The 57,671-nt window shown below is 47.3% G+C and carries 51 protein-coding genes and 1 pseudogene; 32 read left to right on the plus strand and 20 right to left on the minus strand.

The window, feature by feature from the left end:
* From NDI34_RS13575 to NDI34_RS13585, 3 genes are all read left to right on the plus strand, one after another.
* A partial coding sequence (locus NDI34_RS13575; RefSeq protein ID WP_348232938.1) for a photosystem II protein D1 occupies positions 1-112 on the plus strand: 112 nt, incomplete at its 5' end.
* A gap of 333 nt (positions 113-445) precedes the next feature.
* The gene (aroC, locus tag NDI34_RS13580) at positions 446-1,540 is read left to right on the plus strand and encodes a chorismate synthase (protein WP_190414330.1); all 1,095 of its coding nucleotides are present in this window, start codon (positions 446-448) and stop codon (positions 1,538-1,540) included.
* 7 nt (positions 1,541-1,547) lie between these two features.
* Positions 1,548-2,402, plus strand: coding sequence for an MBL fold metallo-hydrolase (locus NDI34_RS13585; protein WP_348232910.1), 855 nt, complete (start codon positions 1,548-1,550; stop codon positions 2,400-2,402).
* Positions 2,403-2,443: 41 nt separating this feature from the next.
* On the opposite strand, the gene NDI34_RS13590 is transcribed toward NDI34_RS13585, so the two are convergent.
* Positions 2,444-3,409: a phosphodiester glycosidase family protein gene (locus tag NDI34_RS13590; protein ID WP_348232911.1), complete on the minus strand. Its 966-nt coding sequence runs from the start codon at positions 3,407-3,409 to the stop codon at positions 2,444-2,446.
* A 129-nt stretch (positions 3,410-3,538) separates the two neighbouring features.
* Here NDI34_RS13590 and NDI34_RS13595 point away from each other — a divergent pair, with 129 nt between their 5' ends.
* Positions 3,539-4,600, plus strand: coding sequence for a hypothetical protein (locus NDI34_RS13595; protein ID WP_348232912.1), 1,062 nt, complete (start codon positions 3,539-3,541; stop codon positions 4,598-4,600).
* A 158-nt stretch (positions 4,601-4,758) separates the two neighbouring features.
* Positions 4,759-5,907, plus strand: a complete 1,149-nt coding sequence (locus NDI34_RS13600) for an isomerizing glutamine--fructose-6-phosphate transaminase (protein WP_348232913.1) — start codon at positions 4,759-4,761, stop codon at positions 5,905-5,907.
* A gap of 27 nt (positions 5,908-5,934) precedes the next feature.
* On the opposite strand, the gene NDI34_RS13605 is transcribed toward NDI34_RS13600, so the two are convergent.
* Positions 5,935-6,795: an SH3 domain-containing protein gene (locus NDI34_RS13605; RefSeq protein WP_348232914.1), complete on the minus strand. Its 861-nt coding sequence runs from the start codon at positions 6,793-6,795 to the stop codon at positions 5,935-5,937.
* Positions 6,796-7,718: 923 nt separating this feature from the next.
* On the minus strand, positions 7,719-8,834 hold the full coding sequence (locus NDI34_RS13610) for a serine/threonine-protein kinase (RefSeq protein WP_190529213.1): 1,116 nt from the start codon (positions 8,832-8,834) through the stop codon (positions 7,719-7,721).
* A gap of 235 nt (positions 8,835-9,069) precedes the next feature.
* Here NDI34_RS13610 and NDI34_RS13615 point away from each other — a divergent pair, with 235 nt between their 5' ends.
* Positions 9,070-9,819: a DUF561 domain-containing protein gene (locus tag NDI34_RS13615; RefSeq protein WP_190414319.1), complete on the plus strand. Its 750-nt coding sequence runs from the start codon at positions 9,070-9,072 to the stop codon at positions 9,817-9,819.
* A gap of 183 nt (positions 9,820-10,002) precedes the next feature.
* On the opposite strand, the gene NDI34_RS13620 is transcribed toward NDI34_RS13615, so the two are convergent.
* Positions 10,003-11,127: a DegT/DnrJ/EryC1/StrS family aminotransferase gene (locus NDI34_RS13620; RefSeq protein WP_348232915.1), complete on the minus strand. Its 1,125-nt coding sequence runs from the start codon at positions 11,125-11,127 to the stop codon at positions 10,003-10,005.
* A 395-nt stretch (positions 11,128-11,522) separates the two neighbouring features.
* Here NDI34_RS13620 and fetB point away from each other — a divergent pair, with 395 nt between their 5' ends.
* On the plus strand, positions 11,523-12,302 hold the full coding sequence (fetB, locus tag NDI34_RS13625; protein WP_348232916.1) for an iron export ABC transporter permease subunit FetB: 780 nt from the start codon (positions 11,523-11,525) through the stop codon (positions 12,300-12,302).
* Between the two features lie 302 nt (positions 12,303-12,604).
* Here the strand turns inward: fetB and NDI34_RS13630 are convergent, their stop codons facing one another.
* Entirely contained in the window at positions 12,605-14,557 is a 1,953-nt protein-coding gene (locus NDI34_RS13630; protein ID WP_348232917.1) for a hypothetical protein, read from the minus strand.
* 243 nt (positions 14,558-14,800) lie between these two features.
* Here NDI34_RS13630 and NDI34_RS13635 point away from each other — a divergent pair, with 243 nt between their 5' ends.
* The 3 genes from NDI34_RS13635 to NDI34_RS13645 all read left to right on the plus strand — a co-directional run bounded on the left by NDI34_RS13635 (position 14,801) and on the right by NDI34_RS13645 (position 18,295).
* Positions 14,801-15,718 carry an SDR family oxidoreductase gene (locus tag NDI34_RS13635; RefSeq protein WP_190427258.1) on the plus strand — a complete coding sequence of 306 codons (918 nt, stop codon included), beginning with the start codon at positions 14,801-14,803 and terminating at the stop codon, positions 15,716-15,718.
* A 135-nt stretch (positions 15,719-15,853) separates the two neighbouring features.
* Positions 15,854-17,155 carry an ATP-grasp domain-containing protein gene (locus NDI34_RS13640; RefSeq protein WP_190427262.1) on the plus strand — a complete coding sequence of 434 codons (1,302 nt, stop codon included), beginning with the start codon at positions 15,854-15,856 and terminating at the stop codon, positions 17,153-17,155.
* 210 nt (positions 17,156-17,365) lie between these two features.
* Positions 17,366-18,295: a CoA-binding protein gene (locus NDI34_RS13645; RefSeq protein ID WP_348232918.1), complete on the plus strand. Its 930-nt coding sequence runs from the start codon at positions 17,366-17,368 to the stop codon at positions 18,293-18,295.
* 64 nt (positions 18,296-18,359) lie between these two features.
* Here NDI34_RS13645 and NDI34_RS13650 read toward each other — a convergent pair whose 3' ends face one another.
* The 3 genes from NDI34_RS13650 to NDI34_RS13660 form a co-directional block, all read right to left on the minus strand.
* Positions 18,360-19,979, minus strand: a complete 1,620-nt coding sequence (locus NDI34_RS13650; protein WP_348232919.1) for an ABC transporter permease — start codon at positions 19,977-19,979, stop codon at positions 18,360-18,362.
* A gap of 111 nt (positions 19,980-20,090) precedes the next feature.
* A complete protein-coding gene (locus NDI34_RS13655; protein ID WP_348232920.1) occupies positions 20,091-21,821 on the minus strand; it encodes an ABC transporter permease in 1,731 nt (576 codons plus the stop codon).
* 106 nt (positions 21,822-21,927) lie between these two features.
* A complete protein-coding gene (locus tag NDI34_RS13660; protein ID WP_348232921.1) occupies positions 21,928-22,878 on the minus strand; it encodes an ABC transporter ATP-binding protein in 951 nt (316 codons plus the stop codon).
* 909 nt (positions 22,879-23,787) lie between these two features.
* Between NDI34_RS13660 and leuB the strand changes: the two genes are divergently transcribed.
* The 11 genes from leuB (at position 23,788) to NDI34_RS13715 (ending at position 30,873) form a co-directional block, all read left to right on the plus strand.
* Positions 23,788-24,879 carry a 3-isopropylmalate dehydrogenase gene (gene leuB, locus NDI34_RS13665; protein WP_190427273.1) on the plus strand — a complete coding sequence of 364 codons (1,092 nt, stop codon included), beginning with the start codon at positions 23,788-23,790 and terminating at the stop codon, positions 24,877-24,879.
* Between the two features lie 103 nt (positions 24,880-24,982).
* On the plus strand, positions 24,983-25,246 hold the full coding sequence (locus tag NDI34_RS13670) for a hypothetical protein (RefSeq protein ID WP_190414298.1): 264 nt from the start codon (positions 24,983-24,985) through the stop codon (positions 25,244-25,246).
* An 87-nt stretch (positions 25,247-25,333) separates the two neighbouring features.
* Positions 25,334-26,155 carry a prepilin peptidase gene (locus NDI34_RS13675; RefSeq protein ID WP_348232922.1) on the plus strand — a complete coding sequence of 274 codons (822 nt, stop codon included), beginning with the start codon at positions 25,334-25,336 and terminating at the stop codon, positions 26,153-26,155.
* A 54-nt stretch (positions 26,156-26,209) separates the two neighbouring features.
* A complete protein-coding gene (locus NDI34_RS13680; RefSeq protein WP_190414294.1) occupies positions 26,210-26,422 on the plus strand; it encodes a hypothetical protein in 213 nt (70 codons plus the stop codon).
* 42 nt (positions 26,423-26,464) lie between these two features.
* Positions 26,465-27,403, plus strand: coding sequence for an acetyl-CoA carboxylase, carboxyltransferase subunit beta (gene accD, locus NDI34_RS13685; RefSeq protein ID WP_190414293.1), 939 nt, complete (start codon positions 26,465-26,467; stop codon positions 27,401-27,403).
* Positions 27,404-27,475: 72 nt separating this feature from the next.
* Positions 27,476-27,670, plus strand: a complete 195-nt coding sequence (locus NDI34_RS13690; protein WP_190414291.1) for a translation initiation factor IF-2 N-terminal domain-containing protein — start codon at positions 27,476-27,478, stop codon at positions 27,668-27,670.
* A 179-nt stretch (positions 27,671-27,849) separates the two neighbouring features.
* Positions 27,850-28,341: a photosystem II cytochrome c-550 gene (psbV, locus tag NDI34_RS13695; RefSeq protein WP_190414289.1), complete on the plus strand. Its 492-nt coding sequence runs from the start codon at positions 27,850-27,852 to the stop codon at positions 28,339-28,341.
* Positions 28,342-28,418: 77 nt separating this feature from the next.
* Positions 28,419-28,910 (plus strand): photosystem II cytochrome PsbV2, encoded by a 492-nt coding sequence (gene psbV2 / locus NDI34_RS13700; RefSeq protein ID WP_190676646.1) that lies wholly within the window; start codon positions 28,419-28,421, stop codon positions 28,908-28,910.
* 138 nt (positions 28,911-29,048) lie between these two features.
* A complete protein-coding gene (gene petE / locus NDI34_RS13705) occupies positions 29,049-29,468 on the plus strand; it encodes a plastocyanin (protein ID WP_190414285.1) in 420 nt (139 codons plus the stop codon).
* A 157-nt stretch (positions 29,469-29,625) separates the two neighbouring features.
* Positions 29,626-29,958, plus strand: coding sequence for a cytochrome c6 PetJ (gene petJ / locus NDI34_RS13710; protein ID WP_190414283.1), 333 nt, complete (start codon positions 29,626-29,628; stop codon positions 29,956-29,958).
* 189 nt (positions 29,959-30,147) lie between these two features.
* Positions 30,148-30,873, plus strand: coding sequence for a rhomboid family intramembrane serine protease (locus tag NDI34_RS13715; protein WP_190414281.1), 726 nt, complete (start codon positions 30,148-30,150; stop codon positions 30,871-30,873).
* Between the two features lie 228 nt (positions 30,874-31,101).
* On the opposite strand, the gene NDI34_RS13720 is transcribed toward NDI34_RS13715, so the two are convergent.
* From NDI34_RS13720 to uvrB, 8 genes and pseudogenes are all read right to left on the minus strand, one after another.
* Positions 31,102-33,282: a lipopolysaccharide biosynthesis gene (locus NDI34_RS13720; RefSeq protein WP_348232923.1), complete on the minus strand. Its 2,181-nt coding sequence runs from the start codon at positions 33,280-33,282 to the stop codon at positions 31,102-31,104.
* 167 nt (positions 33,283-33,449) lie between these two features.
* Entirely contained in the window at positions 33,450-34,742 is a 1,293-nt protein-coding gene (locus NDI34_RS13725) for a polysaccharide biosynthesis/export family protein (protein WP_348232924.1), read from the minus strand.
* A gap of 394 nt (positions 34,743-35,136) precedes the next feature.
* Positions 35,137-35,871, minus strand: coding sequence for a cyanoexosortase B system-associated protein (locus NDI34_RS13730; protein ID WP_190414277.1), 735 nt, complete (start codon positions 35,869-35,871; stop codon positions 35,137-35,139).
* Complete coding sequence (gene crtB / locus NDI34_RS13735; protein WP_190414275.1) at positions 35,868-36,752, minus strand: cyanoexosortase B; 885 nt, start codon at positions 36,750-36,752, stop codon at positions 35,868-35,870. Before crtB ends, NDI34_RS13730 begins: the two co-directional genes overlap by 4 nt.
* 86 nt (positions 36,753-36,838) lie before the next feature.
* Positions 36,839-37,984, minus strand: a complete 1,146-nt coding sequence (locus NDI34_RS13740; protein ID WP_348232925.1) for a DegT/DnrJ/EryC1/StrS family aminotransferase — start codon at positions 37,982-37,984, stop codon at positions 36,839-36,841.
* A gap of 252 nt (positions 37,985-38,236) precedes the next feature.
* Positions 38,237-39,205, minus strand: a complete 969-nt coding sequence (hpsE, locus tag NDI34_RS13745; protein WP_348232939.1) for a hormogonium polysaccharide biosynthesis glycosyltransferase HpsE — start codon at positions 39,203-39,205, stop codon at positions 38,237-38,239.
* Positions 39,206-39,979: 774 nt separating this feature from the next.
* Positions 39,980-40,141 (minus strand): annotated as a pseudogene (locus NDI34_RS13750) (Uma2 family endonuclease); the annotation flags it as partial.
* 229 nt (positions 40,142-40,370) lie between these two features.
* The gene (uvrB, locus tag NDI34_RS13755; protein WP_190435877.1) at positions 40,371-42,368 is read right to left on the minus strand and encodes an excinuclease ABC subunit UvrB; all 1,998 of its coding nucleotides are present in this window, start codon (positions 42,366-42,368) and stop codon (positions 40,371-40,373) included.
* 733 nt (positions 42,369-43,101) lie between these two features.
* Between uvrB and NDI34_RS13760 the strand changes: the two genes are divergently transcribed.
* The 3 genes from NDI34_RS13760 to NDI34_RS13770 all read left to right on the plus strand — a co-directional run bounded on the left by NDI34_RS13760 (position 43,102) and on the right by NDI34_RS13770 (position 44,545).
* Complete coding sequence (locus tag NDI34_RS13760; RefSeq protein WP_190414269.1) at positions 43,102-43,290, plus strand: CsbD family protein; 189 nt, start codon at positions 43,102-43,104, stop codon at positions 43,288-43,290.
* Positions 43,291-43,420: 130 nt separating this feature from the next.
* On the plus strand, positions 43,421-43,873 hold the full coding sequence (locus tag NDI34_RS13765; RefSeq protein ID WP_348232926.1) for a hypothetical protein: 453 nt from the start codon (positions 43,421-43,423) through the stop codon (positions 43,871-43,873).
* Between the two features lie 147 nt (positions 43,874-44,020).
* Positions 44,021-44,545: a hypothetical protein gene (locus tag NDI34_RS13770; protein ID WP_190414265.1), complete on the plus strand. Its 525-nt coding sequence runs from the start codon at positions 44,021-44,023 to the stop codon at positions 44,543-44,545.
* Between the two features lie 272 nt (positions 44,546-44,817).
* Here the strand turns inward: NDI34_RS13770 and NDI34_RS13775 are convergent, their stop codons facing one another.
* Both NDI34_RS13775 and rpe read right to left on the minus strand, forming a co-directional pair.
* Positions 44,818-46,221, minus strand: coding sequence for a WD40 repeat domain-containing protein (locus NDI34_RS13775; protein WP_348232927.1), 1,404 nt, complete (start codon positions 46,219-46,221; stop codon positions 44,818-44,820).
* Positions 46,222-46,420: 199 nt separating this feature from the next.
* Complete coding sequence (gene rpe / locus NDI34_RS13780; protein ID WP_190414261.1) at positions 46,421-47,128, minus strand: ribulose-phosphate 3-epimerase; 708 nt, start codon at positions 47,126-47,128, stop codon at positions 46,421-46,423.
* 187 nt (positions 47,129-47,315) lie between these two features.
* Here rpe and NDI34_RS13785 point away from each other — a divergent pair, with 187 nt between their 5' ends.
* The 4 genes from NDI34_RS13785 (at position 47,316) to NDI34_RS13800 (ending at position 52,625) form a co-directional block, all read left to right on the plus strand.
* A complete protein-coding gene (locus tag NDI34_RS13785; RefSeq protein WP_347276217.1) occupies positions 47,316-48,944 on the plus strand; it encodes a S8 family serine peptidase in 1,629 nt (542 codons plus the stop codon).
* A gap of 186 nt (positions 48,945-49,130) precedes the next feature.
* The gene (locus NDI34_RS13790; protein WP_348232928.1) at positions 49,131-50,411 is read left to right on the plus strand and encodes a serpin family protein; all 1,281 of its coding nucleotides are present in this window, start codon (positions 49,131-49,133) and stop codon (positions 50,409-50,411) included.
* Complete coding sequence (locus NDI34_RS13795) at positions 50,408-50,806, plus strand: hypothetical protein (RefSeq protein ID WP_190676629.1); 399 nt, start codon at positions 50,408-50,410, stop codon at positions 50,804-50,806. Before NDI34_RS13790 ends, NDI34_RS13795 begins: the two co-directional genes overlap by 4 nt.
* A gap of 412 nt (positions 50,807-51,218) precedes the next feature.
* Complete coding sequence (locus NDI34_RS13800; protein ID WP_190529180.1) at positions 51,219-52,625, plus strand: LCP family protein; 1,407 nt, start codon at positions 51,219-51,221, stop codon at positions 52,623-52,625.
* Positions 52,626-52,809: 184 nt separating this feature from the next.
* Here NDI34_RS13800 and NDI34_RS13805 read toward each other — a convergent pair whose 3' ends face one another.
* A complete protein-coding gene (locus NDI34_RS13805) occupies positions 52,810-53,754 on the minus strand; it encodes an alpha/beta fold hydrolase (protein WP_348232940.1) in 945 nt (314 codons plus the stop codon).
* Positions 53,755-54,106: 352 nt separating this feature from the next.
* Here NDI34_RS13805 and speB point away from each other — a divergent pair, with 352 nt between their 5' ends.
* The 4 genes from speB (at position 54,107) to frr (ending at position 57,033) form a co-directional block, all read left to right on the plus strand.
* Positions 54,107-55,021: an agmatinase gene (gene speB, locus NDI34_RS13810; protein WP_348232929.1), complete on the plus strand. Its 915-nt coding sequence runs from the start codon at positions 54,107-54,109 to the stop codon at positions 55,019-55,021.
* A 72-nt stretch (positions 55,022-55,093) separates the two neighbouring features.
* Positions 55,094-55,651 carry a thioredoxin family protein gene (locus NDI34_RS13815; protein WP_190411995.1) on the plus strand — a complete coding sequence of 186 codons (558 nt, stop codon included), beginning with the start codon at positions 55,094-55,096 and terminating at the stop codon, positions 55,649-55,651.
* A gap of 118 nt (positions 55,652-55,769) precedes the next feature.
* Entirely contained in the window at positions 55,770-56,498 is a 729-nt protein-coding gene (gene pyrH, locus NDI34_RS13820; protein ID WP_190411994.1) for a UMP kinase, read from the plus strand.
* The gene (gene frr, locus NDI34_RS13825) at positions 56,485-57,033 is read left to right on the plus strand and encodes a ribosome recycling factor (RefSeq protein ID WP_190411993.1); all 549 of its coding nucleotides are present in this window, start codon (positions 56,485-56,487) and stop codon (positions 57,031-57,033) included. The genes pyrH and frr overlap by 14 nt, the downstream gene beginning before the upstream one ends.
* 85 nt (positions 57,034-57,118) lie before the next feature.
* On the opposite strand, the gene NDI34_RS13830 is transcribed toward frr, so the two are convergent.
* Positions 57,119-57,295, minus strand: coding sequence for a family 2 glycosyl transferase (locus NDI34_RS13830; RefSeq protein WP_190411992.1), 177 nt, complete (start codon positions 57,293-57,295; stop codon positions 57,119-57,121).
* Positions 57,296-57,671 lie beyond the last annotated feature (376 nt).

Below are 57,671 nucleotides of genomic sequence, written 5' to 3' on the forward strand. Positions count from 1 at the left end.
CAACCTGGGTATGGAAGTAATGCACGAGCGCAACGCTCACAACTTCCCCCTCGACTTGGCAGCTGGTGAGTCCACCCCAGTGGCTCTGATGGCTCCCAGCATCAATGGCTAATTGCTAAAACTTAGCTAAATAAAAACGCTCTCCGCAAGGGGGGCGTTTTTTGTTTGGGGAAATAGAGAAAGCAAAGGACGTACAAGAAGCGATCGCACCCGATACAGAACTTTGCTTGATAAGGTGAGCAAGCGTGCTGGAGTACGTGTGGCTGCTGATAAGTAGATAGGAAAATTAAAAAAATATAAGCTCTCTCTCCTCTTACCTCTGCGCCCTTTGCGTCCTTGGCGGTTCGTTTAAATAAAAACAGTTGCAGCGAGAAGCGCGATCGCTTCCCATCTCAATCGCGATCGCTGTTAAGATACAAATCGCTATGCATCCTCCTTAAGTATTATGGGCAATACCTTCGGGCATCTATTTCGCATCACTACATTTGGCGAGTCCCACGGCGGTGGCGTCGGGGTGATTATCGATGGGTGTCCACCGCAATTGGAAATTTCTGCCGAAGAAATTCAGGTAGAACTCGATCGGCGGCGTCCGGGACAAAGTAAAATCGTCACACCCCGCAAAGAAGCTGACACCTGCGAAATTCTTTCCGGCGTATTTGAAGGCAAAACCTTGGGAACGCCAATCGCAATTTTGGTGCGAAACAAGGACACTCGCCCCCAAGATTATGATGAGATGGCGCAGAAATATCGCCCTTCTCATGCTGATGCGACTTACGATGCGAAATATGGCATTCGCAACTGGCAAGGTGGCGGCAGATCCTCAGCGCGGGAGACAATTGGACGAGTAGCTGCTGGGGCGATCGCTAAAAAAGTCCTTCATCAAGTTGCTGGAGTTGAAATCATCGCCTATGTCAAGCGCATCAAAGACTTAGAAGGCGTTGTCGATCCCAATACTGTCACTTTAGAACAAGTAGAAAGTAATATTGTCCGCTGTCCCGATGCCGAATGTGCAGAGCGGATGATTGAAAAAATTGAGCAGGTAGGGCGAGAAGGCGACTCTATCGGCGGAGTTGTAGAATGTGTTGCCCGTCATCTACCCAAAGGGCTAGGTTCGCCAGTATTTGATAAGCTGGAAGCAGACCTGGCTAAAGGTGTCATGTCTCTACCAGCAAGTAAGGGATTTGAAATTGGCTCTGGTTTTGCCGGTACTTTGTTATCGGGCAGCGAGCATAATGACGAATTCTCGATTGACGAAAGTGGCGAAATTCGCACCAAAACGAACCGTTCCGGCGGGATTCAGGGGGGCATCTCCAACGGAGAAAATATTATTCTTCGGGTGGCATTTAAACCAACAGCCACCATTCGCAAAGAACAGCGCACCGTGACCCGCGAGGGTGAAGAGACTATACTAGCAGCTAAGGGGCGTCACGACCCTTGCGTTTTGCCCAGAGCGGTGCCTATGGTAGAGGCAATGGTGGCTTTGGTGCTTTGCGATCATTTGCTACGCCATCAGGGTCAGTGCGGTACTTTAAAGCCTTGAGAGTGAAATGGAAACCAGCCCTTCTTCCGAGTTTTTGCTTCAGTTTTGGGGTGTGCGAGGCAGTATCCCCTCCCCTGGAAAAGATACCGTTCGCTACGGTGGCAATACTTCTTGTATAGAAATGCAAATCGGTGGAAAACGCCTGATCTTTGATGGCGGCACCGGCTTGCGTCTTCTATCTAAGGATTTGATAAACCAGCAGCAGTCAGTAGAAGCTTATATGTTTTTTACTCACTACCACTGGGATCATATTCAAGGAGTGCCATTTTTTAAGCCAGCTTTTATGGAAGGCAATTGCTTCCACATTTATGGGGCAGTGCCACCAGATGCAGACTCCATGAAACAGCATTTCTGCGATCGCGTGATGCACTCAAATTCTCCAGTGCCCCTGCAAGGCATGGAAGCTGACTTGAAATTTTACGAGTTAATTTGTGGCGATACCTTTCAGGTGGATGATATCACCATTGAAACCGGCCCGCTGAACCATCCCAACGGCGCGATGGGATATCGCGTGACGTGGCAAGGACACACCGTGTTCTACTGTACGGATACGGAACATTTGCCGGATCGCCCAGATGAAAATGTGCTGCACTTAGCCCGCGAAGCTGATGTCTTGATTTACGATGCCATGTACACCGATGAGGAGTATAACAACCCCAAATCTCCCAAAGTCGGCTGGGGACACTCTACTTGGCAGGAAGGGGTGAAAGTAGCGCAGGCAGCAGGCGTCAAGCGGTTGGCAATTTTTCACCACGAACCGAACCACAGCGATGACTTTCTCGATCAAATTGAGACACAAGTTCAAGAAGTCTCGCCGGGTTCGTTCCTTGCGCGTGAAGGGTTGATTGTGCAGGTCAATTAAAAAATGCAAAATTAAAAATTAAAAAATAAGATTGTTTATTTTTAATTTTTAATTTTTATCGGTCGCGCATAAAAGCCCAGATGGTTCGCCACTGGGCGCTGCCGCATGGGGATGCGAGTATGAATCGGTGAATTGAGCGATGCTGCTAACACTTCGCTAGGCTTCCCTCCACGACGCGCTACCACCAGCGTTGTCGAACCGCCGCCATCCAAGTTCAGCGCCCGATAAACACCCAACTCGGCAAGAATATTTTGCAGCTCAATTATACTGACGCCCTCACTATAGAAACGCTGGCGACCATCAACCAGAATTAACCACAATTTCTCGCCGCTTTCATCAGTCGCAACCACTGTGCGCGGAAATAACTTTTTTTGATCGCGGTTATCTTTCATCACCACTAAGTTGCCGCGTTCGATGATGATTTCGCCGCCTGCCAAAGCTTGAGCCGTATCCGCAGGACAACTCGCCTTGCTGATTTGGGCACGATTATCCTGAGAAATACACAAAACGGGCCAGCCTCGCTCAAACGCAGAGTAGGTGACGCCGTTAGAAATCGCCTGCCCCAATACGTTCACGGGTTCGCCACTGTGGGGATAATATAACAGCCATTGCTCTTGGAATGGGTAAAAAAAGCTACCATTGATTGCCAATTGCAAGTTAAATTCCCGCAAAAAGTCACTGGTCGTTTGTGCTACGGTTTCTTTTCCTTGGGTGGGTTTTCCTGGCGTTACTAACACCCCAATTCCTGGCGCTTTTAGGTCGATAGTGACAACGTGGATCGTTAGGGGGCGCGGTGTTGAGCGGGGAATGCGCCGATAAACGATACCTTGAAATAGCGGTTGCTGAACGTCGGTGCGGGGTGGACGTCTTAGACACGAAACGCCATAGAAGACACTATAGAGTCCCAGAGACAACAGCACCAGACTAAGGGCAATGGCACTGAGCGATCGCTTCCAGGGAAATTTGCGTCGTTTGCTCATACTGGTTGAGGATTTTTCGACAGCCACGGATTATCCCAAGATATCCGCTAATTTTGAAGCAAGAGTCGCGATCGCATTCTCATTGCTAAGAGCGATCGCGCATCATTGAATAGCACTTAGGATAAAAAAGAGTTTTAAGTTCGTAGGACGCAAGCCATGCGATTACAGTGGTTACTGTGGGGAGCAATCCTCAGCGTTGGGCTGTCAGCACTGCCCGCTCAAGCACAGATAACAGATGCTAAAGTAGCGGCATTCGCAGAAGCGCTCAGGAAGGCAGCACCCCAAACCGGAAAACAGGACGATGGACTCTACAGCGACTGGCAAATCAAACTAAACAACATTCCCCCCTGGTCAAAACAATGCACCGGACGTGCCCTAAGCACAGCGGAATTTGAAGCAAATCCCGCCACCGCACGGAAAGTTGTAGAGTGCATCATGGGCAATATTCTTCGCCAACAGTATCAAGCGGCGGGTAACAATGAATCCGTAGCGGTACAACGGGCGGCTGCTTGGTGGATGACAGGCGATCCCACCCGCTATAACAGTAAAGACATCGCTTCCTACATCCAAAAAGTTTCTGGTTTTTACCAGCAGTCGCGCTCAACTTCATCCGCAGTACCGCCTGCCTCAACCCCACCCAAACCTGCTACCCAACCAGCGGCTAAACCAACTCCAACTCCCACGCCATCACCATCACCCACCTCAAACCAGCCACCCGCAAAACCCTCTGTCACAACGGCGGCGGCTACCAATTCAGCAAAGATTTCTGATACCCATGTAGGGGCACTGGTGGAAGCGTTACGACGGGCAGCACCGCAAACTGGCACCGCTGATGATGGACTGTACAGCGAGTGGCAAGTTAAACCAGACAATATACCCGGCTGGTCACAACAATGTATCAATCGGGAACTAACACCAGCGCAATTTGAAAGCAGTCCCGTAACCGCACGAAGCATTCTGGTGTGTGTCATGCGCGACGTGTTGCGGGACGAGTTTCAGGCGAGTGGCAACAATGAGGTGGTAGCGGTACAACGGGCGGCTTCCTGGTGGATGACGGGCGATCCGACCCGCTATAACAGCAACGAAACCGGCCCTTATACAGAAAAAGTTCTTGGTTTCTATCAAGAGTTGCGCTCAACTTCATCGGCTTCACCACCTACCTCTAACCAGGCAGCTACAAATTCAGCGCCAGAGCCGAAGTTATTTCCCCATCGCTAAACTGCTCGTAGTAGGGCATAGGAACCTAGAAGAGGGAGCAATTTCCTTTTAAGGGTAGGTTATTTTTCCTTCTTCCCCAACCAAGTCCGGGAATACTGCTGATAGGAGGCTCTACCCCTATCGGCAGCAGCCAATCCAATTAACATTTCTAGTGCAGCGTGAATTCTCCTGAAGAAAAGATATTTTCCCACTTCATGCTCAAGGAAATCCATGAGCAATCAGAAGTTGTCCGAACTTGTTTAGAGGCTTTCTCAGAAATTCGTTTTAACGATAAACAGCTACGGCATGAATTGACTCAACAACCTCTAAACTTAGGTTTATCATCCAACTTTTACGATGGTATAGACCAGATTAAAATTCTTGCTTGTGGTAGTAGTCTTCATGCCAGCTTAGTAGGTAAATATCTATTAGAGCAAGTAGCTAAAGTGCCAACAAGCGTACACTATGCCTCAGAATTTCGGGATGCGCCATCGCCTGCAACTCCGAATACTCTCATTGTTGGCGTTACCCAATCTGGAGAAACCGCAGATACTCTCGCTGCCTTAGCAATAGAAAAACAGCATTGTTCTGGTGAAACTCGATTTTTAGGAATTACCAATCAGGCGGGAAGTTCTTTAGAAAAGCTGGTAGATCGTACAATTCATACTTTGGCAGGAAGTGAAGTAGCGATCGCTGCCACCAAAACCTTTGTCGCTCAGTTGATAGCGTTCTACTGTTGGGCGCTTGATGTAGCATACTGCCGTCAAACTCTATCGAGCGATCGACTGCATCAAATCCTCACGCAATTGCGCCAAATCCCCGATCAAATTGATTTAATTTTACAAAGCCAAAAGCACGCCGTCGAGCAGCTAGCCAAAGACCTTACCCATACCCAAAACTGCATTATTTTAGGGCGCGGGATTAATTTTCCCATCACTCTAGAAGCAGCACTGAAACTGAAAGAAACCAGCTATATGCACGCAACAGGTTATCATGCTGGAGAATTTTTGCATGGTCCAATTGCGATGCTAGATTCTTCTGTAACTGTAGTAGCGATCGCAATGCCCGGAGTTGTTTATGAAAAAATCCTTGCTAATGCCCAAAAAGCAAAAGCAAGGGGGGTTCAGCTCATTGGGGTGATATCCACAAACAATCCAGAAATTACAGGCATTTTTGATCGGGTATTGACTGTCCCGGAGGCGGACGAATTACTTTCTCCGATCCTGGCAGTTATTCCGCTGCAACTCTTAGCCTATTACACGGCTGTTTATCGGGGATTGGATGTCGATCGCCCCAGAAATTTGACGAAGACTTTGACTGTGGATTAACCTTTTTATTTCAAAAATTGCGATCGCTTAATTCCCATTTCCTGGCAAGAAGTAACGCAGCCGCCACTGTCCGCGAGTCCGCACAAAACTGACGCGGTAATCGGTTTCTGAATCGTACACATAGCGGTTGAGAACCCAACCTTTTTTACCATTCCGGAGTTTCACTGGCGTCCAACCATCGATAACCTTTTCCTTCACCGCTTTCTGCATCTGCTCTGGTAGGCTGTTAAAGGTGTTGCCATCAAACGCTACAAAATCGTAAGACACAACCCCCACAACTTTGCTACCTGCCCCAGGGTTTGCACGGACATTCACATTTTGTCCTAAAATTGCCAGTTGTCCAACATTCGGTTTATCTGGGCGAATTGACTCCAGTGCTTTTGCGATATCTGGACACACCCAAACATCAGATCCCGGTTCTTTGTTCGCCACTTTTGCCTGATTGTCGGTAGCACAACCTAAACTAAGTGCTTTATCCATGTATGCCCAAAATTTAGAATTTTTGTCATCAATGTTGTAGCTGTCCAAATTGAGCGTACCGCCATAGTTCCATTCAGTTTCTGAGGTGACAAGCGTGCGAATAAAATTAGCATCCCGCCGACTAATGGCATCTAAAAGACGCACGCGAAACTGAGAAAACGAACTTTTGTCTGGCGGAGTTGTTTGAGTCCCAGTTGGTTTTGAAGTTGGCGGCGTATACGGTGGGGGCGATACCGCCACAGACGGGGGTATTGTCGGTTCTAGTGTCTCCGTTGTCGCCGGAGGAGATGGAACTTCAGTTGTGGGTTGTGGTGCTTGGCTGTTGCGGTAGCTAATCGTTGCTAAAGTGGAACCTGCGATCGCTCCTATAGCGATCGCGCATATTATTAAAATTTGATAAAGTTTCATTCTCCCCTCCTGTTCGGTATTCCAAGTTCCTACGTTTTCAATGCCTTATCTTTGGCGGAGCCAGTGCAAATCCTGCTTGTTTGCTTTTACTGCTTTCAGGATTAACTTGCTAAAGCGGTTGGGTATTTATTCCCATTTTTTTACTCATAGAAATACCCTCACCAATCATTTTTTGACGAGGAAATAACTTATGAAACTGATTTTGAGCTTTCTAAGTAGCAAGCTTCATCAAGGGGATGCCAGTTTGTTAAGCTGCCACATGATTTCTAAGTTATTTTCGTGACTAAAACTTTTTTGATTGAGTGCCATTTTAAATAACTTTCACAACCTCATTGGCTTTTCTATGGTTAATGATTATGCTCTAAAACAAATTATTTTCATAAGATTTTTCTTTGATCTTTGGTGATACACATCAGATACCTCATCCCCTGAGATGGGAGTGCGGCTACGCTAGAAGAAAGAGAGATAATAAGAAACTGAAGTGTAGGGCTTAAACAGGTGAATTGATATCAGCTCGCTCTCAAACTTTTTACTAAATTAGACGCTTGAGCGATCTAAATGTTTCCCTCTGTAAGCTTGAGAAATCTAAAACAACTTTTTATATTTTATCAATTAATAATAGACCGAGATAATGCAGTGAGCCTAAACGATTCATGAAGGTGATATCCTCGAATTCTTAGAGAATTCGAGGATATGAACCGCTGGTCCGCCACTTAAATGGGATTGCTATATAAGCAACCGTTCCCTTTTTTTTTAGGAAAAGAATTTTTTAGAAGATATCTGAAAGGAATATTGGCATCTTGTCTGGGCTTTCACTCTCAGGAAATAAACTGCTGCACCCAATAGGAAACTTCTGCCCAAAAGCGGAAGCCTTTGTTGAGCAATGGTGTAATAACCAACTATAATTTTCCCACTACCAATTCCTAAAGTCCTGAGTTACCAGAACTGCTAATGATGCTATGACGGTGTCTTTTCTTAGGATCTCGTTGCTTTGCCTGCCACCTAGCTTTCCAATCTCGAAGCGCGATCGCTGTTCTGGCGGTAGGAGAAACATAATTTGGTGAATTTGCTTCTGATTTTTTCTTATCTGAATCTTTCCCTGAAGGACGCTGAGTTGTCATAAACTGCGCTAAATTGTCTTGAGGCGATTCCCAGCCAAATGCCTGCATAATCGCTGTTGCAGATTGATAACGTTCGCGTAAAGAGATTTTCAGCATTCTGTTGAGAATTTTGCCAAAGTCTTTACTGACTGATATCGTGTCCTGCCACTGAATCTCACCCGTAGAGCGATCGCTATCAAATTCTAGCGGCGCTTTCCCACTCAACAAGTAAAGACACGTTACGCCTAACGAATAAATATCGCTGGCATAAACAGGACGCAGTGAAAATTGTTCCGGCGGTGCAAATCCAACCGTGCCGATAAACTGGGTGGTTTGCTTCTGACCTCCTGTATCGCTTAAAGGAACCATCTCCTCTTTGACGGCTCCAAAGTCAATCAGCACCAGCCTCCCATCGTCCTGGCAACGGATGATGTTCTGGGGCTTAATATCGCGGTGAATTACATTATTGCCGTGGATGTACTGCAACAATGGCAGGATTTGACGAAGGAAATATTTAACGCCCTCTTCCGATAAGGGACCTCCGCGCCGCACCAAGCGTGCGAGGGTATACCCTCGTACATATTCTTGAACTAAATAGAATTCTCCCTCGTTTACAAAGTAATCTAGCAGCATGGGAATTTGGGAATGGCTGCCCAACTTACTGAGGGTTCTTGCTTCTTGCTCGAAGCGTTTCCGCGCTGTTTGCAGTCCAATCGGATCGCTAAACTTGGGACACAGCTGCTTAATCACGCACAAAGGATCGCCTGGCAAGTTGGCATCTCTGGCTAAAAAGGTGATACCAAAGCCACCTCTTCCCAACATTCGCAGGATCTCATAGCGATCGCGGAACAACTGCTCGGTACCACACAGCTGCCCTAGTTCAGTTTGCTGTAAAACATCTGAGTGAAAAGTTGACAGATTTGTGGGTGGAAAATTCATGACCGTCACTGGCAGGAGGAGGGCAGGAGGGGGGCAGGATCTGCGCTATGCTCCTAGTCTAGATCCCAGTTGTGATAAAAAGCAGAGCGTAATTTTTATTTCCTGATGGTATGGCAATCAGCGGGGATGCACAACCTTCCGCAGTAATATTCCCAGGTAGATCGTTCTGAATGTAGAGACCGGATGATTCGGTCTGTACAATTAAGATGCAAAATTTGCGAGCCAAATCGGGCTTATGACCATGAATACTACACTACAGCGTGTCTTTGACCAAGGTCGTGCTTTAAAAATTATTACCGGATTGAATAACTTCAATCCGGAGCGAGTTGCTGCCACCGTTAAGGCAGCCGACTTAGGCGGTGCTACTTTCGTCGATATTGCCGCAGAACCCAATTTGGTGCGGTTGGCTCGTCAGTTGACAAGCCTGCCAATTTGCGTATCAGCAGTAGAACCAGAACTGTTTGCGATCGCAGTGGAAGCTGGAGCGGATTTGATTGAGATCGGCAACTTTGATAGTTTTTACGCGCAGGGACGGCGGTTTGAAGCAGAAGAAGTGTTGGCGCTGACGCAAGCAACGCGATCGCTGCTGCCAAATATTACCTTGTCTGTCACCGTGCCCCATATTCTGGAGCTAGATCGGCAAGTTCAACTCGCAGAAGCATTGGTAAAAGCCGGTGCCGATATTATCCAAACCGAAGGAGGCACTTCCTCAACCCCGACTCACGCCGGTACGCTGGGACTGATTGAAAAAGCGGCTCCTACCTTAGCAGCAGCTTACGAAATTTCTCGCGCTGTTTCCGTCCCAGTCCTGTGTGCTTCCGGAATTTCTAGCGTTACCGCACCGATGGCGATCGCTGCCGGTGCTGCGGGTGTCGGCGTCGGTTCTGCCATCAACCAACTCAACAGTGAAGTCGCGATGGTAGCGGCTGTTCGTAGCTTGGTGGAAGCACTATCCACTGTCAGCCGCGAACGTATTCATGCGTAATCCCTAAGCGGTCGGAGTGATGAGTGATGAGTTTTGAATTTTGAATAAATCTTGGCTAAGGAACGTGGATTAAAAAACTTACACTGATTCACGTTCTGTAGGGACATGGCAGTGCTATGCCCCTACGCCAGAAATCGAGGTTAATAAATCGACCCTCAAAACTCAAAATTCAAAACTCAAAACTTATCCCAAGCAGTCTTTCAAGCTGTAAACCACTTGCTCCTGTTCCTCCAGAGAAAGTTCTGGGAACATGGGCAAGGCCAAAACCTCGTGACAGACTTGCTCTACCACAGGGAAGTCCCCAGATTTATAGCCTAAATTCTTGTAGACCGGCTGTAGGTGTAAAGGCAAGGGATAGTAAACCATCGAACTAACGCCTTGCTGCTGTAGCTGATTGCGAACCTCGTCCCGATAGCTGCCGTTACTAGATTGGGTGAGGCGAATCGTGTATTGATTCCAGACACAGCGACCTCCTGGCGTTTCTTGCGGCTTCACCACCCCAGGCACCGGCTCTAACAATCGGTGGTACTGCTGTGCAACCGAGCGACGCAGGTCATTCCACGTATCCAGATAACGCAGTTTAATTTGCAGAATGGCGGCTTGTAGAGCATCCAAGCGGCTATTAATGCCAGTTGCTTCATGATGGTAGCGATCGCGCATTCCATGCTCCCGCAGCATCCGTATAGCAGAAGCGATCGCTGGATCGTTCGTCGTCACCGCACCGCCATCTCCACAAGCACCCAGATTCTTGGTAGGAAAGAAACTAAAGCAGCCAATATGCCCGATGCTGCCTACTTTAGATCCTGCCCACTCAGCGCCTGTGGCTTGGGCACAGTCTTCAATCACCGCTAGATTATGAGCCTGTGCTACGTCCATCACTGTCGTCATATCCACCGGCTGCCCAAAAAGGTGAACTGGGATAATGGCGCGAGTTTTAGCGGTAATCGCCTTTTGCAGCTGATCGATATTGAAATTAAACGTATGGGCATCAATATCGACAAAAACCGGCGTCGCCCCCACCACGCTAATTACTTCAGCAGTGGCAATAAAGGTGAACGGCGTCGTAATTACCTCATCCCCCGGCCCAATCTGTAAAGCCCTGAGAGCTAGATAGAGGGCATCTGTACCAGAGTTACACGCTACACACTCTGAAACGCCTGTGTAAGCTGCAAACTGTTGCTCGAAGCCTGCAACCGAAGGACCACCAATATAACGACCAGAAGCCAAGATGCCTAGAACGGCTGCATTCACTTCTTCACTGATAATTTTGTACTGCCGCGACAGGTCTAGGGGGGGAATATTATTCACTCGTTGACACCACAAATTTTTATCTACATAGAACCAAATTTTGCTCAGAAAGGGAATCCACGCCTCACCATCCTTTTTGATTCAGAATGCCGAACTTACAAAATTGTTTCGCAGAATTTGGCAGATAGAGGGACGATAACAGGAAAACGAAGCAGACCCACAGAGGACAAGGGGAGCATTCCTATTTTCACTCAGTCCTAACTCCTAACTCCTCAGCACTCAGTCCTCAGTCCTCAGCACTCCGCCCTCAGCCCTCAGTCCTCAGTCCTCAGTCCTCAGTCCTCAGTCCTCAGTCCTCAGTCCTCAGTCCTCAGTCCTCCGCCCTCCGCCCTCCGCAATCAAAACTTCCTCAATCCTGGCAGAATTAGGGAGAAAGCAAGACCTCATTGTGAACTGTGGATTCTTTAATCGCACTGAACTTTACAGACCTTGTCTTGGCGTTGGGCATGATGGCAGTTGCCATTGGTTTATCCAGGATTCAACAACTCGGATTAGAAGGGCAATTGGCGATCGCGACTGGTCGCACTATTATCCAGCTGTTGGGCGTTGGATATGTATTAGCCTTCGTCTTTGCCTGGAAAAATCCTTGGGCAGTGTTGGCCCTGTTGATGGTAATGCTGAGCATTGCCGCAATTGTTGCTCGCAATCGCATCGGCAAAAAAATTCCCCACGTATTGCCCGTGGTGTGGGGGTCGATTTTGGTGAGTAGCGCCCTGACATTGAGTTACACCACTTTGTTGATCCTTCAACCGCCCATTTGGTATGAACCCCAGTACCTGATTCCCTTAGCGGGAATTGTACTCGGAAATGCGATGAATGGAGCAGCGATCGCGGGTGAACGTTTGAGTAGCACCGTTAACGCTAGCCGCAGCGAAATTGAAACCCATCTGAGCTTAGGTGCAACGCCACAACAGGCTGTTGCACAATACCGCAAAGATTCCATCCGCGCCGGTTTGATTCCCACTCTGAACCAAATGATGGTTGTTGGAGTCGTGACACTACCAGGAATTATCACAGGTCAATTATTGAGTGGTGTTGACCCGCTGAATGCTGCATCCTACCAAATTTTAATTATGTTTATGCTTGCTTTTACCAACTTAGTGACAACTTTATTAGTCACTCAAGGGCTTTGCCGCCAGTTTTTTACTCCCGAAGCCCAACTCAAGAATCATTAAAAATTATAAATAGGTTTTGTTAAAAATAACTGCTGGTTAGTTTAGCTCGAATTTAGTAATTAGTCTGGTTACAACCTTGCATCTGTGGCGTACTGGTGGTGTGACAGATGCAAGATGTAATCCCAAATTCCCTTGATAAGGCTACACATTTGATTTCCCCACCCCCGATTAATTGGGGGCGAAGAGAAGCTTAAATGTAGCGGTAAAATGGTATAAGTAGCAACAGCAAAAGCTAACGCAACCTCAGGATTTGGTGGGTTGAGATAGAAAACATAACCGACCCTAATGTGAGACTTTTATTCCTAGCTAACTTTAGGATACTTGTTAATCAACGAACCATCTGGAGTGTAAAGCTCAAGAGGAATACGGGCATTATCGCTAATCGCTTCCAGTGCATCTCCTAGCGTTCGCAAATGAGCGGCTATCCCAGCTTGAGCATTAGAATCTCCTCTCAATTGTGCGGCGTTTACGGTTTGCGTCACCATCTGCATATAAGCGGGTGTCAACTGAACTCTGATTAGCTGACTGGTGACAGTGTATTCACAGACTTTCGGCGTTCCAGCGCAGGTTTTAATAAGATCGGTACTCGCTTTTTGGAGCAGGCTGGCATACCCTAGTTGGATTTCTGCTTGCCTGAGTTCGGCTTTATAAGAACTCATTAGGGAATCGCCTTGATTGTAGAAAAAAGTGCCTCTGGGAATTTTTTGAATGTTAACAATTGCATTGCGCCAGTTCAGCACCGCTAATGTCCATTGGTTGCGCTGTTCGTAATTTTTGGCATTACGTGCGAGGGTTTGAGCAAAATTGTAGGCGTTAGCGGCAATTTGTTCTTTGTTTTTGCGATCGCGTGCTGCTGACAATTTGGGCAGATTTGTCGCCAGCAGTTGCTGCGCCTCCGGACGGGAAGTCGTGCCGACAGGAATCGCCTTGAGCCGATTGATTGCCATCTCCCAGTTCATTTCAGCCAGTCGCCAAGTGGCGATCGAATTAGCCACTCCTTCACGGGCTTCTGCTACCTGAAGCCCTTCTTTTGCAGCGTCGAGGTTTTTAAGCGCCTGTCGTTCGGCATTCACTCGCCCGTTAATCGCGGCTAAATTTATTCGATAGTCCTTAATTTTCTGCTGAGCCAGTTGGTAGACCGTGCTATTTTTGGGCACGGGTTCCAAAAGCGCGATCGCTTCTCGCCATAGCTTCTGAATTTCTAACCATTCTGTCGCTGAATGGGGAGGATTTTGGCTCTGTCTAGCCGCCGCCGAACCTTTACTCAAAGCCATTACCAGCTGATCGAGCAATTCCGCTTGCTGCGAATTGTCGTTCAATTGCTTCTGAGCTTCGGAATAAGAACCAGACCAGAATGGAATCAGCTTCAAAAGGCGGATTGCCTCTTGTTGTTTCTCTCTTGCTTCTAGTATTTCTTGCCCAGATTTTGGTCGCTGAAGGGTTGCAAATGCCTCCTGGCTCAACTCTTGTGCCGTGAGTAGTGGCGTACAGGTTCCGATGACGCAGGGACGTGTCAAGGCGTAGAGAGTGAGCAGAAACGTCAATAAACTTACCCCCGCGCTTGCCAACAGTACCGGCAATGGCAATCGCTGTAGTTTACCAGCCAGTGAAGTCGGTGGTGCCTCGCTTTTAACCTCCCCCGGCGAATCATCCGGCGGCGACTCATCCGGCTCTAAACTAAGTTCATCGGCGGGAAGGGAGGAAGATTCATCAATTGTTGGTGCTGAGCCGATTTCTGCCGGGTCGGTATCCACTCCAATGCTGCCATCTGCCGCTGCTGGTGTCTCGCTGGGGAGATTTTCCGGAATTGTCTTCTTGCGCCTCAATTTTTTGGGTAGATTTTTGACCTCTGTCGAATTTGGGATTGTCTCCTCGATAACAACTGTCTCATCAGCGAGAGCAGTCGTTGACGTTGACACAGTTGACGTTGACACAGGTGACGGGGACACAACAGACGGATCGACACTGAAGGCATGGAAAGCATAGGGTTGCTTTTGCCCGACTACTCTTAAATACAGCTGGACTTGACGGGCAAATTCCGGTTGCAGACTTTTGAGAGTTTGCTCTAACGTTCTAAAGGTTCGTTGCGGGTCAGGCAGAAAATCCGCTGGGTGTTGCGTCAAAATAATTAACGCTTCCTGCGGTAAGGCACACCGAACTTGAAAGGGAACCTTCTCCGGTAATGCCGAGTAAAGGCGATTTTGTAGAATTCGCCCCAGTACCTCTAATTCGCTTTCGCGGGCTACTGTTTCCATCCAGCAACACCCTCCGTTTCACTTTCTTCCATTTTGAGGCAGGACCGCTAAAAAGCTTGCTCAATTTTCTACTTTCAAGCAGAGGAATCGCATCAGTAGTGCTTGCAATAATTAAAAAATCTAATCAAAAATCTAAAAATTTGTCTTGGCTACAGCGAATTGGCTATTGCTTGCAATGCTAGGGCTTACCATTAACAACTGTACGGGCACGCGGCTAAGGTGTTAGCCTACTGAACTCAAGTTATGAAGATCGATACTCCACCGCTATCTGAACAAGTCATCCTAATTACAGGAGCTTCTACTGGGATTGGCGCTGCTCTGGCGCAAGTTTTAGCGACTCAGTCGTTGGGAATCCGGCTCGTTTTAGCAGCTCGAAACCAGGAAAAATTGGAGGAAGTCGCAACTTTCTGCCGCAAAGCGGGTGCTGATGTGCTGGTTGTTCCCACCGATATCTCTCAAGTTGAGCAGGCTAAAGCTTTGGCAACTAAAACGATCGACCATTTTGGGCGCGTGGATGCCTTGGTCAATAATGCCGGATATGGACAGATGGGACCAGTAGAGTTGATTCCATTTGAGGCGGTGCAGCGGCAGTTTCAGGTCAATTTACTCGGCCCGCTTGCCTTAATTCAAGCTTTAATTCCAGGAATGCGGGACCAAGGGGGTGGACGGATCGTTAATATTAGTTCTCTAGGCGGACGGCTTGCGTTTCCCTTTGGAGGGTTATATAGTTCCTCTAAATTTGCTTTGGAAGGAATTAGCGATGCACTTCGGATGGAACTGGCTCCATTCAATATCAAAGTCAGCGTGATTGAACCAGGGCCAGTCAGTACGGAGTTTTTCGCGGTAGCAGCGCAACGGGTTGAGCAAGCGATATCAACTCCACAAGATACACCTTACCGGGCTGCTTTTGAGCGGCTAGAAGGGCTAGAGGAACGAACCAGTAGTCGAGCTTGGACTTCCGAACGGGTTGCTAAAGTGGTTGTGCGATCGCTCACCGACCGTCACCCTCGTCCCCGCTACGTGGCTGCTACTGGGGGAGATATTCTACTGTTTTTAATGAACAAAGTGTTGCCTACCAGGGCGGTTGATGCCTTTTGGCAGCGTTTCTATGGAATTGATAAAGTCGCCAAAGACTGGCAAAGTCGTCAGAAACAGGGGTAATCGGGATTGGGTAATTGTCACTCGTCATTATCGTTAGCCATTCGTCTTTGGTTTGCTGCGACTGCCGAATAACGAATCCCTTTTTTCTCAATTACCATTCCCCATTCCCCATCCCTCATCCTTAAATTGCCATTCATGGATTTACTAGAATATCAAGCTAAAGAATTATTTCGGGAGATGGGCATTCCCGTTTTGCCTTCTCAACGAATTGATAATTCCAGAGACCTCAAGGGTTTGCAAATTCCTTACCCGGTTGTCCTAAAATCGCAGGTGCGTGCTGGTGGACGGGGTAGAGCGGGTGGAATTCGATTTGCAGAAAACACCATCGATGCGATCGCGGCAGCACGGACGATTTTTAATTTGCCGATTCTGGGTGAATATCCCCAAGTGCTTCTAGCAGAAGCAAAATACGATGCTACTCGTGAATTTTATCTAGCCGTCACCCTAGACTACGACCTTCGTCGCCCGGTGCTGCTAGGTTCCTCACAAGGAGGCATGAACTTGGAAGCGGTGATGGAGCTTCTTCAGCAAGTTGTTGTTGACCAAGAATTTTCCTCCTTTTATGCCCGCCATCTGACCCTGAAAATGGGACTCCAAGGTTCCTTGATCCAGTCAGTTAGCACCGTTATCGAAAAGATGTACCATCTGTTTGTCCAAAACGATTTGGATGGAGTAGAAATCAATCCCCTAGGTGTAAGTCCTACAGGCGAATTGATGGCTTTAGATGGCAAAATTACAGTCAATGATGCTGCTCTTAGACGTCATCCCGCTTTGGCTTCTCTAGCGGCAAAAATGCCTCAGTCCGATATCGCGAAGGAAACGCCTACAGACATCGATCCCGGTAAGTTTCTACCCATTCAGAACTGGCTGAATCGAGATGGTAATATTGGGATTCTCTGTAACGGCACCAGCTTGGCGATGGCAATGGTAGATTTGGTTTACAGCGCTGGCGGCAAGCCGAGACTTTGCCTAATTGTGGGTGAGGAGGCGAGTGGAAATTTGACACCCGCATCTTGGAGAGAACAGCTCGAACAAGCGCTGGAGCGTCTCACTCAAAATAAAAATATTAAAGTATTGCTGGTTAATATTTTGGGCAATACCGCAGCGAGTCAGGAAGTCGTTGCAGTGATTGATTCATATCTGCAACGAAAAGTTAATGAAATGACAGAGCATCCGCAGCGAATGACTCGACGGGTTAGTACACCCAGCCCCAAGGACTCTCGCACCCGGATCGGCGATCGCAGACCAGAATTTCTCACCCTGCTTCCCCAATTTGTTGTCCGCTTAGCAGGTGGCGAACTCGACAAAAGCCAAGAGCCTCTAGCCACGATGCCCGTACACTGGAGCGATAATCTGGATGACGCTGTTGAGCAAGCGATTTCCCTAGCCAAAGCAGCAGCTAAAAGTAGATCCGGGACTCCCAGCACCAAATCGTGAGGCAAGGTTGTTTTAGCGGTCGAGCTTTCATGCTGCTTTGCTTGGCATTAAAGTTACATTCAGGACGTTGGCTTGCTCCTGTCAACCTGACTCGCTCATCTCAACCTGATATAGATGTATGGGAGATGTTAGATACCGACATTTGTTATTAGACCTCATGTGCTGTTCGCGCACGAACGTTGCATGGAAAATAGACTTTGGTAAAGGATCATGAAGTTAACGCCAGACAGTAAAATCCTGATACAAGGCATCGCAGAACCACTTGCGTCAACCTACACTGCCCGAATGACAGCTTACGGCACGAAGGTAGTAGCTGGGGTCAGTGCCGGTCAGGGAGGGCAAACGCTGGATGGCATTCCGGTGTTCGACCTGGTAGAGCAGGCGATACAGTCGGTCGGAGCGGTTGACATTAGCATTATCTTTGTACGACCTTACGCGGCGCTTGATGCTGCGCTAGAAGCGATCGCCGCAGGTATCCGACAAATTATTCTGATTACGGGTGGGATACCTCCCCTGGATATGGTTCGGCTGCTCAGAAAGGCAGAGGCGACTCAAACTCTTATCCTTGGCCCCAGCAGCGCTGGGATTATTGTTCCAGGCAAGGTTTTACTAGGCACTCATGAACCTGAATTTTATAGTCCTGGATCGGTGGGGCTGCTCAGCCGCAGCGGCAATCTCACCTACGAAGTAGCCGGGGAAATGACCCGATCCGGTTATGGTCAATCGATTGCTGTCAGTATTGGCAGCGAGCCGTTTGTCGGATCTTCTGTCGTACAATGGCTGGAAATTTTGGCAGCAGATAAAAACACGAAGGTCATTGTTTTAGTCAGCCATATCAGCCATACCAGTTCTAGTGATGAGCAGGCGGCAGCAGAATACATCGTTGCTACACTTGATAAGCCAGTAATTGTATATTTTGTCGGTCGCTTGCTTCCCCAAGAAAAACTTTTAGGCCCAGGGAATGCACTTGGTTTTTGGCGTCAGGAAGCGATGCTCGCTTTTCCACAGGCTGAAATTGCCGCCGAACAGACACCTGAAAACCGAAAAATTGCCGCCTTCAAGCAAGCGAAAATTCCAATAGCAGAGCGCCCTTCCCAAATTCCAGATTTGGTGAAAAAGGCGCTCAAAAAGTCGGGTTGAGGATTGAGTTAGAGCGGGAAGAGAGGGAGAAGCAGTCGCGATATTTCTCCCTCTCTAAAGTGTTCTAGCGGGCGGGTGCTGATGGACGATTGGCAAAGATTGCTTTGGAGGAAGATGCGCCTGCTAATCGCATCTGCCGCGTCAATTGTAAGCTTAACAATGTCGTAACGCTCCACTGTCCCAAGATTGTCAGAAAAATGGGAATTGTGGAGGCTTCTTTTACCCCTATCCACGGAAAGGCGGTAAGCAGCCACACACCAGAGCTTTGATAAAATGGCATCGACAGCACGCTGAAAAAGATTGGGGGAAATGCAATCAAGGCTATTATAGTTATGCCAGCCCAGAGCGATCGCTTTGCTGTTTTCATAAATAGCAGCATCTGAGCGATACCCGCCAATATCAAGATCCAGTTTAGGCTCAAGATCAAACCTAAAATAGCTGAAATCTTGCCACTGTTTTGAGGCCAAAACAGAATCCAAGCACCCAAAATTACGGTTTTAATGCCCAAATTTACTGCTACTGCCACCAGTGATGGGCTTTTTTCACCCCACAGCAAATCCTGCATTAAGTCGCTTTTCCAAAAACTTTTACGGTTAGAAACCTTTTCGCGGCGGTAACGAGCCCAATCCTGTAATGCCTGACGGTGAGGGGATAAAGCAGCAATTAAACCCAAGAACCATAGCAGATTTACGGTTTCCATAAAGACCAACAATCCCCACAGAAATCCAGATTCAGCAAATTGTGCCGGATTTAAGTGGTTCTTTTGTAGACAAAAACCTAGAAGCAGGAATTCAAAATAAGCGACCATCCAGTAACTTTGTTTTTTGCTGATAAGCGTGGCGTTGGCATTAGCAAAACGCCGATTTAAGGCTTGCCAAATCCAGTAAGTCCACAAACTAAAAGTTAGAATTGCAAAGGTCTCAGCTAACAAAAAGTTACTACCGAGCGGTATATAAAACCATTGCCAATAGTATAGTACTGAATCGCTCCAATCATAATTGGCCTGTGTAACCAGGGACACAGACCAATTAATTACATTTAGCCAAGGCAAAGCAAATACAAAGGTTAAAAAACTGGCTGACGAAGCTTGAAATTCGCTCAAAAATCCATAAAGTAAGGCAGCGCTATAGAAGAAATAGTAACTAGCACCTGAGAGCAAATAAAAACTCACCAGAAAGTAAAAAGGTACACCGGCACTAATCGCAGACCAGCAATGCAATGGTAGTGCTAGGGCCACACCCAGATAAAGTAAAATAGGCACTCCCAGGATTTTCCCCGTCAAAATGCTTTGACTTGATTGGGGACTCAATCGAATGAAATTCAGGGTGCCTCGACGCTCTTCTTTACCAAGGTCGCTGAGAATCATATAGACCCCAGCGAGTAATAAGATAAGAGGCAAAGTCCAATTCAAAATGCTGAATAGGGTTTGCCACCACTGCTGCCAGTCAATGACAATCTCACCGGCAGCATCCAACCGGCAGTTGTAGTTACTGGTTCTTACACAAAAGCTGCTGTAGGTTCCATCAAGATTTAGTTGTTCGTAAAAATATAAGACCAGTAAAAACTGACTAATCAAAGAGACACCGATAGCGATCGCTAACTTGCGAGTTTTCAGTTGTCCTTTGAGTTCGCGCAGAAACTGAGGGTTCCAATCGCCCAATCGCTCCATCCAAAGTAGGTTCATCTCTGTTTTCCTTGATCGCAAGTTTTGAGAAGAAACCCGTTTTCGAGGCAGAAAACGGGTTTTTCTAGATTTAGTTTTTCTGTGTCTGCATCGATTCGAGCGATCGCTTCTCTACAAGCCGTTAGCAGGCAAAGAGGGACGATTGGACATCAGCGATTTCGACGCGGACTCGCCCGCTTGTCGCAACTGTCGTGCTGTCTGAATACTCAACAAGCTGAACATTAGCCACTGACCCAGCACTGCCAGACCTAGGCTAGTCGCAGCAGCATCTTTGACAGCACCCCAGGCGAAGACGGAAAACAGCCATACACCAGGGATTTTAGCGGGAGAGATTGATAGTAAGCCGAACACAATCGGCGGCAATATAATCAATCCAGCCACTGTACTTGCTGCCCAGAGCGATCGCTTCGGCGTCTTCATGAACAGCATTAGCTGAGCAACACCTGCGTAAATCAAGATTAAATTGACACTCAGCAGGATGGTCGCCAGCGCTGATGCTTTATACGCACTTGCAGGCCAAAGGAGTATCCAAGGCACCATGATAGTTGAAGCAATCAGTAAATTCAGTGCCACTGCTCCCACTGAAGGGCTTTTTTCCCCCCAAACCAAATCCTGCACCAAGTTTTTCACGCGAGAAGATGTTTTCTCCCGTCGGTAACGCGCCCAATCCTGCAAAACTTGGCGGTGAGGCGACAACGCCGCCATCAGACACAAGAACAGCGGCAAATTTAACAACAGCAAACCACCAAAATTATCAAACAGTCCGCCTGGTATAGATTCTGGATTATCTGCGCGCCATTTGGGTAGGGTTAGGGCAAATCCCAGAACAGCCACTTCAAAGCAAGCCGTCATTATATAACTCTGCCGTTTGCTGAGGAGAGTCGTACTGGGATTGTGAAAGCAACGCTTCATCCCTTGCCAAAACCATAAAGTTCCCACCGCATAGTTCAGCACGCTAAAGCCGATGACATTCCAGATGCTGGTACCTAGAGGTAAGTAAAACCATTTCCAGGCTTCCAGTTGCGCCATTCCCATTGACGTTGAATAGGCACTTCCTTGAGAACTGGCATTAATGAGGTATGCCAGCACAATTGAAGGAGAAAATAGATGCAGCCAATCTAGGGGGGAATTATGGATGATTGTGCTGCTGTTAAGGCTCAAGCCAGTCATGAGGGTCAGAAACATCAGCACGATGCCACTGCCAATCCAAGACTGAAATCCACCGAGTCCACCAGCGACCAATCCATAAAGTAAGGCGGCGCTGTAGATGCAAGCGGCGCTGGCAACCACGACACCATAAAAGCCCAGAATGAGGACTAAAGGAATTTCAGCCGACAGACCCGCCAACAAATGCAAAGGAATCGCCAGACCGGCTAGGAGATAAAGTAAAATCGGCACTCCCAGCAGCTTACCGCTGAAAATACTGGTTGTTGACTGGGGGCTGAGGCGAATGAAATTCAGCGTGCCGCGATTTTCTTCCCGCGATAGGTCGCTAATTAGCATATAGGTGCCAGCCACCAAGACGGTCAGGAAGCCAATAACACTCAGCCAGACGAACACATCTAGCCACCACAATTGCCAGTTAATAACAATATTGCCAAGGGGGTCTAGAAGGCATTTCTGCCCATAACCAGGGCGATAGTCTAGGCAATATCTACTGTAGATATCGCCCGTACCCGTATCAACCGGCAGTTGAGTCGCGAAACTCATCAGCAGTAGCATTTGACCCATCAGCGCGATCGCTACTGCAATTAATACATTTCGGGGTTTAAGACGCCCTTTAATTTCTCGTAACAGCTGGGGATTCCAATCTCCCAGCCGGTCGCTCCAATTAATTTTCATCACTAAAAAATCTCCAGAATTAAATTCAGTGCTGAGTGAAGAGTAAGCATTGTTAATAACTCAGTCCAAAGCCTTCAGTCCTCAGCCCTCAGTCCTCAATCTTGTCTTATGATGCTTGCTGGTGTCCCAGCTTCAGGAAAATGGTTTCCAAGTCTTCCTGAGTGCAATGAAATTCGGTCAGAGGAATGCCAGATTCAACAAGCGATCGCAACAACTTAGCACAATCTTCCTGACCCCCAGAAAAGTAAAGGCGCACTCGCTCTTGTCCCGCCATCACCTCCAATTCTTCGACTAAAGGATGGTTTCTCAGCTTTGATACAAGTGACTCTAGCTTACCCAACGTAGACAAGAAAATTTGCTGGCGGCTGAGGCGGCGGCGAAGTTCCTTGAGTGGCGAACTTTCTACGAGAAAGCCGAGTTCCATGATGCCTACTGAGGTGCAAAGTTCCTCTAAGTCGCTAAGGACGTGTGACGAAATGACAATCGTCATCCCGGCTTCCTGCAATACTTTGATGATTTCCCGAAACTGCATCCTGGCAAGAGGATCTAATCCGGAAACGGGTTCATCCAACAGCAGCAAAATCGGTTCGTGAATAATTGTCCGCGCCAGACTCAGGCGCTGTTTCATCCCCCGCGAGAGAGTGGCAATCATGCTATTGCGCTTACCCGTTAGCTGCACCAGTTCTAAAACTTCCCGCAGGCGCTGGCTGCGGTGTGGTTCTCGCAAGCGGTAGAGACGCCCAAAATAGTCTAGGTAGTCCCAGACTGTCAAATCGTCGTACAGGGGGAAGTCATCAGGTAGATAGCCGAGTCGCCGCTTCAGGGTAGGGTTGCTGTGATCGCGTTGCAGGCGATCGCCATTAATATAAATTTCACCTGTTGTTGGCTCTTCAGCCGCCGCCAACATCCGCAGCAACGTTGTTTTACCGGCTCCATTCGGTCCAATTAGTCCATAGACTTCACCAGCTTTTACCTGTAAATCAATATCATTAACTGCAATATGTCGATCGAATTGCTTGGTGAGTCCACAAGTTTGAATTGCCAGTTCTTTTGCCATAGCTGCTGAGGGTTGACTGTAAGATGGCTTGCTTGAGTGCTAGCGTAGCCTTTACCTACAGCATTTGCCACGAGCGTTTCTGAAATTTAAACAAGATTGCAGAACCGATTAGCCTTGTAATTCCTTAATTTGTCCCAATTAGGATAATTTCAGGGGGATCAGACATTTTACTATTTGGTTCAGCTAGCACCTTCAAGCATAGAAGGCTCTTACAAGAGCGATCGCACTTTTGGCTCTGTGTCAATGCCGTTCGTTAATATTCGGATGCTCTGTTCTTCCAATCCTCAAATAGCACGCCTGTAATCTTTAATAATTCTCTGCAAGCATTTTAATTAATTTTATTTAATAAAGCTTACTGTTTTTTTGGACATTCACAACTCCAATACATTACATCATTTATTGAAAAAATATTTAATAAATTTGCTTGCGAATCAGCCTTAGATATTTTATTCTTTCATCTTGAACTTTCTTACTTGCAACTATTTAATAAATTCAAAAGAGGTTCAAAAGCCAGTTAGTAAAAGACACGAGTCCTAAATCAACTTCGACAATGGCACATAAATCATCCGATATCGAGCTGATAAAATGCTGAAAAATAGTATTGGCATTTTATAGAGACGAAGCGATTCGAGCGGCAATTTCTCCTTGTTAGCAGCATTGACTGAATGCTTTGCCCATTACATTATGGATGGTGTTATAACCAACTTCTCAGACATCCCGCTCCTAGCTGCCCTCACCGCCTTCTTTTTTGGCAGAAAGTTAGCAATCAGAGGAATTGCTGGTATTCCCGCACCTATTTAGGTCTAGCTGGGCTTTAGCTCTAGCTGGGCAGATTGTAACTGAATCTGAACGTTTTTCAGGTACATTTCCCCTGTATGATTAATAACTCGCAAGAGTTTTGAACAACCTATGACACAGCAGAACTACCGTATTACCCTACTTCCCGGCGATGGCATTGGCCCTGAAATTATGGCAGTAGCGGTAGACGTGTTGAAACTTGTCGGGAAACAATTTGAGATTCAGTTTGAATTTCAAGAAGCCCTTGTGGGGGGTGCGGCGATTGACGCTACGGGAGAACCGCTACCCGCCCAAACGTTGGAAACATGCCGCAATAGCGATGCTGTTTTACTCGCTGCTATTGGCGGTTATAAGTGGGATAACCTCCCTCGCCATCAACGCCCGGAAACGGGTTTACTAGGACTCAGGGCTGGTCTTGGCTTATTCGCCAATTTGCGGCCCGCCAAAATATTACCCCAGTTAGTGGATGCTTCGTCCTTGAAACGGGAAGTGGTCGAGGGCGTTGATATCATGGTGGTGCGCGAATTGACTGGTGGTATCTACTTTGGGGAACCGAGAGGAGTTTTTGCTACGGAAACAGGCGAGAAGCGCGGCGTCAATACAATGGCTTATACGGAATCAGAGATTGACCGGATTGGGCGAGTAGCCTTTGAGACAGCGCAAAAACGTAGTGGAAAGCTATGTTCGGTGGATAAATCAAATGTGCTGGAAGTATCGCAGTTGTGGCGCGATCGCATCACTGCGCTCTCTAAAGAATATCCAGATGTGGAATTGTCTCACCTCTATGTAGACGCCGCTGCTATGCAACTTCTTCGCTGGCCTAAACAATTCGACACAATTGTGACAGGTAATCTATTTGGTGATATCCTGTCTGATGCTGCCGCTATGCTTACTGGCAGTATTGGAATGTTACCTTCTGCCAGTTTAGGTGCATCTGGCCCCGGTGTCTTTGAACCCGTCCACGGTTCTGCCCCCGATATCGCTGGGCAAGATAAAGCAAATCCGCTGGCGCAGGTTCTGAGTGCAGCGATGATGCTGCGCTACGGCTTAGATCAGCCTGCTGCTGCCGACAGAATTGAGCAAGCGGTGATGCAAGTTCTGGAGCGCGGCGATCGCACGGGTGACATTATGTCTGAGGGGATGAATCTTTTAGGGTGCAGTGCAATGGGCAATGCATTAATCCAAGCACTAGAAAAGCCTTAAGAAAATTTCATCCTCAACTGCAACAAAAATTGGTATACCTATTGCAGTTTGCAGGAATTGCACGGGTAGATTATAGACTAGCTCAAATAACAGGGGTAGACGAGTGGTTTACGCTTCACAGCAACGGTTAGAAAATCGGACGGAAAGGATAGATATCCCCGTGTTGCTAGACCCCAGCATCGTCAGAGCAGCTCGACAAATCTATCGGACTTACTCGGAAGTCCATCCAGACCGTATGCAGCGCCCTCTAGGGGTGGCAATCGATCGGTATACCTATCGGGGCAAGCTGATTTTTGCAGGCAAACCGATTCTGTTGCCGCAAGAATGTTTTGTGCCTTTTAGTCAAATTGAGTCGGAAATATATTAGTGATTAGTCTAAATTGTCCTTAGTCATGAGTCATGACCCACTACTAATGACCCATGACTCATGACCCGTGACTGATAACTAATTGCTATGGATGATTTGATGGCGTTGCCTGCTGCTGCGATTGTTTTTGCATTGGGTGCCTCAATTGGCAGTTTTCTCAATGTGGTAGTTTATCGCTTGCCAGCAGGTTTATCGATTCTTTGGCCCCCTTCTCGTTGCCCACAATGCCTGCATCGACTGGGTAAAGGTGAAAATGTCCCAATTGTCGGTTGGCTGCGGTTACGAGGGCGCTGTCGCCACTGTAGAAGCAAGATTTCCGGGCGCTATCCACTGGTAGAAGCGGCAACAGGGATGTTGTTTTTGCTAGTTTTCTTGACGTTTGGCATTTCGGTGCAAACGCTAGGATATTGGGCTTTTTTTAGCTGGTTGTTAACACTATCGCTGATCGATTTAGACACAATGACATTGCCCAATCCACTTACTCAAACCGGCTTAATTTTGGGTTTAGTGTTTCAGGCGATCGCCGGTTTTCTGCCAGCAGCAAGTTGGGCAGAAAGTGCAAATCATTTGATGTCAGGCATTGTGGGTGGTGTAGTCGGAATTTGGTTGTTTGACATCATTGCTTTTGGGGGAGCGATCGCTTTTGGACGAGCGGCAATGGGTGGAGGAGATGCTAAACTGGCGGCAATGATGGGAGCCTGGTTGGGCTGGAAGAATTTGCTACTGGCTGGGTTTTTGGCTTGTGTAGTGGGAGCCTTTGCCGGTGGGGGAGCGATCGCGCTTGGCTGGCTTGACCGGCACCGCCCCATGCCGTTTGGTCCCTTCCTAGCACTGGGAGCGCTTTTGGCAGCTTTTTGGGGTGAGGCGATTTGGTCTGCTTACCTGCAACTCTTTTTCCCCCTCAATTAACGCATTCCCCCTGCCCTGATTTACCGCAATACTGCCGTATTGTAAGATATTCCAGTGTCTTGGATTACCCTAAAAACAAATTGCGCTCGCTGGGAAGCTGAATTAATGCAGCAAATGCTAGCGGCTCATCAAATTCCTAGTCGGATTCTCGACCTCGGTGTGGCACCTTATTTTGGTGCGGGGAGTCCTACTGCCTTACAGGTGCGATCGCAGGATCGGTGGGCCGCTCTGCTATTATTGAGTCCGATTCAGGAAGAGCAAGCTTAAAGCGTAGGAAAATCATTTTAATAAGAGGAATTAACCGTTTTCATGTCTCTATTTGATTGGTTTGCAAATCGACGAAAATCAGAGCCAATTAGTGAACAGCGGCAAGAGCGTGAGATTGCGGATGGGCTGTGGACAAAGTGCGAGGCATGTAGTGTCCTTGCTTATACCAAAGACCTCCGCTCAAACAATATGGTTTGCCTGGAGTGCAACCATCACAACCGGGTGTTCAGCGATGAACGCATCCGCCAGCTGATTGATGCCAATACCTGGATGCCGTTGGATGAACAGGTGTTTCCCACCGATCCGTTGAAGTTCCGCGATCGCAAACAATATTGCGATCGCTTGCGAGAAACTCAAGACAAAACTGGCTTGGTGGACGCCGTGCAGACAGGAATGGGGCAATTGGAAAACTTGCCTGTCGCCCTCGGTGTCATGGACTTCCGCTTCATGGGCGGTAGCATGGGTTCTGTCGTCGGAGAAAAAATTACCCGCCTGATTGAACGAGCTACCTGGGAAAGAAAGCCGGTCGTGGTTGTCTGTGCCTCCGGCGGTGCCAGGATGCAGGAGGGAATGTTAAGTCTGATGCAAATGGCGAAAATCTCCGGAGCCTTGGAGCGTCATCAAGAAGCCAGACTGCTGTATATCCCGGTTCTCACTCACCCTACAACAGGCGGTGTCACGGCTTCTTTTGCCATGTTGGGAGACATCATTCTCGCAGAGCCAAAAGCCACAATTGGCTTTGCAGGGCGTCGCGTAATCGAACAAACCTTGCGAGAAAAGCTCCCCGATGATTTTCAAACTTCTGAGTATTTGCTCCAGCACGGTTTTGTAGATGCCATTGTGCCCCGCACTCAGTTAAAGAAAACCCTAGCCCAACTCATTCGGCTACACCAATTTCTCCCCCCTGCACCGCCCCCCGTTCCCCTGTCAGAAACGATCGACTCCGAGCGTCCAGTTTCTAGATTGATCCCAAGCAACTAGACAGGGAAGGGAAAGCGACCGCAAGAGTGGGATGATATTGATATTAGAGCGGTTCAATCTCTCTCAATCATCATGGGTTTTGCAGACCTGTCCATTGCCGAAATCGCAGCAGACTATAACCTCCCAGTAGAGGAGGTTTTCAAGCTGTGCGAACAATTGGGAATCGCCTATAAAACCCAACAGAGCCGTCTGGCTCTGGAGGATGCCAAGGCCATCATTTCTAAGATTCTGTCTCAAAAGCAGGGATCGGGCACGGACGGAGGGTAAAATTAATCCCGACCAACTATCCTGAGTCCCAACAGTCGATTTTCCTTTTTGGCAATCGGCTTGCTTCTTTTTGTCCAGATGATTGGTTGAGAAGCCTGCAACTTAGGGGTCGGCTTACTAAGATTGAGTCCAGCTGTGTTGTGGATCAAAAACTCGCACCAAATTTCTTAAGGAGAACCATGCTTAAGCGATACATAAGTCTGGCTTTAGCCACTGTAATTTTCACCTTCGGATTGCTTGTCACTCAGGTAATGGCAGTCGAACTAACTGACGAAGTTCGCACTGTAAAATTAAACGATCGAGGACAGCAGGTGACATTAAACCTAAAACAAGTCGCCGAAGGCAAACGCCTATTTAACTATGCCTGCGCTTCGTGCCATGCTGGGGGCGTTACCAAGACTGATTTCAACGTCGGTCTAGGTCCGGACGATTTGGCTGGGGCAACCCCACCGCGCGACAACATTGCCGCTCTGGTGGATTATATGCATCATCCCACGACCTACGATGGGGAAACTGCAATCTCTGAAGTACACCCCAGCATAGAGAGTTCCGATATTTATACGGTGATGAGAAATCTCACAGATGATGACCTGTTTAAGATCGGCGGTCATATCCTTCTACAGCCGAAAATCCTCGGCGAACAGTGGGGAGGCGGTAAAGCCGTGCGCTAAGTAAAATTATGAGTTATGAATTTTGAATGCATTCATAACTCATAATTTTTACATTTTGTCAATCTGTAACACGGTCAATGCTGCGTCAATTCTTCTCACTTCGCCGTTTATTTTTGATTTTGGGCATCTGCTGGGGCGTCTGGATGGTGAGTTTACCGGCTCAAGCCGCAGCCTCCTACGTTCGGCAGTACCTGCGAGTTACCGAACCAATTTCCCTAGACTTAGATGGGCAAGGTCAGACTCGCCAGTTTTCTGTGGAAGATTTCTCGGCAGGGAAGCAGTTATTTGAACAACACTGTCTAAATTGTCATGTCGGCGGTGCTACCCTGCCAAATCCAGCCGTGTCTTTGTCCCTGAAGGACTTGAATGGTGCCACTCCACCCCGCGACACCATCAACAGCATCGTGGCTTTCCTTCGACAGCCGATGACCTACGACGGGAGCGAAGAAAGCTTTTGGTGTCGTCAAGTACCGGAAAGTTGGATGCCGCGACAGGAGGTGGAAACGATAGCAGCCTTTGTTCTTAGAGCCGCGCAGGTAGCACCGGGATGGGGTACAAATGATTTCTGATCTTCGTGCCGATTCATGATGCATCTGCCAATGCCTCCGATTGATAGAAAGCAAAAATGCTTTAATTTTCTACAGAATGTAAGCGTTAAAGCTAAAATACTACTAAACAAAATTAATTGACAATTTTGGGAGGAAACGATGAGATTGAGAATGGCAATTCCACGAAGCTTAGGTTTACTAATTTGCACAATTCTGCTAGTAGTCTCTAGCTTTGTGTTGTCAGCTTCTCCTGCATCAGCAGAAACCTATACGATTAAAATGGGCACAGATGCCGGGATGTTGAAGTTTGAACCGGCTAAACTCACAATCAAGCCGGGTGACACAGTAAAATTTGTCAATAATAAACTAGCTCCCCATAATGCTGTTTTTGATGACAAGGGAGTGCCAAACGGAGATAAAGCGCTGGCTAAGGATCTGTCTCACACCAAGTTGCTAAACTCTCCAGGAGAATCCTACGAAACGACTTTCCCCGCTGACACACCACCAGGCACCTATACCTACTATTGTCAACCTCACAGAGGCGCTGGGATGGTTGGTAAAATTACCGTCGAGGGTTAATAGAATCGTTCCTTTAGGCTGGCAATTCAATCATAATCACCCTTGAGGTTTAAGATTTCTTCTCCTCTTTGGTGATAGAAAAAGCCTTGAAGAAGCTTAGAATAGTTCTGCAAGGCTTTTTTTTATGACTGTACCTGTTAAGAAGAGGAGAATCAAGTTGAGGAAACTGTTATCGGTTTTACTGTTGACGATTGCGGTGTTGACAGGTGCCTTAACTCGCCCAGCCAATGCAGCTGATACAGTCAGTGGTGCTAAAATTTTCAGCGCTAACTGCGCTGCTTGCCATGTGGGCGGCGGTAACGTGATTATGGCTAATAAAACTTTAAAGAAGGATGCCCTAGACAAGTATGGGATGTACTCGATGGATGCCATTGTCAACCAGGTAATGAATGGTAAAAATGCTATGCCAGCCTTCAAAGGACGTCTGAATAAACAGCAAATTGAGGATGTTGCTGCCTATGTCATGGAAAAGGCTGCACAGGGCTGGTAGTCTGACAATAATTTCTTCATGCACCATGATTAAACCCCTCTAATGTCCCTAGAGGGGTTTATTTATTGCCTCTACCTTCTCACCGAGAGCCTCTCATACTAGATATCTATCCAGAGGTGAAAAGACAGCTAGGAAGAAATTAAGTTATGTTGTTTCCAGCTTTTGCTTGGATAGTTAGGAAAGACGCCTGTGGTTCCTTTACGTGATGATAATCCTACACGCCTCACTCCGTATGTCACTTATGGACTGATTGCTGCGAATATTTTGGCTTTTATATATGAGTTGACTTTGGCTCCACAACAGCTGGAAGGTTTTTTTCGCCTTGCCGCTGTGGTTCCTAGAGAGTTATCTGCTAGCTTTAGTGGCATACCCGTGAATCAGCCGGTACCGGAGTGGCTGACACTGGTGACATCGCAATTCTTGCACGGCGGGTTTTTACACCTTGCCGGTAATATGCTGTTCCTCTGGATTTTTGGCAATAACGTTGAAGACAAGCTGGGTCACGTTAGGTACTTAATTTTTTACCTGACTTGCGGGATTCTAGCGGCTTTAACTCAGTGGTATTTTTCAATGAACTCTGGCATTCCTTCCTTGGGGGCCAGTGGCGCGATCGCGGGTGTCTTAGGAGCCTACATTCTCAGATTCCCTAATATACAAGTGCTAACATTAATTCCTCTGGGTATCTTCTTCACCACGATTCGCGTTCCTGCTGTTTTCTTCCTCGGTTTTTGGTTTGTTCAGCAGGCTTTTTATGGTGTTGCGAGTCTGAATGCGCCTGCGAATATTGGTATGGAGCAAGGTGGAGTTGCCTATTGGGCACACGCTGGTGGCTTTGTTTTCGGGGCAATCTTAGCACCGCTGTTGGGATTGTTTTCTTCCAATTCGGACAATCATCCAGAACAGCAAACTTTTTAGCAAGCGGTTCTTGGCGGAACTGCATATTTTGAAAATCAGGAAAACAGGAAAAGCCGTCACTTCTTCTCCTGTGCTACAACCAAGAATCTAAACTGGTTTTTTTAGACGCTTTACAGCTTGGTTTTTTACGAATGGCTAACTGCTCATTACCTTTCTACAATGGGCGGTTAGCCATTTGTCATTAGCGGTTTCCATCTGGGACGGATATCCAACCCAGATTTGCGATGATTAGCGCTTAATGTACTCATTTGGCACTTTTTCTGACCGAGAAGGGGAAGGTTCTAATTCTTCTTCTTCTTCTTCTTCTATGTCGGCTTCAATGTCCTCATTGTTCGCGCTGGGAACCTGTACTGGCGTGTCTACCGCATTGATGAGCGCTCCCACCAGTGGTAGTTCTGCTTCGGTCAATTGATCGACTGCCTCTACCAAAATACTCTCCTGGGTGAAACCGGGTCGAGTCACCAGCACGATACCATCGGCGTAGGGTTCCAATAGGAGAGCATCGTTGCACCGGCTTAAGGCAGGGGTATCGAGAATCACCAAGTCAAAACGACCTCGCGCATCTTCGATCAGCCGCCTGAGTTCGCTGGATTCTAAAATGGCAGCAGCATTACGTACCGGGCCGGGACTAGGCACCACGTATAGGTTCTCAATATCTGGAACTAAACGGATACACTCACTTAACTGAGTGTAGTACCGTAGGGGTTCTAGACTAGCACCCGGATCGGGAGAGACTTTCAGGAATTTGGACTCAGAAGGCGATCGCAAATCAGTTTCTATCACTAGAGTGCGCTTGCCAGCACAAGCCGATGCGATTCCAAGGTTATAAGCATTGACTGTCTTACCCTCTTGGCTAATCGTGCTGGTCAATAACACAACTTTCAAGGGTTGATCGCTTGCTCGCCGCAGATTGCTGCGGAAGCGTTCGTAATACTCGTGATAAACAGAATCCTGCTGGAGCAGAACTGGCGTTTCGCCCAATTGCGGATCTTGGAGGGCAACGAAAGGCACTTCACCCAGCACCAGCACATCCCGTTGTCGTAGTGCCGCCCGCACTTCCTCGACCGTGTAGAACGTGCCATCCAGCATCGCTAACAGGAAAATCAATCCGCCACCCACTAATACCCCGACCAAAGCTCCCACGGCTACCGTTATCGGTAAGCTTTGACTCTTCTGCTCGCTAGCGGCGACTTGTGGCGGTTGGGCAATGGTGAGACTGCTAACCGTCTCGGCTTCTGCTGCCTTGGCATCTACTAATGCCACCTGCATCTTATCGTACAGACCTTGTTTGAGCTGAACCTGCTGTTGTAGTCGGGCTTGATCCAGCTGTTTATTGGGGATTTTTACATATTCAGCACGGAGTTGCTGCTCGGTTTTGCGACTAGCCTGTAGTTGCTGTTGCAGCGTTTCGCGCTGGGTTTGTAAAGCTACCAGCGTGTTTGCCATACCTTGCCGCGTGGGGTCGAGGCTGCTGTCTCTCCGAATTTGGCTGGGGGGCAAGGGTGCTGCTACACCGCCTCCACCCATCACCTCCGATGCTCGCGACGATAGCAGTTCATTGTAGGCTGTTAACTGTTTTTTCAGCTGAATGATTTGAGGATGCTCCTGCCGCAAATCCCGGCTGAGAATTTGCAGTTGGGTTTCAGTTTGATGGATTTGCGATCGCAAGCTGTTAATAATTGGGTCAGCACTCAAGGCAGAAGACGTGTAAGCTTCAGCCGCCGTCAAACCCAACTTGTTTTGCAGACTGCGAATTTGGGTGTCAATTCCCTCCAAAGTCATCTGAAGCTGACGTTGCTGCTCTTGGCTACCAGAAATTGCACCCAGTGTCCTCCCATCCTGAGCCGCAACCAGTGCAGGTCCCTCCTGGCGGATATACTGCTCTAGTCTCTGTTGCGCCTCTTTAAGTTGCATCTCAGCAGGAGATAACCGGGCACTGATGGAGTCAATAATCGCTCGTAGCCGGGAGCTGTTAATCAAACGGCTCTGTTCCACCATTCCCTGCATTAGCGCTTCCAAGGTAGCACCCGCCCGCTTCGGGTCGCTATCGCTGTAAGAAACTTGAATAACCTTCGGTCCGTCCTCCTCCGGCAGCTTTATTTTCGCATTTTTAGCAATTTGTGCTGTGTCTGCTTTCACGCGCGTTGCTGCTGCTTTGACCACATTCTCTGCTAGCAGCGTATCCTCATTCAGCTCTTGACCCTGCTTTTGAATCGCTTGCGTCGTCGTTGAAAATGGTGCAATCGGCCCGTTATAAGCCAGCACCCCTGTGGCCTTGAAAACAGGAGCTGGTGCTGGTTGTATACCCATGACGGCTGACGCACCGATAATGATAGTAAAACCAGCTAATCCAATCCATTTATGTTGATCTAGGGCGATCAGATAACGCTTAACAATAGGAGGAGTCATGGTCGTTTTTGGGCCTAGGGGCTAATGAGGAAATCAGGAGTAGAAACAAGTAGAAATCAAAAGTTCACGCTAAATATTTTTCTTATTTTGCTGCTTTGGCTTGATATTTTCTAACATTTATTTTCTTAGATATTTTTGGTTTCAGGTAGCATTTATTACCAGCTTCTTTAGTCGGAGTTATTGTTACTATCAGTCGTCGGACCAAACAGATCGGTAGCACTTTCTCTTAGCTGGTCAAAAAATAGCAGGAATCCCAAAATATCCCGGAAAGGTTGAGTAAAAGTACTCAAGGCATAAGTGATTTTACCAACCAAGTTACGGCCCACCACAATGACATCGTTGTTCCTTAGGGGGACATTTTGAGCAATGTTTCCCAGTAGCGCTGCTTTCCCGTCTATTTTCTGAGTCACTGCTTTGCCGCGTTCGGGATCGAATCGAATCAGGGCAATATTTCGCAGGTTAGAATTATCTGGGCTAGGGCCAATCGCGCTTAAAGCATCAACAAATGTACTACCGTTGGGCAAGCTAATACTACCAATTCCCCCACCAGCGTAGCTCAAAACTCGGATGTTGATCTGCTGCTGAGACACAGTAGAACGAGAAACTAGCGAGCGATCGTAGTTTTGCTCCGTGGCAACTTCTAGCTTCGGGATGACTACTGCATCGCCATCTTGTAAGCGTAGATTGGGGAGTGACTGTCCATTTAGCAGCGGCGTAAACAAATCAACCCGTTGCTCAATTGTCGAGCCATCGATCCGGGCGCGACGCACCAAAACCGATCGCAGATCTCCGAGATTAGTGCTGCCACCAGCGATTAGCAATGCCGCAGAAAGTTGAGCGCCAGGAGCCAGGGTGTAAAAACCAGGTCTAACGACTTCGCCGCTGATAGTAACTTGGGCTGGACGTTGACCTGCCAGAGTTACAGTGACGGCGGGATCGATGACAAAGCGGTTTAAGCCCAAACGAATTTTTTCCTGGGCTTCTTCCAGAGTCAGACCTAATACAGGTATTTTCCCTAACAGGGGTGCTGCGATGTTTCCTTCCGCGTCAATGACGCTTTGAAAACTCAAGTCTGGAAAACGCTCAACCAACGCCGAAATCGTATCTCCCGTGCCTAGCAGGTAGCGATTATTAAACTGGGTCGGCTGTCCCTCAAACGGCTGAGGTGATGGATAACCCAGCGGTGGCGGCGGACTGGTGGGATCGATAGGAGCTGCTGGAATCACCACCGGCGATTGTATGTTCTCGTTGGTGTTAGGGAGAGGAGGTGGAGGCGGGAGGGGAGGCGCAACCGAGTTGGGTAAGGTGGGTAAAGCTTGACTCATCCCTCTACCAGCAAAAGTCCCTGAGTGTAGCATCCAGAGTAGGACACTACTCGGCAACGTGTAGACAGTCGTGTGGAGAGTGAAGAGAAAGAAGGCGGCGAAGCGGTGCAACCGGCCTCCAGAAGTGCGAGACATAAGTGTATTCACTAAGACCTTAGGGAACCGATCATCAAATTTATCAGTTATAACTCACTGTGCAACTTTCTTTGCATTCACAACAAAGCGATCGCGTCTTGAAGTTCCTCCCCAGAAATTCATCCCGTGATGTTTTAGACTGGCACGATTGCAAATCCTAAAACCCTTATGGAGCTTTAGGTTCCCTTCCAACATCCTTGGCTCAAGATGCGATAAACTTCTACCCATTAGAAAGCCGTTTGGCTTCTAAACTCCACCGGGTTGCATCAAGGGTGACAATTCTCAAAAAGTTGCACATCTCGAAAAGTTGCACAGATTGCACAGAGTGTAGTTATCAGTAAATTCATTCTTCAAATCCAAGCGAGTCAAGCAAATTTCTCCTCCCACTCTCAACTCATAACTCTTTCATCAAAGCAGCTTGAACCGTTTGACCGAGCGATTTAGCCAGTGGTAGAGCTGTGTCAACCTCAGCCAAAGGCTCCATCGGTATCAAGATACTAACAGCAACCCAAGGCAAGCGGCGACGGTGCAATTGAGCCATTTGATCCGCCCAGAACCAACCACTAGGAGACGGATTGCCTCCTCCAGGCCAAGCGTACCACTGAAGCACGGCGAAGGTCTGCTGCCGAGTCCAACCGCGAAAGAAACGAGCTTTAACATCGGAAGATGTCGGACGTGTAGCAGAAGTTCCAGATTCTGTAGTGTTTTGGGTTCCCGTTTGTGCTTGAGTTTCAACCTTAAACTGCAACCGCTGCTCTTGATCGGTCTGCCACTCTTTAAACCCATTAATATCCATCCACTCAACCTCTGGTTGAGCCTTGCGATCTTCTTGAGGCAAAAGCAGCAAAGTTACCTGGGTTTTTTCATCCTGCTGGAGTTCCTGAATCGACCATTTATGACCGCCAATCGTTACGGTATCCTGTTGTTGAGTCTGCCAGCCGGGAAGCGATAGACCAGCCTGCCGTATATTTTTGAGTTGTTGGAGGTTGGTCACTCGTGGGGGATTTGCCCAAGACCAGCGTCCTGTCAAGTAACTAGGAACTGCGCCAATTGCCATCAGTCCGACAAGAAAACTCAGTAAGACGACTTTAGAAAATTGAAAGCGCTGCAATTTCTTGGGCAGTTTCATGCTTCATCCTTCTGAGGCTCATCTGAAATATATCGATCGATCGCATTGAGTAGAAGCACAATTAACCCCAACATACAGGCAGAATAAACATCACCGCCCCAGCCTTCGTGCAGCCAATCAAAAGTTTTTTCTTGGCCAGTACCATGAAAGAAAGTTAGCAGCGTATTGCGGACGATATTACCAGTAACGCTAATGACTACTGCACCGACGACTAACAAAATCGTCTTCGTACGAGATGCCCAAGCACCCGTCCAGTAAAGCAACATCAAGGTTACATAAAGACTGGTGAATAACATCTTAAGTCCAGCGCAGAAAGGCGCAACTTCTACAATTCGTCCGCCTACGAATAAGTAAATCTGGTTGACAGTAACATTCATCCCGAACTGAGTCAGGATGAAACCAGCTGTTGCAGCAATGAATCGCTGGAGGGGCAAGGTATAGGGAGCTAGTAAGTAAGGAATTTGGGTCGGCGTTGCCAAAAATACGAGTAACAAAGGAAAGCCTTGAAGTTTGAAGCCAGGAACTCCTTTCAGCCACAGACAAAGTCCAGCTAATACAGCAGGAAAGGATAAATTTATCAGGTCAGTAATGCCGCTGAGATAAAATACTCCGCCCAAGGCTAGCAAGGCTGCGCCTAGTGGATGACTTGTATCTGGTAACTGACGCCATTGTTGTCGATTTGACCAGGTTATATAGGCGGCAAAAGGCAACCCAATTAAACCGTGGCTGTAATATTCATGTTCAATACTGATATTTTTGTTCAACCAGCCATCGTACCAGTGCCATAACAGTGGAGCATACAGAATCACCAGCAAAGCAACAATGGTTCCTTCTAGCAAGTAACGCTCAATGGCAATCGGAATCTTTCGCTCAAAATGCATAGTTTGACCTTAATTTTCTAAGCTTTTTTAAAGCTAAGCGCAAAGTTAGAATCATTATTCTTAGCGTTTTTTACATTGAAAATTCATCAGGTTCTCACACACAAGGTTTGCAAAGTATCAATGACCTGATGGACTTGGGTATCGCTTAAGCCTGGATACATCGGTAAGGATAAAATTTCCAGTGCTAGAGCTTCGGCTTGGGGGAAGTCTCCGGCTTGATAGCCGAGATTCTCGAAGGCGGGTTGAAGATGACAGGGAATGGGGTAGTGGATGCCGGTTTGAATACCAACAGCCGCTAGTTTGTCTTGAATCGTCTGCCGGTCGAGGGGACAAGCTTCAGTGACACGAACAACATAAAGGTGATAAATGTGACCGTTGCCACTTTGGTTTTGGATGGGGAAAATTCCAGAGTTTGCCAGCGGCTTCAATAAGGCGTCGTACTGCTGGGCTGCTTGGTTACGTGAGTGGTTCCACTCGGCAAGATGAGGGAGTTTGATGTTGAGGACAGCGGCTTGCAGGGTATCAAGTCGGCTATTGGTACCGGGTTCGGTGTGGTAATACTTACGGGAACACCCGTAATTGCGGAGCGATCGCATTTTCTTCGCTACTGCTTCATCATTGGTGATGACCATGCCTCCATCTCCTATGGCACCCAAATTTTTACTGGGATAAAAGCTAAAAGCTGCTGCTTTACCAATAGAACCGGCACGATAACCTTCTCGCTGTGCTAGGTGAGCCTGAGCCGCGTCTTCAAATACAATCAGGTTGTGGGTGCTGGCAAAGTCCAAAAGTTGACGGGGCGAAACCATTTGCCCATACAGATGCACTGGAACGATCGCTTTGGTTTTGGCTGTGACTGCTTTTTCAGCGGCTGTAAAGTCAATTAGCGCAGTTTGAGGATCGCAATCGACTAAAATCGGTGTGGCACCAGCGTGGACAACGCCGATCAGAGTGGCGATGAAGGTATTGGTGGGTAAAATGACCTCATCCCCAGCACCAATACCACAGGCTTCTAATCCGAGCGCTAGCGCATCTGTTCCCGAAGCGACTCCAATGCCATAAGCCACACCACAGGCACTGGCAAACGCCGCCTCAAAGTCAGCTACAGCCTGACCTAATATAAAATCTCCTCGTTGAATCGTACCCCGCACTGCCTCCTCGATCTGTGTTTGAAGAGGCTGGTGTTGGAGTTGAAGATCCACAAAGGGAATTGCTGTCGTAATATTGTTCATACGGTATGAGAATTAAAGTTACCGATAGTTCCTAGGGTTTTTGAATCGCCAACGAGAATGCCTTTTGAGGTATCAACAGCACTGATTGGAAGAAAAGCTTAGGCCTTTAGAGCGATCGCTTCCATAAAGTTCTCACTGTTGAGCCAGCTAAAGACCAGTTTAAGCGAGACGAATACTCCCTGTATGAAGAGAAAGTAAAGCTTTTATATTGAGAATATTTACAATATAAACGGCAAATTCTCTACACAGAATTTAATCAATTTTTATGTTATAAGTACGTAGTCGGGTTTTCCAAATATAAAAAGGGCTAATCAGGCTATTAGTAAAAAGCTCCATTTGGCAAGCAGCTACAATATCATCTTTCAAGGAAAATTTATACTTGATGAGATGAAATAATATTTTACGTAAATCGTTAACCATATACATAAAAAAAACGGCGGGTCGCTGCCAAGGTTTGAAACTTAGCATCCGAGTCCGATGGCGGCTCAAACCAATGCCGCGACATAATTTGATTAAATAGTCTTTCTCTAAGCGCCAGTGGGGAATTCGATGGTAAATACACATTTCAGGGTTGTACCAAATTTCCCATCCAGCTTGTTGAATATGTAATAGCGCTTCTAAATCTTCTCCTGCCAGCATATTGTCGCCAATTCGCCCGTGAAGAATAAAATTTTTCGGCACGCTTTCCAGCCAGACTTGGCGACGCACAACTAATCCAGCTCCAGGTGGTAGAACCTTTTTGTGGGGTTCGTAGCATAGAGCATTTGTTCCCCTGTCTGCAATAGCGAGCAGACAAGCGATTTCTTCAAAATTTTTGGGAGGAGTCCCTTGCAAGTCACCATAAATGCGGCTCCCATAACCGCCAACTTTCGGATGATTTTGCCCAAATGTGTATGCTGCCGAAACCCACGTAGATGTTGGTAAATTATCGTCATCAAGAAATCCAATCAACTTACCTCTGGCTTCTTGGACTGCACGTTGACGGGAAAAGGCAAGTCCTTGTTGGGGTTCAAAACAATATCTTAAAGGATAAGCGAAAGGCCAGTTTGCTTGGTATTCTCGAACAACTTTGGCGGTGTTGTCTGAGCTGTTATTATCAACAACTAAAACTTCCCAGACAAATTGCTCGGTATGAATTTGCGATCGCAGTCGCTCTAAGACATCAGGTAAACGGTCTTCCCCGTTATAAGTCGGAATGGCTACAGTAAAATCAACAGACATCGGTTTCAGAGCAGTTTTTTCAGATACGCGATCGTAATTAAGCATATGTTACATTCCTAAGCTTAATGATGCTCTTCTATACTCTTAGTATGCCCAGAAGTACTGGTTGAAATCTCAACCCTACGAACATAATTAGAACTGCGCGAATTGCCAACATTATCGAGAAGCTCTGCCCTTTGCAAACAAGATCGAAGATGCAGATGCAAATTTAATTTTTCTGGTTTCAGCACTGCCTAATCTGGAAGATCGTCGTCAGCCGCTGATGACGCGGGGAGATGACTCGGCTGTGGGTAGATGCCGGAGAAAAATCGACATTTGACGATTCAAAGCCAGATTGACGCTCCACGAGCCGCCAGGGACGCTAGGTTTTCTCGTGGCACCCTGAACGTTGGGGTTATGAGACGGGCACGACAAAGTAAGAGTTGCCTCTTATAAAGTTTAACTGCATTGACGGCAGTGAAGTTTCAGACAGCGCTCGCCAACATTGTACGGATATCGCCAGTACCATTCACCACAATCAAAAGGTAGAAATTTAGGGTAAGGTTTATTTTCCTTGAGAGCATGATTTCTGGATGAGGGGATTAGCTGGGATGACAAAAAATTGCGCTTGCTAAATTTTCCAGAAATCCTTGGTATGCCTTATCTAGCGCCCTTCCGGAATATGCGGAACTAATGAGGTGGTGCCGATCGTACCGAGAATTGGCATCTGTGTAGCAATGTTCTAGCAGTGAATCCCATTCGGGTTGGATGCGATCGCTTACCAAAAATCAGCTTTCACCATACCTCATCCAAATCCAACTCAAGTCCAGGTAGCACATCCTCGCCAGATAGAGTTAAAGGAAACTCCAACACCTCTACATCTTGCCCTACACGGTAAATTTCTACCTGTTTCGTCTTGGGATCAATCAGCCATCCTAAGCCAACGCCGTTGGTGATGGCGTTCATAGGCTGCACGGGTGATGCCTGAGTCGGTGAACTCAATTATGAAGATTGCTCAACTTGGCTTTCAGATGGCTGATTGGTGTATGGATGCGATCGCTCTTCACCCTGTTTTTCCAGTCAAAGTGCGATCGCTGTTGAATTTTTGAACCCCGTTGGCGAAGCCTGCGCGAAGCGCTTAGACGCGAAGGACGCAAAGTAAGAAAAGAGAGGCGCTTAAGCGTTTTTAATGACCGAGTAATTTGTCTCGTAGATGCTTAATGCGATCGCGGTATTTTGCAGCCTCTTCAAACTGCAAATTCTTTGCTGCTTCCTTCATTTGCGCTTCCAGTTGGGTAATCAACTCTGGAATATTCTCTAAAGGCAAATCGTCCGCCTGTTCGTAAATTTCTTCCAACTGTTGAGAATTCAGCCGCCGCGAAACATCTAGGTAAGCCAAAATTGAGTTATTGACTTTTTTGATAATCGGCTGGGGTGTAATGTTGTGCATTTTGTTATATGCCATCTGAATCCCCCGCCGCCGGTCGGTTTCGTCAATCGCTTTGATCATGCTATCGGTGAGATTATCAGCATAGAGGATGGCTTGTCCCCGGATGTGACGAGCGGCGCGACCAATGGTTTGAATGAGCGATCGCTCTGCGCGTAAGAAACCCTCTTTATCTGCATCTAAAATCGCCACCAGAGAAACTTCCGGCAAATCCAACCCTTCTCGCAGCAAGTTAACCCCAATTAGCACATCGAAATTGCCCTCACGCAACTCTTGCAAGATTTCAATTCGCTCAATCGAGTTAATCTCTGAGTGCAGATAGCGGACTCGAATTCCTCGTTCTTGTAAATATTCTGTCAAATCCTCCGCCATGCGCTTAGTTAAGGTAGTAACTAGCACCCGTTCTCGCTTGTCAATCCTGTCTTTAATCTCACCTAACAAGTCGTCAATTTGTCCTTCCGTGGGACGTACAAAAATTTCTGGATCGAGTACGCCAGTCGGACGGATCACCTGTTGTACAATTCGCTCCTCTGACTGTTCTATCTCCCAGTTACCGGGAGTTGCAGAAACAAAAATACACTGATTCACCTTCTCCCAGAACTCCTCTGACTTCAGAGGACGGTTATCAGCAGCACTGGGGAGGCGAAAACCATGCTCGATCAGCACTTTTTTTCGTGCTTGGTCGCCATTGTACATCCCCCGAATTTGCGGGACGCTAACGTGAGATTCATCCACCACCAATAGCCAATCTTTAGGAAAATAATCAATCAAGGACTCTGGAGGTTCTCCCGCACGCCGTCCTGCTAGATGTCGGGAGTAGTTCTCAACGCCGTTGCAATATCCGACTTCCCGCAACATTTCCAAATCGTAGCGAGTGCGCTGATCGAGTCGTTGCGCCTCTAGTAATTTCCCAGCTTTTTCTAATTCTTCCAGCCGATCTTTGAGTTCCTGTTCAATGTCATTACAAGCGGCTTCTAGCCGATCTTCTGGGGTGACAAAGTGACGCGCTGGGTACACATTTACGGCGTCCATACTCTGAAGGATTTCGCCGGTTACGGGGTCAACGTAGCGAATGGCGTCAATTTCATCTCCAAAGAATTCTACGCGAATAATCCGATCTTCGTAAGCCGGGCCAATTTCCAGCACATCGCCCCGAACTCGGAACTTTCCTCGCCCCATTTCTACATCGTTGCGGCTATACTGCACGGAAGCTAAATCTCGCAGCAACTCGCGTTGATTCACTTCTCGCCCCATCTTTAAGGGAATCGCGGCTTTGAGATATTCCGAGGGAATTCCCAAACCATAAATACAGCTAATAGAAGCCACAACAATGACATCGCGCCGCTCAAAAAGCGATCGCGTGGCGGAGTGTCGCAACATATCAATTTCGTCGTTAATTGCAGCACTTTTCTCGATATATGTGTCGGTGACGGGAATATACGCTTCTGGCTGATAGTAGTCGTAGTAACTGACGAAATACTCCACCGCATTTGGGGGAAAGAACTCCCGCAATTCGTTACACAATTGAGCAGCGAGCGTTTTGTTATGCGCCAATACCAGCGTGGGTCTGCCGACGTTCTCAATAACGGCTGCTACTGAGAATGTCTTGCCCGTTCCCGTCGCTCCCAGTAGGGTTTGAAAGCGATCGCCTTTTTTTACGCCTTTCGTGAGTTGCGCGATCGCATTCGGCTGATCGCCCGTCGGTTGAAAGGGAGCTTGCAGACAAAATTGCGTCATACAGTTTTAAGAAGCTTTAAGAAAATTGTTTTTCGTGCCTGGAGCTTGGTCGGCAGATTACCACATCTCTCTTCTCTCTCATCCTAGCCATTTGCCCTCTTCTATGCCTTGCTCATCTAGCGATCGCCAGAAATAAATCCTAACTTGTCACTGCCATGCACGTTCATCGCCAACAGCATAATTATTTTAATAAATATTGACAATTCTTATTTTTTGTATTCAAGCGGTAAAGCGATCGCTGATTCGTTTATCGGCTTCAACATTGCTTGCAAATGAGATTGTGTCATCCAAGTTTTTAGCGATCGCATTTTAGTTGTACTTGGGACTAAATTACTTCTCCCCATTTACTTGATTAGCACTCCCTCTGCAACTTTGGGAAGCCGCTTGTTTCTAGCGCAGGGGCGCTTTTACTGCAAAGGTTCGAGAGAGGTGTTGAAGGGAACTTATGAATGGGATAATAATCCCACGTTTTTAGCCGAGACAAGATTTCCTATTGTAAAAATTAAGAATTTTTTTAAATTATCATCTACCTTTAGCCGTAGGAAATACTCATTCTTTGAGCATAGGTAAAGAGTAATAATAGCGATCCCCATTTTTTCTGTCTGGGGGCAGAAGGCTATGTAAACAAAACTAGATACATTGAATACATAGAAGTAAAAGAAGACTGCGGCAGTAAAGCAAATTTAACGCATCTTCTAACTTATAAAACTGTTTGAAAGATTAGGAGAAAAAAATGAGCGTTGAAGATAGAGCTAAAGCAACCGGCAAAAATATCGAAGGCAAAGCCCAAGAAGCGCTCGGCAATATAACTGGCGATCCAGAAGATAAAGCTGAAGGAAAAGCCAAGCAAGCTGAAGCCCAAGTAAGTCACACCAAAGAAGATGTGAAAGATAAGGCAAAAGATTTGGTTGATAACGCCTAATACTTGACTTTGGAGGTCTAGCTACTGAAAAGATTCATCTAGACCTTCTCCCTTATTTAATGCAGCCAATACCACAGACAGGCAACACCCTGATTCTGTCTTGTAAAGACAAGTTTAATAGGAGACTGAGGTGAATTTTCTTCAGCAATTTCGGAAAACTTTTACGGCTTTAGTCTTGGTTCTGTTCCTCTCTACAGCTACAGCTTGTAGTGGAGCCAGCCAAGCAACTCAACCGAAAGCTCTACCGGGTGCGAGTAGCGGTGCTAACAGCATTGTCGCATATCAACAGTTGGAACGCGGTAGCACTGCCGCCGGTCAAGAATTTGGTAACTGGGTAGTCCAGACAGCGAAAGGATTAGTCAAGGATGCCTACGTCCGTGATAACAACAAATTGGGAGTTGTGATTACGCCCCAAGTCCGTCCTAACGAAGTTAAAAGTTTAGCAAGCTCTTTAGCTCAAGGATTCCACAAGAATTTTCCCAACCAAGATTTAACCATTTTGATGTATGCGCCAGATAAAAAACTGATTTTGACAGCAAAATATGATGAGCAGTCAAAACAGATTCAGTATCAAGGTGCTTAGTTTAACTAAGGGGAAATCGGTGAAAGCTGGGGCAATTCATCTAGCTTTAACTACTTTAGAAGGTGCATTTGTAGAGATGGGGTGAATCCCCTCTCTAACCAGAATTTACGATTTTTTCTTTTAGCTTTTGAATCAGGAGATAAGAAAATGACCAGCAGCGAACAATATAAGCGTCAAATCATGAATGATTTGGCTGGTGGTGACTCCGAAATGATGCAGGATGCTCCAAGCGATCCTAGCAGCGATTATCAAAATTTTGATGACTTTGCTCAACGTTCCTCTAGAGACGAACGCCGTCAACTGTTTGGGAAGTCTCTACATCCAGACAGCATTCCTGTCAGCCAGATGGAACCAGAACTGCAAAAAGCGATCGCGCAAATTCAACCCAGCGAACGGGATGATGTGGCGCGGGAGTTCTTCAAGCGGTTAAAGGAAAGAGGACTCAATGACCGCCAGTTGGAGCAACAATTAAGTCTCTCCACGCATCACCCCAGCCGCATGAGTGCAGATGATGTTAGCAAACTGGCTACCTTTACCTATCACACTCATCCTGACATCTTTCAAGATGTATTAGCTGATAAACCAGCTATCATGAAGTTTCTGAGCAATCCAGTGGTTGCCGCTGTATTTGGCATCATGGCAGCTAAGTGGCTCGGCGGTCGCAGGCACTAGAATCCGTTACTGTTAGACAGCAATAGACAAAAAAAGGCGCTCTAATTTAACTGGAGCGCCTTTTTCGGCTTAAAAACTTAGTACTTTAAGAAATTCAATGTGTTTACTAGATGTTAGTTAGGTGGTGACTAACTGAGATGTTCGGTTTTTTGGGCTGATTTTCATTGAAAAGAGTACTGCCAACATCTCTACAATTTATTTAGCCATAATGCACTTTCCCTTTCATGTCACGCTAAATCAAAACAAACTCTTTTCTGTTTCTTTTACCTGCCTCAATCCCGCCGCCAAATCTTGATAGTGTTGTCCCCACTGCAACTCGCCAGTATCAGCCCATCCGGGCTGAAGGCGACGGAATTAACACAGTTGGAATGACCACTGAGAGTGCAGATTTCTTCGCCCGTACCCGAATGCCAAAGTTTGATAGTCTTGTCTTCACTGCCACTAGCAAGTAGCTGCCCATCCGGGCTAAAGGCGACGGAATTAACACAGTTGGAATGACCACTGAGAGTGCAGATTTCTTCGCCCGTACCCGGATGCCACAGTTTGATAGTGTCCCAACTGCCACTAGCGAGTAGCTGCCCATCCGGGCTAAAGGCGAAGGAGTAAACATAATCGGAATGACCACTGAGAGTGCGGATTTCTTCGCCCGTACCCGGATGCCAAAGTTTGATAGTCTTGTCATCACTGCCACTAGCGAGTAGCTGCCCATCTGGGCTAAAGGCGAAGGAATTAACACAGTTGGAATGACCACTAAGAGTGCGGATTTCTTCCCCTGTACCCGGATGCCACAGTTTGATAGTCGTGTCCCCCCGGCCACTACTAGCAAGTATCTGCCCGTCCGGGCTAAAGGCGACGGAAGAAACATAATTGGAATGACCAGTGAGGAGAGTGCGGATTTCTTCCCCTGTACCCGGATGCCACAGTTTGATAGTCTTGTCATCACTGCCACTAGCGAGTAGCTGCCCATCCGGGCTAAAGGCGAAGGAAGAAACCGAGCCAGAATGACCACTGAGAGTGCAGATTTCTTCGCCCGTACCCGGATGCCACAGTTTGATAGTCTCGTCATCACTGCCACTAGCGAGTAGCTGCCCATCTGGGCTAAAGGCGAAGGAATTAACACAGTTGGAAGCACCAGTGAGAGTGCGGATTTCTTCCCCTGTACCCGGATGCCACAGTTTGATAGTCATGTAACCACCACTAGCGAGTAGCTGCCCATCTGGGCTAAAGGCGAAGGAGTAAACATAATCGGAATGACTGAGCATCTGTACGCATCGCCAAGATTGATGCGGCTCCAGCCCTTTGTCTAACTTGGCAGGCTCCAGCCCTTTGTCTAACTTGGCAATTAGTTCATCAAGTTTGTTATTTACTTCCGTTACTGTGGTATGCAGATCGCCGACCTCGCGGATGATATTTTTTTCCATATTATCCAGCCGACTCTCAAGCCTATCAGCCCAATCACCCATTTCGTCACGGGCTGCACCTAGAATGTTGATTTCCATCTCACCCAACCGACTCTCAAGCGCATCAGCCACATGAGCCATTTTGGTGTGGAACTCCTTGATGTCGGAACTGTCCCTTTTTACAGAAACTACAAAGCTTTGGGGATTACTAATCTGTTCTGTAAGGTTCTCGACCGCAGCTTTTAAATCCGGTAATTCGTCTTTACTGTGTGACATTAGCTTCACCTGAAATTACGAGCGGCGGGGATTGATTGTCATCATCCCTGTCTTAACTTACAAGATACCTTTTGGCATACAGGGGGAGGATGCGATCGCCTTGTGCATCTAACAACAAAAAAGCCCGCGATCGCAGGCTTTTTTCATTTAGTAGAGATGCGATTCATCGCGTCTCTACAGGCAAATTATTAAATTCTTTCTACACAGTCGCTAATTCTGGTGAAGGACGCTTACTATTGCGAATCCCTTCAATTGCCTGTGCATAATCCTTCGCCTTAAACACAGCAGAACCAGCAACAATTGCATTCGCTCCCGCTTCCAAAACCTGCCAGGTATTATCTACTTTGAGTCCGCCATCCACTTCAATCCAGGGATCTAAACCGCGTTCATCGCACATTTGACGCAACTTCCGGATTTTCGGCACCATCTCTGGGATAAAACTTTGACCACCGAAACCGGGGTTAACGCTCATAATTAATACCAGATCGCAAATCTCCAGCACATACTCAATCAAATCCAAAGGAGTAGAAGGATTGAGAACGACACCCGCCTTTTTACCCAGTTCCTTGATTTGTCCTAAAGTCCGGTGCAGATGCGGTGAAGCGTTGTGTTCTGCATGAACGTAGATATGATCTGCCCCCGCCTTCGCAAAATCTGCCACATACTTTTCTGGTTCCACAATCATCAAGTGGACATCCAACGGCTTTTGGGTAACAGGACGAATCGCTTCTACAATCAGCGGGCCAATTGTGATATTCGGAACAAAGCGACCATCCATCACATCAACGTGAATCCAATCTGCACCGGCAGCATCTACCGCCTGAATTTCCTCTCCCAATCGACTGAAGTCAGCTGATAGGATTGATGGAGCGATAACAATCGGCTTCTGGGATGGCGTTTGGGTCATGGTTATTTATACTCTCTTGCGTCCTCGTCTGGTATTCAGTTTAACAAAAGACGTGGCAAGCCTTAAAAAAGTATGAAGTATGAACGATGAAGTGTGAATTTAACCTTCAATCTCTAACCTTCAACCTTGAAACTAAGATTTTCAACCTTCAACCTTCAACCTTCAAAACTTCAGTGGAGAAGCTTGCGTGGCTCACCAGCAGATTTTTAAAAAACTAACATGGCTTGTTTGGGGGCTGGGAATTACCGCCTTAACCGCTCCTTCCTCTCTGGCTAACGAAACCTCATCACTGGGAGAAGCGGGCATTGATGCCCAAAGGCTACACGCTGCTCCTTATAACTTATTGGGTCGTAAGATTGCTATCGGTCAAGTGGAGATTGGAAGACCGGGACAATTTGGTTTGGATAAAGCGGTTTCCCGGAATCGAGCCTTCTCCTTGATCCGAGTCTTTTATCGAGATGCCCCAGCCAAAGCTGATAGTAATGTTGATGGGCACGCAGCAATGGTAGCAAGCGTGATGATTAGCTCGGATAAAGGTTTCCCCGGAGTGGCACCGCAGGCACGACTTTATGCTTCAGCGGTTGGCGCACCGCAAAAAACAGGTCAACCGGAAGAGTGCTTATCCACGCAGTATGTGGCAATGCAAAATGGGGGCGATGTTCGGGCAATTAACTTTAGTTTTGGAGAGTCTCTGGAGCGAGATTCTCGACCGAACCCGATTCTGGATGGCAACGCTCTACTAACCCAGTGTATTGACTGGTCTGCTCGCGTCCACGACTCGCTTTATGTAGTAGCGGGGAATCAAGGGACTGGCGGGATTCCGATTCCCACCGATAACTATAATGGCGTCAATGTTGCTTATACAACGCGCCGCGAGGGAATTTTTACGAAAGTAGATTTTGCCAACTTGAGCGCTGCGCCTATCGGGATTGCGAAGCGTCTGCTTGACCGGGAAATTAATGTTGGCCCGCGTCGCTCGATTAGTTTAGTAGCACCCGGTAGCCAGATCGAGGTATTAGATATTAAGGGTAAGGAAAGTCGGGTTACGGGAACGAGTTTTGCGGCTCCCCATGTCACTGCATCTGTCGCGTTATTACAAGAATATAGCGATCGCCAACTGCGAACACAACAGCCCAACTGGACGCCAGACGCCCGTCGTCATGAAGTTATGAAAGCTGTGCTGCTGAACTCCGCAGAAAAAATCAAAGACACTGGCGATGGACTGCGCCAAGCGATGAGTCGCACAATTTTGACCAAAGATAACCGCGACTGGTTAGCCTCCGATGCTTACAAAGACCGAAAAATCCCATTAGACTTCCAAATGGGTACCGGACAAATGAATACTTTTCGGGCTTACCAGCAATTTAGTCCCGGTCAGTGGAATTCTGAAAAGCCGGTGCCGTTGGTCGGTTGGGATTACCGCACAGTGAAGGAGTCTGCATTTCAGGATTATGTCTTGAACCAACCATTGCAGCAAGGGAGTTTTGCCTCGATTACGCTCGCCTGGGATAGGCGCGTGGAGTTACAAGATCAAAATAACAACAAGCAGTTTGATGTCGGGGAAAGTTTTAGCGATCGCGGCTTAAACAATCTCGATATCTACCTGATGCGAGCCGAAGATAATGATATCAGCAAGAGTATCTGGTCTTCGGAAAGCGATGTTGATAGTGTAGAACACATTTTTCAGGAAATTCCTGCCACGGGTCGCTACAAAATTCGCGTCCATTATCGTCAGAAATTCAATGAAAATACTCAAGCCTATGCCTTAGCTTGGTGGACAGTACCCGCGAAAGAGCTACTCAAACAGAAAAATTAAACAGAGAATCGCTATTTGAGATTGAAGAATAGGGGCCTGTACTGAACAAGATATCGCCCCTTCTATAGACACGCCCCTTAAACCTTCTTCGCTCCGGTTCAGTTGCCAAAACCGTAACCACTGGAACGTCCCTAGCTGTTAGCCGTCATTCTAGAAAAGGAATGTTACGGCAATATAAACAGCTATATGAAGCGACCAATGTTCAGTTTAATGGTAGAGATCGCATCAGTCAGTATCATCCTATTCGGTTTACTGGGATGGTCGATGGTCAAAAATCCGCAGGCTGCAATGGGCGAACCCAGGCAGCCTGGAACCTCTCCTACCATCAGTCAGCGCCAGAAGAAAACCGTGGATTCGAGACTGGTTGCGGCGAATACAAAATTTGGGTTCAAACTATTCCAGGAAATTTTAAAAAAGGACAGCGGCAAGAATATTTTTGTCTCGCCTTCTAGTGTAGCGATCGCGCTCTCGATGACCTACAACGGTGCTAGCGGCGATACTCAACAAGCAATGGCAAAAACCTTGGAATTGCAAGGATTAAGCCTACAAGAAGTCAATCAATCCAATGACGCCTTGAAAGCGCTCTTAGAAAATCCAGACCCCCAAGTGCAGCTCACCATTGCCAACTCTCTTTGGGCAAAGAAAGGCGTCTCTTTTAACCCAGATTTTCTTCAAAAAAATCGCCAATTTTATCAGGCGCAAATTGCAGAACTAGACTTTAGAAAACCCAGCGCTATATCTGACATTAATAACTGGGTAAAACAAAATACTCGCGGTAAAATCAATTCAATCGTCAACGAAATTCCACCCGATCAAGTGTTATTTTTGATCAACGCTCTTTACTTCAAAGGGACTTGGACAAAGAAATTTGACCAGAAGCAAACAACAACTGAACCGTTCTACCTTTCCGATGGAACTCAGAAACAACACCCAATGATGTCTCAAAGGGATAAATATAAATACTACGAAAACGACCAGTTTCAAGCCATTAGTCTACCCTACGGAAAAGGAAAACTTAGCTTATATGTTTTTCTGCCAAAAGAAAATTTTAAACTTACAAATTTTTACCAGCAGCTAAATACTGAAAACTGGGAGGAATGGATGACTCAATTCAAAACAAAACCGGGATTCATCCAGATGCCTCGCTTCAAAATGGACTACGACATAGAACTCAACGACGCTCTCAAAGCGCTGGGTATGGAAGTAGCTTTCGACTCAAATGCTAATTTTACTCAGATGAGTTCTATCCCACTCCAGCTCAATCAAGTCAAGCACAAAACCTTTGTGGAAGTGAACGAAGCAGGAACCGAAGCAGCCGCAGTCACTGCCGTCGGAGTAATGACAACATCTGCACCGATGCCAGAGGAACCCTTCGAGATGATTGTTAACCGCCCGTTTTTCGCTTGTATTCGAGATAATCAAACTGGAACCGTTCTATTTATGGGGTCTATTGTGGAACCAAAATGAAAGACCTTGACCCGTTTGAAAATCAAGACATCAAGAGGGACGGGTTGGAAACCCCACTTTACCAGCTGTTTATCTATTTGATTCCTGTAGTTGGCTTTTTCCCAGCCCTCTGGACGCTGTACCGACGTGATAGCAACCGGCAACAACAAACCGTGAGTAGGCTGTCAGTGACGCTGGCTCTCGGTTGGCTGTTGGCATACGGTTTATTGGGGGCTGGAGTTGCACAAGCTTCAGAAACTTTAACCCTGCGTTTGTTATTTATCAATGGTCTATTGACATCGGGTTATTTTTTGGTCAGCTTATGGTTGATGGTGCGTCTGTGGCAACGGAAGTCTGTACGTATTCCGGGTGTTAGCGGGCTTGCGGAGGGAGTCGTTCGCAAACACTTGTCCTAAACGAGCGTGTATTGGTTCACCTCAGCTTGGGACGAGGCAAGAGAGGTTGTAGGCGCACAGTATTTTTTCAAAGAAAGCAACCGGAGTTACGAGTGCAACCCATTTGTATCCGGATGCTTTCCTTGAACAAAAGTAAGGAATGGGGAAGGTCGAATGAAGATTTGGCCTATGCACTTGATAGCTGGTTCTCCCTCTAGCCTACGCATCTCTATCGAAATGAGGTTAAACTCTTGCCAGTGTTTGCCTGATTTTGCAGTAAATCGGTAGAAAAACTGCTATGAGTGTTCTAGTGCAATCCTTCTTAAGGACGGATTTTGTTAGAAATAAACGTCCCAGCTCCAGATTGCCAGATTCCGCGCCCCTACCTTGAACACAAATTCGTGTTATCTTTTTTGCGTGTGTGAGGAAGCCAGTGTCAGCCCGAAAAATTCCTGAAAAACGCCCGTGGGGGCAAACATCCAATCAACCCATCAAGAAAAGGCCTGTTCAAAAACGAAACCAGGTGAACTGGCTTTGGCTTGGGTTGGGCTTGACTGGGGTGGCAATGCTGTCAGCAACTGCGGGAGCTTTGTTAGCCGTGTCTTTTTCCAGTACGCCTTTGCTGCAAAGCCAGCTAAGTCCGGAAGAAGCTGCGGTGTTTGATGGCGATCGCATTTCCCGCACCAGTATGCGATTGCCAGAACTGACCCGCCCGGTAAATATCTTAGTCATGGGAATCAAGGTCATCTCCTCCGACCTGGATAACCCTCCTCCTGAAACGAAAAATCTGGGATACCACGCCCTGGTAAACTCCTTCGAGGGTCTATCAGATACCATGCTCTTGCTGCGGTTTGACCCGGAGGCGCAAAAAATCGCGGCTTTATCAATCCCACGGGATACCCGCACCTTTGTGGAGGGCGTCGGCGTTACCAAGATTAATGCAGCGAATCTTGAGGGGGGACCAGCCCTCAGTGCTAAGGCAACCAGCGAACTCCTCAGCGGCGTGGGAATCGATCGCTACATCCGAATAAACGTTCAGGGGGTAGAAAAGCTGGTGGATGCCTTGGGTGGCGTTACCGTCTATGTCCCCAGGGATATGAAATATCGAGATGATAGCCAGCACCTGTACATCAACCTGAAAGCAGGAAAACAACATCTCAATGGCAATCAAGTGCTGCAATTGCTGCGCTTCCGCTATGACAAGTATGGCGACATCGGTCGGATTCAGCGGCAGCAAATGGTAATGCGGGCACTGATGGAACAAGCACTGAATCCAACCACTTTAGCGAGAATGCCGAAGATTCTTTCGGTTATTCAGTCGCATATTGACACCAACTTGACGGTTGAGGAGTTATTGGCCCTGGTTGGCTATGGTGTTAAGACCGACCGTTCCCAAGTGCAAATGTTAATGGTACCGGGTGACTTTAGTGGCAGTGGGCATCATGAGGTGAGTTACTGGGTGCCAAATCGCCGCCGCATCCAGACGATGATGGCGCAGCATTTTGACCAGGGATTGGACGGTGGTGAAGCAACTGACCCAGCCTATATCCGGGTAGCGATTCAAGATAGTACAGGTGATATGAAGGCTGTCCAATCTTTAATCAACACGCTAAGGAATGCTGGCTACCGAAACGTCTACGTTGACGACCCGTGGCCCGAACCGTTGCGGGTAACGCACGTAGTGGCTCAACAGGGAGATGGAAATAGTGCCAAAGCCATCTACCGTTCGCTGGGATTCGGGGAAGTGCGTGTTGAAAGTACGGGCAATCTGGTTTCGGATGTGACGATTCAGCTGGGTCAAGACTGGCTTAAGCGGAGTGCTAACCGGGACTCATTTTAAATGAAGCATTTAGCAGTTCTCAGTTGAGTGCAATATACACACTCGGAACCTCACCCCCAACCCCTCTCCGTGAACGGAGAGGGGGAATATTGAACCCAGAGAGGCTTCCGGGGAGGGACAGAGGAGGGGTTAAACCGTACTGCATCCAATAGAGAATTGCTATAGATGCCCCAATTCCACCAATCTAAGGATTTTCAGCTAAAACTTGATTGTCCGAGTACAGCTGCAATATCCAATCCTGCAAAATTGGGTTAACTAACTCAGGCGCTTCATCCTGGGGACAATGCCCGACACCTTCGATGGGAATAAACTTCTCAATTTTGGGGTAATTGGCAAACTCTCGCCCCAGTTCTATCGGTTCCCAAGGATCTTCCGTTCCCCAGAGAATGATGGTCGGGCAGGGCAAAAGGGGCAGCAGGTCTTCCGGCAGCGGCCCTTGAGAATAGCGTGTAAAGGCTACAAAAACGTCCACAGCCCCCTCATCAAACGCGGGTGCCATGAGCATATCCACCAGTTCGTCTGTCACCGCTTCCGGATGCTTGTAGGCTTGCAGGAGAACCTTCCTTACCACCTTCGGCTTGGCAAGTTGGCTAAAGAAGAATTTGCCAATCCACTTAACTGCCAGCAGTCGTTGAACGATAGGTGCCCCAAAGCTGCGATACCAGGGCAACTGGGCGCGTTTGCGGTCGTGCAGCAGCCGCAGAGAACAGTTAATGAGGGCAGTTCCCAAGACAATATCTGGATGATCTACTGCTGCTTGCATTGCCACAATACAGCCGATGGAATTTCCGACTAAAAAAACGGAACCGCCCACCACCTCGCGGCAAAAATCAGCGAGTTGCTGTCCCCAAGTTTCAAAGGTGTAGGAAATCTTGCCCCCTGGCGTGGGTTTCGCGGAACCACCAAAGCCAATTAAGTCAATGGCATAGACACGGCAATTTTGAGCCAGAACTGGAATGTTTTTGCGCCAGTGTCCCCAAGATGCCCCAAATCCATGTACCAGCACAACCGCTGGCCCTTGAGTTCCCTGAGTCTGGTAGCAGATGGGAAAACCTTGCCAAGTCCAAGTTTTCGTGACGATATGGGCAGCCGTAGGTGCAGTTGGAGTGGTGGAGGAAGATGGAGTCATGGGATAAATAGCGATCGCATCTCTTTGATTTCTATCCCGTCGCACCTTGAATGCGCTCTCAACGCCACGGGTAGACTTAGCTTTCCTAATTTTACAATTCTTCAACTCTGGAAAACACTAATTCCAATAATTTTGAGCAACTGAATCGAAAATCCCGTAAAAACTCTGATGCCAAGTGTAGATAAGCCTGGTACACAGGTGAAGACTCTCACAAGAAGCGGAAAGTGACACGGAGAATTCCAATTTTCAATTTCCAATTTCAAAACCTTAGTTTTTCATCTGTGCGTAGCACTCAAAGCGGGGAGTATGTCAGTATCTAGATTGGTGACTCCCTCATGAAATTTAGTTGGTGATGACTACGGTGCAAACTCCTACTTCTGTTCTGCCATTCCTTGGTCCTGATTTAGCTTCTACCTACGATGCCGCGCGAGTGGTGATTTTGCCGATTCCTTATGAGGCGACGACAACGTATCGAAATGGCTGCGAAAATGGGCCAGATGCGATTCTAGAAGCCTCTGGGCAGGTGGAATATTATGATGAGGAGCTAGATTGGGAAACTGGCAAAGACATTGGAATTTATACAGCTGAATCGATTGCAGACACCCGCAACGGTCGTTCAGTTTCATCCGAGGAAATGCTGCAAGTTACCCGCGAAACGGTATCTCAGATGATAGCTGACGGCAAGTTTGTGATTGGTCTGGGTGGCGAACACAGCATTACAACTGGTCTTGTAGAGGCATACCAAAAAGCCTACCCCGATGAACCCTTTACGGTCGTGCAAATAGATGCTCACGGCGATTTGCGCTATGAGTACGAAGGCTCGATTCACAACCATGCTTGCGTGATGCGGCGGATTGTGGAAATGGGATTGCCAACTGTACAAATCGGCATCCGCGCCATTTGCAAAGAAGAAGCTGACTTGATCAAAGAGAAGAATTTGACGGTGTTCCGGGCGAGAGAAATTGCGACGCAACCGGATTGGATGGAAAGGGCGATCGCAAGTATCCCCACCAGACGCGTTTTCCTCACCATTGACCTCGACGGGATTGACCCCACCCTGATACCTGGTGTCGGCACCCCAGAACCCGGTGGATTAAATTGGTACTCCCTACTCTCTTTTTTGCGGCAAGTGTTTCAAAATCACGAAGTGATTGGTTGTGATGTTATGGAATTGGCACCGATTGTAGATTCCGTAGTATCAGAATTTACTGCTGCAAAATTAGTCTACAAACTAATCGGTTATCAGGCGTTCCCCCAAGGCAAATAGAAACCGTAATTGCTTTGTTCTTTACGACTGTAGCCCCCTCGTACTTTGTTGTAATTACCCAGGGATAAGTAAATGAGTGTAATGGAAAAGACCGGCACTCCTATTGGTAGTTATGCTCCAGATTTTGAATTACCGGGAATCGATAATCAAGTCCACCACCTGGCTCGGTATTTAGAAAAGTATCGAGCTGTGGGCGTGGTTTTTATGTGCAATCATTGCCCATACGTGCAGTCCTATATGGGTCGGCTAATCCAGATTCAAAGCGAGTTCCAAAGCCAGGGATTTACCCTGATTGGCATCAACGCCAATGATGCGGTTCAGTCGCCTGAAGACAGCTTCGAGAATATGCAAAATTTGGTAGCAACTCACGGTCTAAATTTTCCTTATCTGAGAGATACCACACAGGATGTCGCTCGTTGCTTTGGGGGACAGACAACGCCAGAGGTTTTCTTATTAGATAATTCTGGGATACTCCGCTACAGGGGACGGATTGATGATAATTCCCAAGATCCAGCAGCGGTGAAGGTGCATTATTTACGGGATGCGATCGCTTCTTTACTGCAAGGAAAAACGGCGATTACAACCGCCTCAACTGAGGCGGTAGGCACCCCGATAAACTGGCGTCCTTAACACGTAGTCTCAAGGCTCTCCACACTTTAGTAACTGAATTTGCGGATAATATCACAAAACTTACTCCTCTACTGTTATCTTATGGTGGAGGTATTTTGAGTGAGACAATAGTCTGGGCATGGGGATAACTTATCGGCGGGTTTTACTAAAGCTGAGCGGTGAAGCTTTAATGGGCAACCTGGGCTATGGAATCGATCCAATGGTGGTTCAGGAAATCGCGCAGGAAGTCGCAGATGTCGTGGCAAGTGGCATTCAGATGGCAATTGTCGTCGGTGGCGGCAATATCTTTCGCGGTGTCAAGGCAGCTTCGGCTGGGATGGATCGGGCGACAGCCGACTACATCGGGATGATTGCAACGGTGATGAATGCGATGACCTTGCAAGACTCCTTGGAGCAAATCGGAGTACCGACACGAGTCCAAACAGCGATCGCCATGCAGGAAGTAGCGGAGCCTTACATCCGGCGTCGCGCCATTCGCCACTTAGAAAAAGGACGGGTCGTAATTTTTGGGGCTGGATCGGGAAACCCCTTCTTCACCACTGATACGACCGCTGCCTTGCGAGCGGCGGAAATTGATGCGAATGTAATTTTTAAAGCAACCAAAGTAGACGGGATCTATGATTCAGATCCCCATCTCAACCCAGGGGCGCGTCGCTATCAGAGCCTGACCTACGGACACGTCCTCACTCACGATCTGCGGGTGATGGATAGTACCGCGATCGCCCTGTGCAAAGACAACAACATCCCCATCGTTGTGTTCGACCTCTCGGTGCGGGGCAATATCCACCGCGCCGTTACGGGAGAAGCGGTGGGAACAATTGTAGGAGGATCTTGTGAAATTAGCTGATGTTGAAAATCATATGCAAAAGACAATTGAGGCAACTCAACGGTCTTTTAATACGATTCGGACGGGACGGGCAAACGCCTCTCTCCTCGACCGGGTGTCGGTGGAATACTATGGTTCCCCAACCCCTCTAAAATCTCTGGCAAGTATTAATACACCAGATTCTAGTACGATTACCATTCAGCCGTTTGACCGCGGCAGCATGAATCTGATCGAAAAAGCGATTTCTTTATCAGATGTCGGTTTAACTCCGAGCAATGATGGCTCAGTCATTCGATTGAATATTCCACCCCTAACGACCGAGCGTCGTAAAGAACTGGCAAAAATCGCTGCCAAGTATGCTGAAGAAGGAAGAGTTTCTGTTCGCAATATCCGCCGCGACGCCGTAGACTCAATTCGCAAGCAAGAAAAAAATAGTGAAATCTCTGAGGATGAAGCGCGAGACTTGCAGGAAAAAATTCAAAAGCTAACTGACAAGTACGTTGCCAAGGTTGATGAGCTGTTAGCCGAGAAAGAAAAAGATATCACGACCGTTTAAAGTCATTAGTCACTCGTCATGGGTCGCTCGTCAAAAGCGATCGCGCTAGAGCTAAGGACTCAGGACAAAAGGCTAAAAACGGATACTAGGCAGGTTGAAGCGCTTGTCCATCTAAAGCAGGGCGAACCAGGAAAGCAACGTGCATAGGATAGCCCTGGGAGTAGATCGCATCGATGTACCGCAGGGCTGTTTCTCGATTTTTGCAGGTGCGTAAAACTTTCTCGTTGCCGTTGGCGTATTGGATGCGTAATTCCCAGAACATCGCTTTTCCCCTTATGAAAATAGTAGAAACACCAAATAGTCGGTCAGCGACTTTATAAAACTTTCATGAACCTATCCTATAAGCTTTATATAAACTTTGCACTCAGTAAAATTGATGAATTGAATAAATATCGCGATCGCACTCTCTAGTTGTCTGGAAGAAAAAGCTGAACGACTACGTACTGGAAAACACGGTTTGTCTTCTAGAAGTCAAGAGAAAATCTAAATCAAGGCGAATAATATTTATCTTAAAAATCCTGAAAGCCTGAAATTGTATACGTTTTACCGAGATAAGCATAATTACGCAAATAGCTAGCTGGTAGGGAAAGCAATTAAGCTTAATTACCAGTGAGTGTCAAGCGTGAGGATGTAAATTC

It is taken from the genome of Trichocoleus sp. DQ-U1, from assembly GCF_039961925.1.
In the GTDB taxonomy this organism is placed as follows: Bacteria; Cyanobacteriota; Cyanobacteriia; order Cyanobacteriales; family FACHB-T130; genus FACHB-T130.

Excerpts from the sequence above, each read along its gene's own strand:
- aroC (WP_190414330.1), top strand. The coding sequence starts at position 446 with ATGGGCAATACCTTCGGGCATCTATTTCGCATCACTACATTTGGCGAG.
- NDI34_RS13585 (WP_348232910.1), top strand. The coding sequence starts at position 1,548 with ATGGAAACCAGCCCTTCTTCCGAGTTTTTGCTTCAGTTTTGGGGTGTG.
- NDI34_RS13595 (WP_348232912.1), top strand. The coding sequence starts at position 3,539 with ATGCGATTACAGTGGTTACTGTGGGGAGCAATCCTCAGCGTTGGGCTG.
- NDI34_RS13605 (WP_348232914.1), bottom strand. The coding sequence starts at position 6,795 with ATGAAACTTTATCAAATTTTAATAATATGCGCGATCGCTATAGGAGCG.
- NDI34_RS13610 (WP_190529213.1), bottom strand. The coding sequence starts at position 8,834 with ATGAATTTTCCACCCACAAATCTGTCAACTTTTCACTCAGATGTTTTA.
- NDI34_RS13615 (WP_190414319.1), top strand. The coding sequence starts at position 9,070 with ATGACCATGAATACTACACTACAGCGTGTCTTTGACCAAGGTCGTGCT.
- NDI34_RS13630 (WP_348232917.1), bottom strand. The coding sequence starts at position 14,557 with ATGGAAACAGTAGCCCGCGAAAGCGAATTAGAGGTACTGGGGCGAATT.
- NDI34_RS13635 (WP_190427258.1), top strand. The coding sequence starts at position 14,801 with ATGAAGATCGATACTCCACCGCTATCTGAACAAGTCATCCTAATTACA.
- NDI34_RS13640 (WP_190427262.1), top strand. The coding sequence starts at position 15,854 with ATGGATTTACTAGAATATCAAGCTAAAGAATTATTTCGGGAGATGGGC.
- NDI34_RS13645 (WP_348232918.1), top strand. The coding sequence starts at position 17,366 with ATGAAGTTAACGCCAGACAGTAAAATCCTGATACAAGGCATCGCAGAA.
- NDI34_RS13650 (WP_348232919.1), bottom strand. The coding sequence starts at position 19,979 with ATGAACCTACTTTGGATGGAGCGATTGGGCGATTGGAACCCTCAGTTT.
- NDI34_RS13655 (WP_348232920.1), bottom strand. The coding sequence starts at position 21,821 with ATGAAAATTAATTGGAGCGACCGGCTGGGAGATTGGAATCCCCAGCTG.
- NDI34_RS13660 (WP_348232921.1), bottom strand. The coding sequence starts at position 22,878 with ATGGCAAAAGAACTGGCAATTCAAACTTGTGGACTCACCAAGCAATTC.
- leuB (WP_190427273.1), top strand. The coding sequence starts at position 23,788 with ATGACACAGCAGAACTACCGTATTACCCTACTTCCCGGCGATGGCATT.
- NDI34_RS13675 (WP_348232922.1), top strand. The coding sequence starts at position 25,334 with ATGGATGATTTGATGGCGTTGCCTGCTGCTGCGATTGTTTTTGCATTG.
- accD (WP_190414293.1), top strand. The coding sequence starts at position 26,465 with ATGTCTCTATTTGATTGGTTTGCAAATCGACGAAAATCAGAGCCAATT.
- NDI34_RS13690 (WP_190414291.1), top strand. The coding sequence starts at position 27,476 with ATGGGTTTTGCAGACCTGTCCATTGCCGAAATCGCAGCAGACTATAAC.
- psbV (WP_190414289.1), top strand. The coding sequence starts at position 27,850 with ATGCTTAAGCGATACATAAGTCTGGCTTTAGCCACTGTAATTTTCACC.
- psbV2 (WP_190676646.1), top strand. The coding sequence starts at position 28,419 with ATGCTGCGTCAATTCTTCTCACTTCGCCGTTTATTTTTGATTTTGGGC.
- petE (WP_190414285.1), top strand. The coding sequence starts at position 29,049 with ATGAGATTGAGAATGGCAATTCCACGAAGCTTAGGTTTACTAATTTGC.
- NDI34_RS13720 (WP_348232923.1), bottom strand. The coding sequence starts at position 33,282 with ATGACTCCTCCTATTGTTAAGCGTTATCTGATCGCCCTAGATCAACAT.
- NDI34_RS13725 (WP_348232924.1), bottom strand. The coding sequence starts at position 34,742 with ATGTCTCGCACTTCTGGAGGCCGGTTGCACCGCTTCGCCGCCTTCTTT.
- NDI34_RS13730 (WP_190414277.1), bottom strand. The coding sequence starts at position 35,871 with ATGAAACTGCCCAAGAAATTGCAGCGCTTTCAATTTTCTAAAGTCGTC.
- crtB (WP_190414275.1), bottom strand. The coding sequence starts at position 36,752 with ATGCATTTTGAGCGAAAGATTCCGATTGCCATTGAGCGTTACTTGCTA.
- NDI34_RS13740 (WP_348232925.1), bottom strand. The coding sequence starts at position 37,984 with ATGAACAATATTACGACAGCAATTCCCTTTGTGGATCTTCAACTCCAA.
- hpsE (WP_348232939.1), bottom strand. The coding sequence starts at position 39,205 with ATGTCTGTTGATTTTACTGTAGCCATTCCGACTTATAACGGGGAAGAC.
- uvrB (WP_190435877.1), bottom strand. The coding sequence starts at position 42,368 with ATGACGCAATTTTGTCTGCAAGCTCCCTTTCAACCGACGGGCGATCAG.
- NDI34_RS13760 (WP_190414269.1), top strand. The coding sequence starts at position 43,102 with ATGAGCGTTGAAGATAGAGCTAAAGCAACCGGCAAAAATATCGAAGGC.
- NDI34_RS13770 (WP_190414265.1), top strand. The coding sequence starts at position 44,021 with ATGACCAGCAGCGAACAATATAAGCGTCAAATCATGAATGATTTGGCT.
- NDI34_RS13775 (WP_348232927.1), bottom strand. The coding sequence starts at position 46,221 with ATGTCACACAGTAAAGACGAATTACCGGATTTAAAAGCTGCGGTCGAG.
- rpe (WP_190414261.1), bottom strand. The coding sequence starts at position 47,128 with ATGACCCAAACGCCATCCCAGAAGCCGATTGTTATCGCTCCATCAATC.
- NDI34_RS13790 (WP_348232928.1), top strand. The coding sequence starts at position 49,131 with ATGAAGCGACCAATGTTCAGTTTAATGGTAGAGATCGCATCAGTCAGT.
- NDI34_RS13795 (WP_190676629.1), top strand. The coding sequence starts at position 50,408 with ATGAAAGACCTTGACCCGTTTGAAAATCAAGACATCAAGAGGGACGGG.
- NDI34_RS13805 (WP_348232940.1), bottom strand. The coding sequence starts at position 53,754 with ATGACTCCATCTTCCTCCACCACTCCAACTGCACCTACGGCTGCCCAT.
- speB (WP_348232929.1), top strand. The coding sequence starts at position 54,107 with ATGACTACGGTGCAAACTCCTACTTCTGTTCTGCCATTCCTTGGTCCT.
- NDI34_RS13815 (WP_190411995.1), top strand. The coding sequence starts at position 55,094 with ATGAGTGTAATGGAAAAGACCGGCACTCCTATTGGTAGTTATGCTCCA.
- pyrH (WP_190411994.1), top strand. The coding sequence starts at position 55,770 with ATGGGGATAACTTATCGGCGGGTTTTACTAAAGCTGAGCGGTGAAGCT.
- NDI34_RS13830 (WP_190411992.1), bottom strand. The coding sequence starts at position 57,295 with ATGTTCTGGGAATTACGCATCCAATACGCCAACGGCAACGAGAAAGTT.